The organism is Cohnella ginsengisoli (assembly GCF_029525555.1).
In the GTDB taxonomy this organism is placed as follows: domain Bacteria; phylum Bacillota; class Bacilli; order Paenibacillales; family Paenibacillaceae; genus Cohnella; species Cohnella ginsengisoli.
Map to the genome: position 1 here is coordinate 630,420 of NZ_JAPDHZ010000008.1, position 57,319 is coordinate 687,738.

Below are 57,319 nucleotides of genomic sequence, written 5' to 3' on the forward strand. Positions count from 1 at the left end.
ATCTCCACCATATGATCGAGATTTTCTGTCGCCGCTACGGATACGTCCACCACGGCCAGCGCGTTATTGACCGAATAGTTCGTGACGTCGGAGATGTTGCCGTTCGGCAGGATGAATACCTCGCCGGTCCAGCTGCGGATTCGCGTCGCGCGAAGGCCGATCATCTCGACCGTCCCTTTGAACTTGCCCCCAACCTCGATGACGTCTCCGACCGAGAAGTGATCTTCGAGAATGACGAAAAATCCCGTGATGACATCCTTCACCAGGCTCTGGGCGCCGAATCCGATCGCGAGCCCAATCACGCCCGCACCCGCGAGCAGCGGCGCGAGATTGATATTGAACTCGTTCAGCACGAGCAGCAGAACGATGAAGTTAATGATATAAGTCGCCGTATTTTTAAGCAGCTTGCCTACCGTCTGAACGCGTCTTGTCCTCAGCTTAAGACGCTTCGACGCTTTGGGATTCATGAAATTATCCACAACCCGATTGATCACGATGCGAACGATCCGGCTGACGATGAGGATAACGAGAATCCGCAGCACGACCTTCAATACGCTCATCCACATGTGGGTATTGCTTAACGAATCCCAAATTTCATCCAAAAATTGCTGCCACAGCGTTAGTTTTTTTTCAATGGCCTCCCCCGCGCCTTCCAATAAAAAAAGACTGTGGATATCCGGACATCCTCTCTTCACCTCTCTAGTCGATTCGTTCGTAGCCGCCGCTCGATCGCTTGAACAAACCGCGAATTTCCACTTTCTCTTCGTCGATGATCCTTTTGACCTCATCCAGCGCTTCTTGCGGGAATTCGATCGACAGCGCGCAACCGGCCGTAATTTCCTTCGGCGTTGGCCGGATATCGATCTCCACCTCCGCGTATTCAAGCAACATTTCGGCCCGCAGCGCCTGCTGCGTCGAGTCGAACGCGATCATTAATGGATCCATGGCCTCTCCCTCTTCTTGCATCGATTGCTAGCATGCGATCCGAACAAGTATAAATTGCCCCTCTCGTCCATATACTACTACTATTCCACGGAGGAGGCGAAGCGGACGAATGAATGGCGCTTGGGATAAAAGGGCCGGCTATGCGGCGGAAGCCACCGCGCTCTCTTTGAAAATACCCTACAACGAACCTGCCGTCATGCAGCGGCTGTCCGAGCGGCTCACGCGCGAGCTGCTTCAGCTTCCCTCCGACCGGCAGATCGTCGTCGTCTGCGTAGGCACCGACAGGTCCACGGGCGACGCGCTCGGACCGCTCGTAGGGACGACGCTGGCCAGGCACGCGCAAGGCATGTTCGACCTTTACGGCACGTTGGACGAACCTGTGCATGCGATGAATTTGAGCGAGACGCTCTACACCATCATGCGCAACTCCAAGCAGCCCTATGTCATCGCCATCGACGCTTGTCTCGGACAAGTCGCCAGCGTCGGCTGCATCCATCTCGCATCGGGTCCCGTACGTCCGGGCGCCGGCGTGAACAAGGATCTGCCCCCAGTCGGCGATATACATATGACGGGCATCGTGAACGTCGGCGGTTTTATGGAATACTTCGTTCTGCAAAATACGAGACTCAATCTGGTCGTGAAGATGGCCGACATCATCGCCGGCTGCATCTCCACCGCCATTCGCAATATTCGCGGCGCCCCTATTCCTTACGCGTTGCCTGACTGATCGCGGCCTTCTCCTCCGGCGTCAAGGGATAGCTCGACTCTCCTTTGGCCAGCGGCTTCGCGTACAAGAAGGTCTGCTCCCGGCTATGAATGCCCGTCAGGACAACGCCGTCCTGCTCCTCGTTGACGATGGCGACCGCGAAGCTGATCTCGCCGCCTTGATCGGAAAAAGCGTTGAACCGATGAACGCCTACGCGCCCTTTGAGAGCCGCGAGGCGTTTTTCTTGATTCGCCATCGTCGCCTCTTGCACGGCCTGCTTGGCCTGCACGTCCCCCATTCGATCGTGAACCTTCATCAGTACATCTTCGAGCTTCGGCACGCCGGTCTCGCCGATCATTCGCCGGTGTGCCCTTGCGAGCTTGGATAGCTTGACGCTTAAGATAATGACCCAGATCAACAATATGAAAATCAGCATGCCGGCGCCTCCCAGCGCGGCTAAGCTTGCATCCTCGTCTATCCCGTTCACGCTTGATTGCTCCCCCGCTCTCCGGATCGGCCGGCCCCGCGGACGCCGGACCGCCTTCCGTCATTCTGCCGGCTTTATGCCCGCAGCGTTTCTCCGATTTCCTTCACGGCGCTTATCAACGATACAATATCCGATTGCTGCGAAAAATATCCTGGGCTGGCTCTTACTGCCCCCGTCTCCGTCGTCCCTGCGCTCTCATGCCCGAGCGGCGTGCAGTGAAACCCCGACCGCACAGCAATGCCGAACTGGCGGTCCAATAAAAATGCAGTCTCTGAAGGATCCACGCCGTCCACCGTAAAAGCGACAATGGCCGTACGCTCGATCTCCGGGCCCGGCCCTAATAGGCGGACGCCAGGTATCTCTGAGAGGCCAGCCATCAGCTCCCGAGTCAAGCTTAGTTCTTGGGCGTGGACACGCTGCACCGTCTCGCCTATGACGAACCGTACGCCTTCCGTAAGGCCGGCTATGCCGATCGTGTTCGGCGTACCTGCCTCGTATCTGTCGGGCCTCGTAGAAGGCTGCTCAGGCGATTCTGAACGGCTTCCGGTGCCTCCTTGCATAAGCGGCTCGAGCTCCAGATCCGGTCGGATGTACAGGCCACCCGTCCCTTGCGGTCCCATCAATCCCTTATGTCCCGGAAAAGCCAGCAGATCGATATTCATCCCTTCTACGTCGATCTCCAGCACGCCCGCGCTTTGCGCCGCATCGACGAGTAGCGGCACGCCGGCCGTTCGCGTGACAGCGCCTATGTCGCCGATCGGAGCTATCGTTCCGAGCAGGTTGGAGCTATGCGTGACGGCTACGAGCTTCGTAGCCGGAGTGATCGCATGCCTGACATCGTTTGGTTTCAATATCCCGTCCGCGCCGACTGGCACATAGGTCACCTGAATCCCCAGCTTGCGCTTCAACGCTTCAAGAGGACGCCGTACGGAATTGTGCTCCATCGCTGTCGTTACGACATGATCGCCCGGCGCTAACAACCCTTGAATCGCTTGATTCAGCGCGTGCGTCGTATTGAGCATGAAGGCAATGTCGTTCGGGTTTGCGATCTTGAACAGACGTGCCAGCATCTTGCGTCCTTCGAACAGCACCCTGCTCGCTTTGACCGCCATCTCATGGCTGCCGCGGCCGGGATTGGCAGCAGCCTCACGCATTGCCCTCTCCATGGCTTCCATCACGCCGGGAGGCTTCGGCCAGGAGGTCGCTGCATTGTCCAGATAGATCAATGGCCTTTCCTTCATTAGAAGCGCCTCCTCGTTTCACTCTACTGCTGCTATATTCATTTCCTAAGGATATAACGTCTTCTGCTAAGCGGCGAACGCACAGCGCCGCGAACGAAAACGGCCTCGCTCTTGGCATTCCAAGCGCGAAGCCGTTTTATTCTCCGCTTCCGCCACGAGCCTACGATCGTGGATGGCAGATCTTATGCTTTGATCGCTTGCAGGATTTCTAGCAATCGCTCCAGATCGCCTTTGCTGAAGTAGGCAAGCTCAATGCGTCCTTTATCCTTGTTCGGCTTGATCCGCACCGTTGTCTGGAACCGCTCGCGAAGCGTCTCCTCGATTTCTTCAATATAAGGATCTCGCTTTTTAGTTTTCGCCTTAACGGTTTTGCCTTTAACGACTGCGTCCATCTGTTGGACGGCGTTCTCGAGCTCGCGTACGCTCCAATTGTTGGCCAGCGTCTGCTTCGCTAGATCTTTGCGTTTGGCGTCCTCTTTAATCCCCGCCAATGCCCTTGCGTGTCCCATCGACAATGTTCCACGTGAAACATGCTCTTTGATCTCGTCCGGCAACGCCAACAACCGTAAGAAGTTGGCAATGTGAGAACGCGACTTTCCTACTTTAAGCGACAACTCTTCTTGCGTTAAAGCAAATTGGTTCATAATCGATTGATAGGCGATGGCCACTTCGATTGCATTCAAATCTTCACGTTGTACGTTTTCAATGAGCGCGATTTCCATGACTTGCTGATCGCTATAAGCCCGGACAACTGCCGGAATCGTCGGGTTGCCAAGCAGCTGCGATGCTCTGAATCGCCGCTCGCCCGCAATAATCTCAAAACCGCGGAGAGCCGTGCGTACGATGATCGGTTGAATGACGCCATGCTCGCGAATCGATTCAGCCAATTCCTTTATTGCTTCTTCTTCGAATGTCTTGCGCGGTTGATACGGATTCGCGCGGAGCTGCCCTAACGGAATCTCTACGATCTTGTCGTCTTCCTTGATAGATAGCGACGTGATCAGCGCGTCGAGCCCTTTACCTAGCCGCTTGCTCATACGTAATCACTTCCTTCGCCAGCTCGAGATAAACCTCGGCCCCTTTGGATCTAGGATCGTATGTGATGATCGATTGCCCGTGCGATGGCGCCTCGCTAAGACGAACATTGCGCGGGATAACCGTCTGATAGACCTTTTGTTGGAAATATTTTTTCACTTCTTCGATGACCTGAATGCCGAGGTTCGTTCGTGCATCGAACATCGTGAGAAGGACGCCTTCGATTTGAAGAGAGGTATTCAAGTGCTTTTGGACAAGTCGAATCGTATTAAGCAGTTGGCTTAAGCCTTCAAGCGCATAATACTCGCATTGAATCGGGATAATGACCGAATCGGATGCCGTCAGCGAATTGATCGTCAAAATGCCTAAAGAAGGCGGGCAGTCGATCAAGATATAATCGAATTCGTTGCGAACCATAGCAAGCGCCTTTTTAAGACGAACCTCGCGGGAGATGGTCGGCACCAGCTCGATCTCGGCACCCGCAAGCTGAATCGTCGCAGGAATGAGCTTCAGATTCGGCAGAGCCGTATCCACAATCGCCTGTTTGGGGTGGATCTCGTTGATTAAGATATCATAGATGCAATATTCCACATCGGCTTTATTAATGCCGACACCGCTTGTCGTATTGCCCTGTGCGTCGATGTCCACGATGAGCACTTTACGTCCCAACGTAGACAGACAGGCGCCAAGGTTGACAGCCGTTGTCGTTTTGCCGACACCGCCCTTTTGATTGGCAATGGCAATAATTTTGGACAACCCGTTCACCTCATCGTCAGCCGCCTAAACTTGCTGGATTAACATGACTCCCAACTAGCTCGGATTGCTGTTGTTTTTCTTCGGAATCGTAATAACGATCTCGATATGATCGTCCAGTTCGCGTTCGCTGGATTTGATCGGTATGCCTGATCCCGTAACCATATCTACCGACTGCCGTATCGTATTGATTGCGAGTCGAATATCCTTGGAAAAGGACACGCGACGCGACTTAACGGGTTTACTCGCTTCAAGGAGAAAAGCGACGCGAGTTTCCGTTTGTTTCACGTTAAGTTCCTTTTCGATAATCTCTTGGAGAAGCTTTTCTTGTGCTTCTTCGTTCGGTAGGGCCAGCATGGCGCGGGCATGACGCTCCGTAATCTTGCGCTCCATGAGCGCCAGCTTAACGTTCTCGCCCAATTGAAGAAGACGAATCTTGTTGGCGATCGTCGACTGGCTTTTACCCAGCCGCTGTGCCAGACTTTCCTGCGTCAACTGATGAAGATCGATCAGTTTTTGATAAGCGACGGCTTCCTCGATCGAAGTTAGGCCTTCGCGTTGAAGATTTTCGATTAAAGCCATCGAGGCAGCCTGTGAATCATTAATTTCTCTTACGATCGCCGGGATGTGTTCCATGCCCAGTTTGGTGACCGCACGCCAGCGGCGTTCTCCCGCTATGAGCTCGTATTTGCCGTCTCGGACACGGACTACGATCGGCTGGATGATGCCAAGCGTCTTGATCGTCTGACATAGCTCGTCGATCCGGTCGTCATCAAAGACTGACCTGGGTTGATAAGGGCTCGGGACGATATCCACTACGGCAATCTGCCGAACTTCTTCCTGGCCGCTCCGTTCGGACAATCCGAACAAACGAGATAACGGTTCTCTCATGTCTTCCATCCCACCACGTTCATCTGTAATGAGGTTCCGGTTAAAACAAATCTGCTCTAGTGCTAGCACGATAATCAGCAGACTAATAGAGTCTGGTGCAGCCTTTAAAACTACCCGTATCTACACAATATTCGACAGGAACCGTCGACAGACAGGACATTCGCATGCAGGAACTAACCATTGAAAGGTGCTCATTGCATGGAGAAAAGGCAAGGATTAAACCATGCCGAAGCTGCAGAGTGACGAAAAAAGCGCCGCCATTTCACGCCTTCGAGGCGCATATGCGGCACGACGATTTTGCAGTACTATTTATATTCTCTATTGTACGCCTGAATCCTTCTCTTGAAAAGAGTTTCCTCGGTTTGAAGGCTGATTTGTTCCACGTGAAACACATAAATATGGCAATTTTGTTTCACGTGGAACAAAGATTTAGATTAGAGGCTGTTTCAGAGGAATTCCAGCTTTGCGAGGGTATTCCTTAGCCGTCTTCTCAAGCTTGCGGATGATGATCAGTTGGCGCTCGGATTGTTCCAGCGGTAGCTTGAGTTCTCGCGTATATCTAAGTTTTGCATTCAATAAACGCATGCTTTTAGCGCTCTCTTCAAGCTCAGCAGCGTTGTCGGATCCCTTCATCGCAATGAAGTGTCCTTCGACTTTAACAAAAGGAAGGCATAATTCATTGAGTCCAGCCAAACGTGCGACAGCGCGAGCCGTCACGAGATCGTATCGGTCGCGGTGCTCGCCCAGTCGACCGATATCCTCCGCCCTTCCATGGACGAGCGTAACGTTACCCAGCTGCAACGCGTCGACGACCGTCTGAAGAAAGCGAATGCGCTTGGCAAGCGAGTCGACGATGGTAACTACCAGTTGGGGAAAGGCAATTTTAAAAGGTATGGATGGGAATCCAGCTCCCGCCCCGATATCCGCCATGCTGCGAGCTGATATAGCTTCGGGCAATGCACCCAATGTCAAAGAGTCGTAGAAATGTTTCTCGTAAACGGCTCCTCGCTCCGTGATGCCCGTCAGATTCATTTTTTCGTTCCACTCAACAAGCAAGCGGTAGTAAGTCTCGTATTGATCGAGCTGAATATCATTCAGCTCGATTCCCAAGTCCGTACGAACCCGCTCGCTGAACCAACGCTGCAGTTCATCTGCCATTAGCTGCTCCTAGCCGCCGTCACGCGATTGTAATGCTCCAAGTGCACGAGCAAAATGGACAAGTCGGCTGGCGTAACGCCGGAGATTCGAGAAGCCTGCCCTATGTTAAGCGGACGAATCTGATGGAGCTTTTGCTTCGCTTCGGTCGCCAAACCATGCACCGCGCCGTAGTCGATATCTTCCGGAATACGCTTCTTCTCCATCTTGGCCAGCTTCTCCACCTGGGCAAGCTGCTTCTCGATATATCCCGTGTATTTCACCTGAATCTCGACCTGTTCCTTCATATCTTCCGACAGCGTCACAGGTGAGGGCGAGAAGCTCTCGATATGCGCATAGGTCACTTCCGGACGGCGAAGCAAGGTGATGCCGTCGACCGTATTTTGAAGCGGCGCCGAATCGATGGAAGCCAGGAGCGCTTGCGTGGACTCGTCGGGTCTGATCCGCACTTCCTTCAACCGGGACAACTCCGCCTCCACCTTCTCCTTCTTATCCTGGAACAAAGCAAAGCGCGCGTCAGAGATGAGACCGATCTCCTTGCCCAGCGGCGTGAGACGCAGATCCGCATTGTCATGGCGGAGGAGCAAACGATATTCGGCGCGAGACGTGAGCAGACGATAGGGCTCATTCGTACCCTTGGTGACCAGATCGTCGATCATTACGCCGATATACCCCTGGGAACGGTCGATAATGACCGGCTCCTTGTCTTGTGCCTTGCGAGCTGCGTTGATACCGGCCATAATGCCTTGTCCTGCAGCTTCTTCATAACCGGACGTACCGTTAATCTGTCCAGCCGTGAACAGTCCCGATATCACTTTTGTCTCCAGAGACGGCCACAACTGCGTCGGCACGACTGCGTCGTACTCGATCGCATAGCCGGTACGCATCATCTCCACTTGCTCCAGGCCGGGGATTGAACGTAGGATCTGCAGTTGAACATCCTCTGGCATGCTCGTCGACAGTCCCTGTACATAATACTCCTTCGTGTTCGCACCTTCGGGCTCCAGGAAAATCTGATGCTTCGGCTTATCGGCAAAGCGGACGATCTTATCCTCGATCGAAGGACAATATCGCGGACCTGTCCCCTCGATTGCCCCTGAAAACATGGGCGCACGATGCAAGTTGTCGTTAATGATCTTATGCGTATCTTCGGATGTGTAAGTCAGCCAACAAGGCAACTGTTCTCCTGCCCGCTCCGAATACTCCGTCTCATAAGAGAAATATTTCGGCTTGTCGTCGCCGGGCTGAATTTCCGTTTTCGAGAAGTCGATCGTGTCCTTATGAACGCGCGGCGGCGTGCCTGTCTTGAAACGTACGAGCTTCAAGCCATTCTCGCGCAGCGACTCGGACAGCTTCACCGAAGGTTGCTGATTGTTCGGGCCGCTCTCATACATCAGTTCTCCCATGATGACCTTGCCGCGCAGGTAGGTGCCTGTCGTGATCACGACGGTCTTGGAACGGTATTCCGCACCCGTCTTCGTCACGACGCCCCGACATACGCCATCTTCGACGATCAGCTCTTCGGCCATGCCTTGGCGAAGCGTCAGCTTTTCCTCCCGTTCGATCGTCTCCTTCATCGCATGCTGGTACAGAAACTTGTCGGCTTGCGCACGCAGTGCGTGAACCGCCGGTCCTTTACCCGTGTTCAGCATCCGCATCTGAATAAAGGTCTTGTCGATATTGCGCCCCATCTCCCCGCCCAGCGCATCGATCTCGCGAACGACATGTCCCTTCGCCGGTCCGCCTACCGACGGATTGCATGGCATAAATGCGATCATGTCGAGATTGATGGTAAGCAGCAGCGTCTCGCAGCCCATCCGCGCAGCCGCAAGCGCAGCTTCAACGCCTGCATGCCCGGCGCCGACAACGATGACGTCGTACTCGCCTGCTAGATATCCCACTGTGGATACACTCCTTTTGTAGTTGTAAATATTTATTTTCCAAGACAAAATTTTGAAAATATCTGATCCAGCAGCGATTCCGATGCCGTGTCCCCGACGATCTCGCCGAGCGACTCCCATGCCGCCGCGATGTCGATCTGGATGAGATCGACAGGCAGCCCTTGCTCCGCACCGTCGATGGCATCCTGCAGCGAACGCGCCGCAGCATGCAGCAGCGATATATGCCGAACATTGCTAACATATGTGGCATCCGCCGACTCGATTCCGCCGCTCATAAACAGCTTGAAGACCGCCCGTTCAAGCTCCTCCATCCCCAAGCCTTCCTTGGCCGATAAAGAGACGACCCTCTCGCTCGGATACATCGAGCGAACCTCTCCCTCTTCGAGGCAAGGCGCCAGATCCGACTTGTTCAATATAACGATCGTCGGCCGGTCCTTCAGCTCTTCCAGTAGACGTCGTTCCTCCTCGTGAAGCGCGTCGCTTCTGCTTAATACGAGCAGGATCAGATCCGCATCGCCGAGCGCACCGCGCGAGCGCTCCACGCCGATCCGTTCGACGATATCCTCCGTCTCCCGGATGCCGGCCGTATCAAGCAGTCTCAGCGGAATGCCCGACAGCGTGACCGACTCTTCGACGATGTCCCGCGTCGTCCCGGGAATATCGGTTACGATCGCCCGATTCTCCTTCACCAGCGCGTTCAAGAGCGACGATTTGCCCGCATTAGGGCGGCCCACGATCGCTGTGACGATGCCTTCTCGCAGAATTTTCCCCTCCGCAGCCGTCTTCAGCAGCGTCTCCACCTGCCGAAGCACGGCGCCGCAGTGATCCCTGATGACGCCGGCAGTGACCTCCGCGACATCATGCTCCGGATAATCGATGTTGACTTCAACATGCGCGAGCAACTCGATCAACTGCTCCTTAAGCGGCACGAGGCGCTTCGACAGCGCTCCCTCCGCCTGCTTGCGCGCCACTTGGAACGCCTTCGAGGACTTCGACCGGATCAGGTCGATGACTGCCTCCGCTTGCGCAAGATCGATCCGTCCGTTCAAAAAGGCGCGCTTCGTAAATTCGCCTGGCTCGGCCATGCGGATTCCGCTTCGCAGCAGCAGCTCCAACACCGATTGGACGGCGACGATGCCGCCGTGCGTGCTGATCTCAACGACGTCCTCCGTCGTGAACGAACGCGGACCCTTCATGACGGTCACGAGCACTTCGTCCAGCACGTCTCCGCTATCCGGATCTTTGATCCAGCCGTAATGCACGGTATGCGACTGTACCTCCCGCAAGTCCTCTCGCGACTTGAAAAGCGGCGCCACCTTGCCGATCGCCTCCGCTCCGCTCACGCGGACGACGGCGATGCTGCCTTCTCCGAGCGCCGTCGCTACCGCCGCTATCGTATCTTCATTCATATCGTTCCCTCATTTAGCGCTAAACTGATATAAACCCCAACACCTGCCATAAACAAAAAACGCAATGGTCCGCTTGCATCTGCAAGCCATTGCGTTGGACATTCATTCACTTGATAGCAATGACGACGCAGCGGTTCGGTTCATCGCCTTGACTGTAGGTGCGCACGTTCGGATGACCTTGAAGTTTCGCATGGATGATTTTCCGTTCGGAGGCGCTCATCGGCTCGAGCACGATGTCCTTCCTCGTCTTTACGGCGCGAAGCGCCATACGGTCGGACAGCGCTTCGAGTGTCTCTCTGCGTCTCTGCCGGAACTGCTCCGCATCGAGGACGATTCGCAGATGACGGTCGGAATGACGATTCGCGACGATGTTCGCCAGATACTGAAGCGCGTCCAATGTCTGGCCTCTACGTCCGATCAGCATGCCCAGGTTGGCGCCCGACAAGTTGATCAAGACATCGTCTCCACTGTCATCCCGTACGATCTCCACGGTCGAATGCATGGCGTTGGTGACTTCCTGAAGAAAAGCGACCGCGTGATCCACGCCGTCCGGCAGCAGCTCCAGCTGCACGCGGGCTTCCTTGGCGCCGATCAGGCCGAACAGCCCCTTGCTGGGCTGCTCGAGCACGGTTACTTTAACGCGGTCCTCACTTACCCCGAGAGTGACGAGGCTTTTTCTTACCGCTTCCTCCACCGACTTTCCTGTTGCTTCGACCCTTTTCATCTGCGATGGCCTCCTTGCCGCTGCCTTGCGGCTCGGCTTTGCGTCCATACATGAAATAGTTCTGCGTGATGGTGTAGATATTACTGTAAATCCAGTAAAGCGGAAGCGCGGCCGGGAATGAAAGCGCCATGACGAAGATCAACACCGGGAAGATCAGCATCAGGCCCTTCATCGCACCCATCTGCTGCGGCTGCTGGGATTGCATCATCTTCGATTGAACGAAGGTGGTCGCTGCGGCAATGACCGGGAGAATGTAATATTTATCCGGCTCGCCAAGCTGAAGCCACAGGAATGTATGACTATAAACGTTAGAGTTGACGGTAATGGCGCGATACAGCGCGATAAAGATCGGCATCTGAATGATCAGCGGGAAACAGCCTGCAAGCGGATTGACTTGATGCTCCTGGTAGAGCTTCATCATCTCTTCCTGCTGCTTGCGGGTGTCGTCCTTGTACTTCTCGCGGATCTCCTTCATTTGCGGCTGCAGCTTCTGCATCGCCTTCGTGCTCTTGTACTGCTTGATCATGAGCGGCAGGATAATCGTCCGCACGATGATTACGAGCAGGAGAATCGCGAGGCCGTATTCGCCATTGAACCAATCGGCGAACTTGTCCAGCATGAGCGAGAACCAGTATACGACATTGCTGTCCCACCAGTTGCCGTCAGCCAGGTCCGCAGTGGTCTTTCTTGTAGTGGGCGGCGTACAACCGGACAGGAATACCATCAAGGAAACCAGAAGACCGGAGACCATCCAGAATTTGCGATTGCGCAACAACAAACCTCAAAACTCCCCCTCTAAAATAACCCCACCAAGGTGGAGCCGTGACTTTGAAGCCGAATCGGGACTTTGCGGGGATCCCGGAAATAGGCGAAACGACAGAAAAAACGGATCGCCGTTCATGCATCCGTACGAATTCGCCGTCCCGGAACCGAGGGGCAGATCCGTCTCTTTCAAAGCCCAAAACACAAGTCAACTATACCATAAGATTATTGGCAATGGAAAGCGCGCGGGGCGCCTCCCGGCGTCTTCGGCTTGCCTCCGCCGGGCCCCGGCCGGTACGGCCTTCTGTCCTGCGGCGGAGGCGGCGTAGAGCCCTTGGTCAGGCCCGCTTTGCGGAGCACGTGAAGGACGCTCCGCTCCATCTCTATATAAGGAAGAGAGATCGCGGGCTTGCGTACGATCAGGATCATGTCGGTGCCCTCGACGATGCGCGAACCGTTAAGCCGCACGATCTCCTTGATCATCCGCCTCATGCGGTTGCGGACCACGGCGCCTCCCAGCTTGCTGCTCACCGAAATGCCGAGCCGGTACAGCCCCGGATCCGGCTTGCGCCGCCAGTAGACGACGAACTGCGAGTTCGCAAACGATTTTCCGCTTCTATAGATACGGCTGAAGTCTTCCTTGCTTCGCAGCCGCAGTTTTCTTTCCATCCTCATCCCTCATCGCCGGATTATGGACTGAAGTCCGTACATCAGTTATTCCCATATACATGAAAAAAAGACCACCTCACGTGGTCTTTATCCTTAAGCGGACAATACTTTGCGGCCCTTTTGACGGCGAGCGGCGAGAACCTTGCGTCCGTTCTTCGAGCTCATCCGGCTGCGGAATCCGTGTACCTTCTTCCGCTTGTTCACGTTCGGCTTAAATGTCGGTCCCACTTCTTGATACCTCCTTACGAAAAGAACTCATATGTCCATTTATTAAACCATAAGGGGGCACGGAAGTCAATGAATTCAAAGGCAGACGACTTCGGAAGATATTCACATGTGCATAAAAAAGGGAGAGAAAAAAGACTCGTCTCTCATTTTGTCGAATCTTCGCACAGAATATCAACAATATCTTGTGTTGTGCACAGATTTCATCCACAAGTTATTGAAAATGTGGATAACAGGGCGAATTCCGTTGAATTCAGCGGGTTCATCTGCTATGATAAGTTCACCCATTCGACGTGGATAACGGCTGTTAAACCTCTTTTTTATTAACACCCTGTGCATAAATCTGTGAACAAAATCCCTTCTTATGGACATCTCAATAAAGAATAAAGAGGAATTGTGTGGATAACTTGTTGCAAAGGACATCCTTCGACATCGCCGCCCTCCCTCTTGTCCGCCTGACGGGTTAAAGGAGTGACTCCATGTGGACAGCCGTACGAACGAGATCTGGCAGCAGGTCTTGTCGGTCATCCAGACAAAATTAAGCAAGCCGAGTTACGATACGTGGTTTAAAGCCACCAAAGCGAATTTCCTTAATGACGAGACAGTGGTTGTAACCGCTCCCACCACCTTTGCGGCGGAATGGCTGGAGAACAGGTACAAGAAGCTCGTCTCTTCGACGTTGGCTGAGTACCTTGACCACCCGGTTGAGGTCAGGTTCGCGATCGAGGAGTTCCGGTCTCCGGAGCCGCCCGCGCCGTTCCCCGCCGTACCCGTCGTCAAGAACGCGGGACCCGAGGAGCCGGTCGGACATATGCTCAATCCCAAGTACACTTTCGATACGTTCGTCATCGGCGCCGGCAACCGCTTCGCGCATGCTGCTTCCCTCGCGGTCGCGGAAGCGCCGGCCAAGGCGTACAATCCGCTCTTCCTTTATGGAGGCGTAGGACTGGGCAAGACACACTTGATGCACGCGATCGGACATTATATTTTGGAGCACAACCCGTCTTCGAAGGTACTTTACATATCGTCGGAGAAGTTCACGAACGAATTCATCAACGCGATCCGGGACAACCGCGGCGAGAGCTTCCGCAACAAATATCGCAACATCGACGTGCTTCTGATCGACGATATCCAGTTCCTCGCCGGCAAAGACGGCACGCAAGAGGAGTTCTTCCATACCTTTAACGCGCTGCACGAAGAGAGCAAGCAGATCATCATCTCCAGCGACCGCACGCCCAAGGAGATCCCGACGCTGGAGGAGCGCCTGCGCTCGCGCTTCGAGTGGGGCTTGATCACGGACATCCAGCCGCCGGACCTTGAGACGCGCATCGCGATTCTCCGCAAGAAGGCGAAGGCGGAGAACTTGGACATTCCGAACGAGGCGATGGTATACATCGCGAACATGATCGATTCGAACATCCGGGAGCTCGAAGGCGCCTTGATTCGGATTGTGGCTTATTCGTCGTTGACGAATCAGGACGTATCTACGCATTTGGCCGCCGAGGCGCTTAAGGACATTTTGCCGAACGGACGCAACCGCCTCATCACCATTCAGGATATCCAGCAGCGCGTAGGCGAATTCTATGGGCTTAAGCTCGAGGATTTCAAAGCGCGCAAGCGTACGAAGGCCGTCGCATTCCCGCGTCAGATCGCGATGTATCTGTCCCGCGAGCTGACGGATTATTCGCTGCCTAAGATCGGGGACAACTTCGGCGGGAGAGACCACACGACGGTCATCCACGCCCACGAGAAAATCACGCAGCAGCTTAAAGTCGACGCCGAGCTATACAAGATCGTCGGCAACCTGACGGAAAAGATCAAAAACCTGACGTAGACGCAAACCCCGATATCCACCTGTGGACAAAAATGCCGCATTTAAAACGTGAATAACGAAAAAACCTATGCACAACTCATACACATGTGGATAGGTTGTCGTTTTCGGCTTTTTTTGGGCTTATCCACATATTCAGGGCCCCTACTACTACGACTATCTTTTAAGACCATACCATTAAGGTGAATAGACGAGGTGATCCCGTTGAAATTGACGATATTGCGCACGGAGTTAAACGAGGCGGTTCAAAACGTATCCAAGGCGGTATCCGCACGCAGCACGATACCGATCCTGAGCGGCATTAAAATAGACGTGAGCGATCGCGGCGTCACCTTGACCGCAAGCGACACCGACATTTCCATTCAACACTTTATTCCGCTCGAATCTTCGAGCAAGACGGTCGTGAAGGTCGAGCGTCCGGGCAGCGTCGTGCTGCCGGCCAAGTTTTTCGTCGAGATCGTCAAGAAGCTGCCGCACGAGGAAGTCAATCTTGAAGTCGGCGAACGCTTCCAGACGCTTATCCATTCGGGCGCGACCGAGATCCAGCTCGTCGGACTCGATCCGGAGGAATTCCCCGTGCTACCGATATTGGAGGAAGACCGCGTATTCTCCATCCCGGGAGACTTGCTCCGTTCGATGATCCGCCAGACGGTATTCGCCGTAACGACCAACGAATCGACGCCGATTCTGACCGGCGTGCTCTGGAGTTTGCAGGAAGGCGTCTTCAAGTTCGTCGCGACGGACCGACACCGCTTGGCCACCTGCAAGACGAATATCGACACCGATCCGGGGCTCAAGTTCGCGGGCGTGGTCATTTCCGGTAAAACGCTGAACGAGCTGTCGAAGATCATTCCAGACCAGAATACCCTCGTCGACATCGTCGTCGCCGACAACCAGGTGCTATTCAAGCTCGGAGAAGTGCTGTTCTTTTCCCGGATGCTCGACGGCGCTTATCCCGACACTTCCAAGATTATTCCGAGCCAGTTCAAAACAGAACTCGTCCTGAACACAAAATCGCTCAGCGACGCGATCGACCGCGCGTACCTGCTCTCGCGCGAAGAGAAGACGAACATCGTCCGCCTGCTCACGACGGATGACGGCAACATCGAGATCAACTCCAGCTCCTCCGAGCTCGGACGGGTACAAGAGCATCTGGACGTAACGGATCTGACCGGCGAGCCCCTGCGCATCGCTTTCAACTCCAAATATATGCTCGACGTGCTGAAGGTCGTGGACAGCGAGCAGCTGTACATCGGCTTCAACGGCGCGATGAGCCCGATCATCTTCAAGCCGCGCGATCACGACAACAGCCTGCATCTCATTCTCCCTTACCGGACGACGAATTGAGGAGCGCCTCATGAAGGAAATCGAGATTTCGACCGAATATATCCAGTTGCAGCAGCTGCTCAAGCTTGGCGATTGCATCGGCTCCGGCGGCGAAGTGAAACATTTCCTGCAGGAGACCGAAGTGCTCGTGAACGGAGAAAAAGAAAACCGCCGCGGCCGCAAGCTGCGCCCCGGCGACATCATCGAAGTGTCTGGCTGCGGCAGCTTCGCCGTTCGCGTTAAGCCATAGTCTGCGCCGGCGCAGCCGTATTCGTACGAGCCGCCGTCGGACAGTCCAGAGAGGAAGTCCCGCATGCAGCTGAACAAGATCGCACTGCATGGCTACCGCAACTACGGCGAACTGTCGCTAGCGACGGCCGCAGGCGTCAATATCATCATCGGTCCCAACGCGCAGGGCAAGACGAACCTGCTTGAAGCCATTCATGTGCTCGCGCTGACCAAGTCGCACCGTACGTCCAAGGACCGCGAGCTGATCGGCTGGAACGAGACGTCAGCCCGCATCGAAGCCGAGATCGAGCGCAAGCTCGGCAAGGTAACGCTGGAGCTTCAACTCTCCGCGCAAGGCAAAAAGGCGAAGATCAACGGGCTCGAGCAGCGTAAGCTCAGCGCCTTCGTCGGCACGGTCAACGTCGTGCTTTTCGCCCCCGAGGATCTGGACATCGTCAAGGGCGCGCCAGGCATCAGACGACGGTTCATGGACATGGAGATTGGCCAAGTGCATCCGGCCTACCTGCACGACTCCCTGCAGTATCAACGAATCCTCCAGCAGCGCAACAATTACCTGAAGTCTACCGACGCCTCCAGGGCATCCGCGGAGATGCTGGACGTTTGGAACGAACAATTAGCCGCCTCCGGTGTTAAAATGATGCAGAGAAGGCAAAACTTTATTCATAAGCTGCAAGGGTGGGCGGAGAAGATCCACGCCGGCATCACTGCCGACAAGGAATCGCTGACCGTCGTCTATAAACCCTCTCTCGCCGCGGAGGAAGGGACCTCGCCCCAAGATCAATCTTCTTTATTGCAACAATTTATGTTAAAGTTAACACAAGGCAAGGAACAGGAATTCCGCCGCGGCACGACGCTCATCGGTCCGCATCGGGACGATTTGGCGTTTGCCATTAACGGCAGGGACGTGCAGACGTTCGGCTCGCAGGGCCAGCAGCGGACGGCGGCGCTGTCGCTCAAGCTGGCGGAGTTGGAGCTTATGCGCGAAGAGATCGGGGAGTATCCGCTGCTTCTCCTCGACGACGTCTTGTCCGAACTTGATCAGGAGCGGCAGACGCAGCTCATCGAGACGTTCCAGAACCGCGTGCAGACGTTCATCACGACGACGGGACTGGAGAGCGTTAACATGAGCCGGCTCAAGGATGCCGCCATCTATCATGTACGCGGCGGTACCGTGCTGCCCTAGGGCAGGGAATGTGGAGGGGCTCAATATGTACATTCATCTGGGCGGGGAGAAAATCGTCCGGACTTCGCAGCTCGTCGCGATCTTCGATATCTCGATCGAGCAGTCCTCGAAGCTGTCCAGGCAGTTCGTGGCGCAGGCCCGGAAAAACCGTATCGTGGAGACGATCGGCGAGGAGGATCCGAAGTCTATCGTCGTCACCGAGGAGAGAGTGTATTATTCGCCCATATCGTCTTCTACCCTCAAGAAGCGGGCGCATCATCTGGTCGATTTGTAGGAGCAGCGCGTCAACGTTAAGAAGGCGGTGGAAGAGTTGTCCGTGAATTCGCAGCACAACACATACGATGAAAGTCAGATACAGGTACTCGAAGGGTTGGAGGCCGTCCGCAAACGTCCCGGCATGTACATCGGGTCGACCAGCGGCAAGGGTCTCCATCACCTTGTCTGGGAGGTCGTCGACAACAGTATCGACGAGGCGCTCGCAGGCTATTGTACCCGCGTCGACGTCATTATACATGAAGACAACAGCGTGACCGTCATCGACAACGGCCGGGGCATCCCGGTCGGCGAGAACGTCAAGCTGAAGAAATCGACGCTTGAAGTCGTCATGACCGTCCTTCACGCCGGCGGCAAGTTCGGCGGCGAAGGCTACAAGGTGTCCGGCGGTCTGCACGGCGTCGGCATCTCCGTCGTGAACGCGCTCTCCGAGTGGGTCAGCGTCACCGTCAAGCGGGACGGCAAGATCCATCAGCAGGAATATCGCCGCGGCGCGCCCCAGTACGATCTCAAGGTCATCGGAGAGACCGAGGACACCGGCACGCAGACGCGCTTCAAGCCCGATCCGGAGATTTTTACCGAGACGACGGTATTCGAGTACGACGTGCTCGTCGGACGGATTCGCGAGCTCGCGTTCCTGAACAAAGGCATCCAATTGACGCTCACCGACGAGCGAACCAGCATGCACGATTCGTTCAAGTACGACGGCGGCATCAAGGAGTTCGTCCAGTACCTGAACCGTACGCGCGAGGCGCTGCACGAGCAGCCGATCTACGTCGAAGGCACCAAGGACAGCATCGCGGTCGAGATCGCCATGCAGTACAACGACGGCTACACCGAGAACATTTATTCGTTCGCCAACAACATCAACACGCACGAAGGCGGCACGCACGAGTCGGGCTTCAAAAGCGCGCTTACCCGTATCGTCAACGACTATGCGCGCAAGATGGGGTTCGTCAAGGAGAACGAGTCGAACCTCACCGGCGACGACTGCCGCGAAGGCTTGACGGCGATCATCTCGGTCAAGATTCCGGAGCCGCAGTTCGAAGGACAGACCAAGACCAAGCTCGGCAACAGCGAGGCGCGGGGCATCGTCGAATCGCTCTTCGCCGACAAGCTGCTTGAGTTCATGGGCGAAAACCCGGCCGTCGCGCGCAAGGTCGTGGACAAGTCCCTTCAAGCGTCCCGGGCACGCGAAGCCGCGCGCAAGGCGCGAGAGCTGACCCGTCGCAAGGGGGCGCTCGAAGTGAGCTCGCTGCCGGGCAAGCTGGCGGACTGCTCGTCCAAGGACGCTTCAATCAGCGAGCTGTACATCGTCGAAGGCGACTCCGCAGGCGGATCGGCCAAGCAAGGCCGCGATCGTCACTTCCAGGCCATCCTGCCGCTGCGGGGCAAGATTCTGAACGTCGAAAAGGCGCGCTTGGACAAGATTCTGTCCAACGCGGAGATCCGGGCGATCATTACGGCGCTTGGCACCGGCATCGGCGACGACTTCGATATCGCCAAGGCGCGTTATCACAAGATCATCATCATGACCGACGCCGACGTCGACGGCGCGCACATCCGCACGTTGCTCCTCACCTTCTTCTACCGGTACATGCGGAACCTGATCGAGGAGGGCTTCGTCTACATCGCGCAGCCGCCGCTCTTCAAGATCGAGCGCAACAAGGTCGTCCGCTACGCGCAATCCGAGGCCGAACGCAATGCGATCATCGCCGAGTTCGGAGAAGGCGCCAAGGTCAACGTGCAGCGGTACAAAGGTCTGGGCGAGATGAACGCAGACCAGCTGTGGGATACGACGATGGATCCGGACAGCCGTACGATGCTTCAAGTACGGATCGAGGATGCGATCCGGGCCGACTTGATCTTCGATACGCTTATGGGAGACAGCGTCGAGCCGCGGCGGGATTTCATCCATCAGTACGCCAGGTATGTCAAGAATCTGGACGTGTGAGGCTTCGGCACCCGCCGGGCGCAGCGATGCGTTCAGCGGGTGCTTTTTTTATGGACTTTATTTCTTACCGATGCGACCTCGCTTGGAATTCACCGAAGCGCGGGTTCCGCGGCGGAAGCGTCCGTAGGCTATAGCGTACTTGCGAATCCGGCGATATACGCCGCGATCGGGCAGCCGCAGGAAAATATAGGGGTCGGGCAGCGTGTTGACCTCCAGAATCCAGGGCTTAAGCGCCGTGTCGACCGCCACGTCGATGCCGATCTCTTTGAGTCCAGGAAAACGCTTGCCGAGCACTAAAGCAACGTCCACGCCGAGCTTCGATAGCTCCCGACGATAACCGCGGCTCGTTCGTCCCGCCTTTTCCAGGTGCGTCTTCATCAGCGTCTCCATCGGCAGCGGCGTGCCGCCGGCGTGATAGTTCGTCACGATTTTGCGCGGGTGGGCGAGTCTCCCGATGATACCGGTCGTCTCCCATTGTCCGGCCGGGTTCATCTGGACCATCACGCGAAAGTCGAATCGGCGGCCGTCCTGCTTCAGCAGCTCGATTCCCTGTTGGGACAGATAGGAGCGGGGGGCGTTTCAACTTCAGCAGCGCGTCGTACATCTCGTCGAAGCTTGGATAGAAGATCCGCTTCTCGCCGGCCTGAAGGGTGTATCTTTCATCGGCCCCGGTCGATTTACCCAGACGGATGACGCCTTTGCCGAAGGTGCCGTTCACCGGCTTCACGTAGATCATGCCGTATTCGTCCAGCATGCTGCGAACGGCATCCCGATTGAACGGCCGGGTGTCGGGCACGAGACCGCGCAGCTCCGAAGATGCCAGCAGCGCTTCGGTTTTCGCCCATTTGCTGCTGATCCGCCTGATCGGCATGAGCGTTCACGCCACCTTTCGCGCCATCAATATGGTATAATGTTTTCATTCATCCTTTTTTTAGAGTATGACGCTTCTGCCTTGGGTGACCATGGCGATTTGACAATAGTGCAGGGATATTGAAGGAGGATCAGCATGGCCGAGGAACAGCGTTCCCCCCCTCCGCGACCGGGATATCGGCGTGGAGATGCGGGAATCGTTCATGGATTACGCAATGAGCATCATCGTCAGCCGCGCGCTGCCCGACGTTAGAGACGGGCTGAAGCCGGTACTTCGCCGCATCCTGTACGGGATGTCCGAGCTCGGCATGTCTCCGGACAAGCCGTTCAAGAAGTCCGCGCGTATCGTCGGCGACGTCATGGGCAAGTACCACCCGCACGGCGATTCCTCCATCTATCAGACGATGGTTCGGATGGCGCAGGACTTCTCGCTTCGCTATATGCTGGTCGAAGGTCACGGCAATTTCGGATCCATCGACGGCGACATGGCGGCAGCGATGCGTTATACGGAATCGCGTCTATCGAAGATCGCGATGGAGATGCTGCGGGATATCAATAAGGAGACCGTCGACTTCGTCCCGAATTACGATGGCGAAGAGCAGGAGCCGGACGTGCTCCCTTCGCGGTTCCCGAACCTGCTGGTCAACGGCACGACGGGCATCGCGGTCGGCATGGCGACCAACATTCCCCCGCACAACTTGACCGAGGTCATCAACGGCACGCAGGCGCTGATCAAGAACCCGGACCTGACTGCCCTTGACCTTATGGAGTACATCACGGGCCCGGACTTCCCGACTGCCGGCTTCATCCTTGGACGCCAAGGCATTCGGCAGGCTTATAGCACGGGACGCGGCTCGGTCACGATGCGCGCCCGCGCCGAGATCGAGGAGAACGGCGGCAAAGCCCGGATCATCGTCCACGAGCTGCCTTACCAGGTCGTCAAGGCGCGCCTTGTAGAGAAGATCGCCGAGCTCGTGCGGGACAAGCGGATCGAGGGCATCACCGACCTGCGCGACGAATCCGACCGCAACGGGATGCGGATCGTCATCGAGCTGCGCCGCGACGTCAATCCGAGCGTCGTCCTGAACAATCTGTACAAGCAGACGGCGATGCAATCGACGTTCGGCATCAATATGCTCGCGATCGTGAACAAGGAGCCGAAGGTACTTAACCTTCGCGACGTGCTCCATTACTATATTCAGCACCAGATCGAAGTCATCCGCCGCAGAACCGAGTACGATCTGAAAAAGGCGCAGGCGCGCGCGCACATCCTCGAAGGTTTGCGCATCGCGCTCGACCATCTCGACGAAGTCATTGCGCTCATTCGGGCTTCGCAGACGACGGAACAGGCGCGCGAAGGGCTAATGACGCGGTTTGGTTTGTCGCACGATCAAGCCCAAGCCATTCTCGAGATGCGCCTGCAGCGTCTCACCGGACTCGAGCGGGAGAAGATCGAGCAGGAGTATCAGGAGCTCATGGTCAAGATCGCCGAGTACCAAGCGATTCTGGCCGATGAGGGGCTCGTGCTTGAGATCATCCACGACGAACTTGAAGAGATCAAGCAGCGGTTCGGCGACGACCGCCGCACGGAGATCACGACGAGCGACGAGGAGATTCTCGATGAAGACCTGATCCCGCGCGAGGACGTCATTATCTCGATGACGCATTCCGGATACATCAAGCGCCTGCCGGTCTCCACGTACCGCAGTCAGCGGCGCGGCGGCCGCGGCGTCGTAGGCATGGACACGAAGGACGACGACTTTATCGAACGGCTCTTCGTGTCCAATACGCACCAGTTCCTTCTGTTCTTCACGAACAAGGGACGCGTATTCCGCCTCAAGGCGTACGAGATTCCGGATTTGAGCCGGACCGCGCGGGGCACGCCGATCATCAACCTGATCCAGATCGAACAGGGAGAGACGATCAATGCCGTCATCCCGGTCGAATCGTTCGAGCCGAATCAGTACCTGTTCTTCGCGACGAAGTGCGGCATCGTGAAAAAGACGCCGCTCGACGACTATGCGAACATCCGCAAGGTCGGCCTGATCGCGATCCTGCTGCGCGAGGACGACGATCTGATCGGCGTCAAGCTGACGGATGGCAGCCGCGAGGTTGTCATGGGCACGGCCCAGGGCATGTCGATTCGCTTCTCCGAGGACGATGTTCGTTCGATGGGACGCTCCTCCACCGGCGTGAAGGGGATTCAGCTGGACGAAGGCGACGAGGTCATCGACATGGATATCGTCGATCCGGAGCAGACCGTGCTCATCGTCACCTCCAAGGGTTACGGCAAGCGTACGCCGCTGAGCGAGTATCGCACGCAGACCCGCGGCGGCAAGGGCATCAAGACGCTGAACGTCACCGACAAGAACGGTGCGATCGTCAGCCTCAAGGTCGTTCAAGACGAAGAAGACTTGATGATCATGACCTCGGGCGGCACGTTGATCCGGATGAGCATGTCCACGATCAACACGATGGGCCGGATCACCCAAGGCGTCAAGCTGATCAACATCAAGGACGAAGACGCCGTAGCGACGGTAGCGAGAGCGCCGCGCAACGAAGACGAAGAAGAAGATGCGGAAGAATCCGAAGGCGCAGGCATCGAAGCCGTAGGTACCGAAGGCGCGGAAGAAGATTCTGAATAAGGAACGGATCTAAGGGGGAGGTAGACGTCGTGGCTGTGCTGCCGGTATCGCAAGTGCAGACGGGGGGATCTATTGCTGCGCGAAGTGCAGACGTCTTTCGGCAATATGCTGTTCCCGGAGGGCCGTACGCTCAGCGCGCGCGATCTAGAGATCCTGCAGGCGTACCTCATCCCGGATGCGGACATCAAGAGAGCGGGCCTTGAGGAGTCGGACTTGCTCGAGATCGAGGAAGACAAGTCGGCGCCGCTCTCCTCGCTCCATCAGAACTTTTTGAAAATGGAGCGGCTGCTGAAACATACGTTTCAGATGATGGGTCCGGGGCAGAAGCTCCCGATCTTCGAGATTCGAGGCGGGCTTAAGGACCTGCTCGATCATATCGACGAATATCACGTGCTGACGTTCGTGCCGCCATACGATCCTGCCGCGGAGCCTTGGATCCGCGGCAGCGTATTGACGGCGCTGACGGGTTACCAGCTCGCCAAGTGGATGAAGCTGCCGGAGAAGGACTGGGTAGCGGTAGCGCTGTCCGGGCTGCTGCACGATATCGGCAATACGCGAATCGACTCGACGATCCTGCGCAAGCCGGGTCGGCTCACGACCGACGAGCTGGCTGAGATGCGGCAGCATACCGTCTATGGTTACAAGCTGCTAGAAGGCGTCACGTCCCTTAACCAAGGGGTCATTCTGACCGCGCTGCAGCATCATGAGCGGATCGACGGCAGCGGCTACCCGATGAAGGCGATAGGGGACAAGATTCATCCGTATGCTAAGATCGTGGCGATCGCGGACATGTATCATGCGATGACGTCAGCTCGTACGTACCGTACGGCGCAATCGCCGTATGTCGTATTGGAGCAGCTGCAGAAGGAAGCGTTCGGCAAGCTGGATCCTTTGATGATCCAATGCTTTATTGAACGCAACACCCAGTTCTACAACGGCATGCTCGTCCAGTTGAACGACAACCGGGTCGGGGAGATCGTATTCACCGATAGGGCGAATCCGACGAGACCCATGGTGTCGATCTTCGGCGACATCGTGAACCTCGCCAAGGATCGCAACCTCTTTATTACCGCGGTATATTCATCCTGAGGGATGGAGCAAAGAAAGGGATCGGACGGCTCGGACGTTCGGTCTCTTTCTATTTATATATACGCCATCAGGGTGCGTAAACCGTGCAAACGTGAGGTCAACGGATGTCATAAAATTCCTAGAGATATTTATTGAGATTATGCTTGCAATCGTCTGGGCGCCTGTGATATATTATTCAAGTCGCCGCTGAGAGGCCGCCGAGCAAGAGGCCGAGAGCGAAGACGAGATTGCTCCTTGAAAACTGAACATCGAGCGTTAAAACAAACGGACGCTGAAGCCTTTCGGGGCTGAAGCAAAAGTTATACCAGCTTTATCATGAGCAAGTCAAGCTTACCTTTATGGAGAGTTTGATCCTGGCTCAGGACGAACGCTGGCGGCGTGCCTAATACATGCAAGTCGAGCGGATCTCTGATGGAGCTTGCTCCTGATGAGGTTAGCGGCGGACGGGTGAGTAACACGTAGGCAACCTGCCCCAAAGACCGGGATAACATTCGGAAACGAATGCTAAGACCGGATAGGCAACTGGGTCGCATGACTTGGTTGAGAAACACGGTGCAAGCTGTGGCTTTGGGATGGGCCTGCGGCGCATTAGCTAGTTGGTGGGGTAACGGCTCACCAAGGCGACGATGCGTAGCCGACCTGAGAGGGTGAACGGCCACACTGGGACTGAGACACGGCCCAGACTCCTACGGGAGGCAGCAGTAGGGAATCTTCCACAATGGGCGCAAGCCTGATGGAGCAACGCCGCGTGAGTGAGGAAGGCTTTCGGGTCGTAAAGCTCTGTTGCCAGGGAAGAATAAGGATGAGGTAACTACTCATTCGATGACGGTACCTGAGAAGAAAGCCCCGGCTAACTACGTGCCAGCAGCCGCGGTAATACGTAGGGGGGCAAGCGTTGTCCGGAATTATTGGGCGTAAAGCGCGCGCAGGCGGTCTTTTAAGTCTGGTGTCTAAGTGCGGGGCTCAACCCCGTGATGCACTGGAAACTGGGAGACTTGAGTGCAGAAGAGGAGAGCGGAATTCCACGTGTAGCGGTGAAATGCGTAGAGATGTGGAGGAACACCAGTGGCGAAGGCGGCTCTCTGGACTGTAACTGACGCTGAGGCGCGAAAGCGTGGGGAGCAAACAGGATTAGATACCCTGGTAGTCCACGCCGTAAACGATGAGTGCTAGGTGTTGGGGGGGGTCCACCCCTCGGTGCCGAAGTTAACACATTAAGCACTCCGCCTGGGGAGTACGGTCGCAAGACTGAAACTCAAAGGAATTGACGGGGACCCGCACAAGCAGTGGAGTATGTGGTTTAATTCGAAGCAACGCGAAGAACCTTACCAGGTCTTGACATCCCTCTGACCGGTCTAGAGATAGACCTTTCCTTCGGGACAGAGGAGACAGGTGGTGCATGGTTGTCGTCAGCTCGTGTCGTGAGATGTTGGGTTAAGTCCCGCAACGAGCGCAACCCTTGGATTTAGTTGCCAGCACTTTGGGTGGGCACTCTAGATCGACTGCCGGTGACAAACCGGAGGAAGGCGGGGATGACGTCAAATCATCATGCCCCTTATGACCTGGGCTACACACGTACTACAATGGCCGGTACAACGGGCTGCGAAGGAGCGATCCGGAGCCAATCCTACCAAAGCCGGTCTCAGTTCGGATTGCAGGCTGCAACTCGCCTGCATGAAGTCGGAATTGCTAGTAATCGCGGATCAGCATGCCGCGGTGAATACGTTCCCGGGTCTTGTACACACCGCCCGTCACACCACGAGAGTTTACAACACCCGAAGCCGGTGGGGTAACCCGCAAGGGAGCCAGCCGTCGAAGGTGGGGTAGATGATTGGGGTGAAGTCGTAACAAGGTAGCCGTATCGGAAGGTGCGGCTGGATCACCTCCTTTCTAAGGAGCCCTTCGGGGCAATACGAAGTCCGTTGTTTTAACGCTCGAGTTCAGTTTTGAAGGAGAAATCCTTCATCGATACCGGTTTGGTGATAATGGCGGAAGGGTTCCACGCGTACCCATCTCGAACACGACCGTTAAGCCTTCCAGCGCCGATGGTACTTGGACCGCAGGGTCCTGGGAGAGTAGGACGTCGCCAAGCCGGTCTTGATTCCTTTATCGGAATGAAGATCAAGCCAGCGAGACTGGCCATAGAATGCGGGCCTTTAGCTCAGCTGGTTAGAGCGCACCCCTGATAAGGGTGAGGTCGGTGGTTCGAGTCCACTAAGGCCCACCACCAAGTTTCAATTGAATACTTCCCATGGGGACTTAGCTCAGCTGGGAGAGCACCTGCCTTGCACGCAGGGGGTCAACGGTTCGATCCCGTTAGTCTCCACCATCTTTACTTCTCCGCACAGCCTGCTTGTCAGATGGGCGGAGGAAGCAGAAAGTTTGCACCTTGAAAACCGGATAGCGAAACGAAATGCGCAAATTAGAAATTCTCATGCATTGCCTTGTGTGGTTTAGCCGACAGGTTAAGCTATTAAGGGCGCACGGAGGATGCCTAGGCGCCAGGAGCCTAAGAAGGACGCGGCGAACAGCGAAATTGCCTCGGGGAGCCGTAAGCAGGCTTTGATCCGGGGATGTCCGAATGGGGAAACCCGGCTGGGGTCATGCCCAGTCACCTATGAGTGAATACATAGCTCATAAGGAGGCACACCCAGGGAACTGAAACATCTAAGTACCTGGAGGAGAAGAAAACAAGAGTGATTCCGTCAGTAGCGGCGAGCGAAAGCGGATTAGCCCAAACCTGAGAGCTTGCTCTCAGGGGTTGTGGGACGTCTCACATGGAGTTACAAAGGAGCAGGTTAGGCGAAGAGATCTGGAAAGGTCCGGCATAGAAGGTAAAAGCCCCGTAGCCGAAAGTCTGCTCCCTCCGAGACGGATCCCGAGTACCGCGGGACACGAGAAACCCCGTGGGAATCCGGCAGGACCATCTGCCAAGGCTAAATACTCCCTGGCGACCGATAGTGAAGCAGTACCGTGAGGGAAAGGTGAAAAGCACCGCGGGAGCGGAGTGAAAAAGAACCTGAAACCGTGCGCTTACAAGAAGTCAGAGCCCGATCTAGGGGTGATGGCGTGCCTTTTGTAGAATGAACCGGCGAGTTACGTTTACGTGCGAGGTTAAGTCGGAGAGACGGAGCCGCAGCGAAAGCGAGTCTGAATAGGGCGCTTTAGTACGTAGTCGTAGACCCGAAACCGGGTGATCTACCCCTGTGCAGGGTGAAGGTGAGGTAACACTTACTGGAGGCCCGAACTCGTGAGCGTTGAAAAGCTCTGGGATGACGTGGGGGTAGGGGAGAAATTCCAATCGAACTCGGAGATAGCTGGTTCTCCCCGAAATAGCTTTAGGGCTAGCCTCGAGATTTAGCATCATGGAGGTAGAGCACTGATTGGGTGCGGGGCCCGCCAAGGGTTACCAAGTCCAGTCAAACTCCGAATGCCATGGATGTATGCTCGGGAGTCAGACGGCGAGTGCTAAGATCCGTCGTCAAGAGGGAAAGAGCCCAGATCATCAGCTAAGGTCCCCAAGTGTGTGTTAAGTGGGAAAGGATGTGGAGTTGCGAAGACAACCAGGATGTTGGCTTAGAAGCAGCCACCATTTAAAGAGTGCGTAATAGCTCACTGGTCGAGTGACTCTGCGCCGAAAATGTAACGGGGCTAAACACACCACCGAAGCTATGGCATGTACCTTAGGGTACTTGGGTAGGGGAGCGTTGAATGCGGGTTGAAGTCGGACCGAGAGGACCGGTGGACTGCATTCAAGTGAGAATGCCGGTATGAGTAACGAAAAGACAGGTGAGAATCCTGTCCGCCGAAAGCCTAAGGGTTCCTGAGGAAGGTTCGTCCGCTCAGGGTAAGTCGGGACCTAAGGCGAGGCCGAAAGGCGTAGTCGAAGGACAACAGGTTGAAATTCCTGTACCACCGTAATCCGTTACGAGCGATGGGGGGACGCAGGAGGGCAAGAACGCGAGCTGATGGAATAGCTCGTCCAAGCAGTGAGGGGTGTGTGTAGGCAAATCCGCACACTAATACCTTGAGCTGTGATGGGGAGGGAAAATTACAGTACCGAAGGTTCCGTGCTCACGCTGCCGAGAAAAGCCTCTAGCCAGGAGAAGGTGCCCGTACCGCAAACCGACACAGGTAGGCGAGAAGAGAATTCTAAGGCGCGCGGAAGAACTCTCGTTAAGGAACTCGGCAAAATGACCCCGTAACTTCGGGAGAAGGGGTGCCTCGGTAGGGTGAATAGCCCGAGGGGGCCGCAGTGAATAGGCCCAAGCGACTGTTTAGCAAAAACACAGGTCTGTGCGAAGCCGTAAGGCGAAGTATACGGGCTGACGCCTGCCCGGTGCTGGAAGGTTAAGGGGAGCGGTTAGGGGCAACCCGAAGCTGTGAACCGAAGCCCCAGTAAACGGCGGCCGTAACTATAACGGTCCTAAGGTAGCGAAATTCCTTGTCAGGTAAATTCTGACCCGCACGAATGGCGTAACGACTTGGGCGCTGTCTCAACGAGAGATCCGGTGAAATTTTAGTACCTGTGAAGATGCAGGTTACCCGCGACGTGACGGAAAGACCCCATGGAGCTTTACTGTAGCTTGATATTGAACTTGGGTACGGTCTGTACAGGATAGGTGGGAGCCTAGGAAGCCTGAGCGCAAGCTTAGGTGGAGGCGCCGTTGGGATACCACCCTGATCGTATCTAGGTTCTAACCTGTCACCGTGAATCCGGTGAAGGGACCGTGTCAGGCGGACAGTTTGACTGGGGCGGTCGCCTCCTAAAGCGTAACGGAGGCGCCCCAAGGTTCCCTCAGAATGGTTGGAAATCATTCGAAGAGTGCAAAGGCATAAGGGAGCTTGACTGCGAGACCTACAAGTCGAGCAGGGACGAAAGTCGGGCTTAGTGATCCGGTGGTACCGAATGGAAGGGCCATCGCTCAACGGATAAAAGCTACCCTGGGGATAACAGGCTTATCTCCCCCAAGAGTCCACATCGACGGGGGAGGTTTGGCACCTCGATGTCGGCTCATCGCATCCTGGGGCTGAAGTAGGTCCCAAGGGTTGGGCTGTTCGCCCATTAAAGCGGTACGCGAGCTGGGTTCAGAACGTCGTGAGACAGTTCGGTCCCTATCTGTCGCGGGCGTAGGAAATTTGAGAGGGGCTGTCCTTAGTACGAGAGGACCGGGATGGACGCACCGCTGGTGTACCAGTTGTTCCGCCAGGAGCATCGCTGGGTAGCCAAGTGCGGGAGGGATAAGCGCTGAAAGCATCTAAGCGCGAAGCCCGCCTCAAGATGAGATTTCCCAGTATGTAAGACCCCTTGGAGAACACGAGGTTGATAGGCTCGGGGTGTAAGCACAGCAATGTGTGTAGCTGACGAGTACTAATCGGTCGAGGGCTTATCCTACGGTTTGCTTATCGAGCAGACCACGGCAAGCCGCACAGGCAAGAGAATTTCTAAGCGCATCTTCGTTTCGCATCCGGTTTTCAGGGCGCAAGCTCTGTGAAGCTGCAATCGCACGACGGGCGACCGTCATGCGGCTGTGACGACTTCGTCGCACAGTAGGTCTGGTGGTAATGGCGGAGGGGTCCCACGCGTACCCATCTCGAACACGACCGTTAAGCCCTCCAGCGCCAATGGTACTTGGACCGCAGGGTCCTGGGAGAGTAGGACGTCGCCAGGCCGAGCGCAGCAAAAAGAGAACCACCTTCTTCGGAAGGTGGTTTTTTTGTTGTGTTCGGGTAATCTGTTTCGGTAGCAGCAGGGAGTACGGAGGTTCAGGGGCCCAAATGGCATACATTCCAACCAATTCCGCTAAGAAGACTAAAAGGCCGGATTTAAAAAAATAACGGATCCACGGTCCTCTTGAGAAGCAACCCGCATAAAACTGGTTTTAAATGTGATAGTAGGAAACTTCCGTGTCGGACAAGCGGATGATGCCATTGCCACGCTCCTTGCGCATACGCAGGAGTAGCGTAAGACGCGGAGAGAGCAGCCAGAAGTGCCAGTATACCAGGGATATGACGAGAGCCGGATGCGCCCAAGGATAAAGCAGCGCGGAGGCGCAGCAGCCGACCAGCATCAGATGAAAGTGAAGGCGGCGGAAGAGGCCAAGGCTCGTGTCCATGACAGGCAGGGGGGCCGATCCATGGCCAGTCGATGCGGAAGCTCCAGCGTTTGCCGGCTGCGGCGTCTACGCGGCGCAACGTGATGCGCAGAACGACGGCGTGAATGAGTATCATGACGATCAGGCCGACCGCCATGCACTCAAGCCCTTTCCATGCGTAAAAACCCGTGACGAACCCAGCACCTAAAAGAGCGGTCGTCATATAGCTATATTTAGTTTCCGGGCGCATCGGAATTTTGCGAATCAGCTTATAATGATAGACGGTGGCCTCGCGCGCAGGCTCGAGTATTTTCATAGAGAATCTCCTTGTACGGCTGTAGGGTTTCTGTAGTTACTATCGGCTCGAATTGAAGTTATTGTTAAGTTCTTTGGCGCAGCGCGCTAGCAAGCGTATATTTTCATAGAGTATGAGGCATACTATTCATAATAAGCCAACCAAAGGCGGGAATGCCATGAATGAAGAAGATAGCAAAACCTGCATCGTATGCGGACATCGCGATCGGGAAGGCATTCGGATCATGCGTTCATTTATTTGTCATTCATGCGAGTCGGAAATGGTGAATACGCAAGTCGAAGATCAACGTTATCCTTTCTTCGTACAGCAATTGAAGCAATTGTGGGTTCATACAGAAGGCTGACGGCAGGCTCCATAAACAATTCAACGCAGAATGGAATACGAAGAAGTGCCGAAGGAACGGCGCTTCTTTGTGTTGTTTGGGGCTTGCCAAAGGATTTGATATAATGGTGATTATGTAAAATTTTATGAAACTAAGCGAGGTATGAAAATGGGATCGGCAAAGCACGAGCAAGCGCCGTTATTCGATATGCTTGTACGCCATGCTAAAAAAAGAGTTGACCCCTTTCCACGTCCCGGGGCATAAACAGCGAGCTGTCATCGATGAGTACGAGGGAGCTACGGCGGACTTCGGAATTTTGATGAATATTGATATCACCGAGCTATCGGATTCGGACGATCTCCATGATCCGAGCGGAGCGATCGTGCAGGCTCAGGATCTGGCGGCGGCATGCTTCGGCGCGGAGGAGACACGTTTCCTCGTCGGGGGGCAGCACCGCGGGCAATCTGGCGATGATACTCGGGATCTGCGATCCGGGCGATCTAGTCCTGGTACAACGCAACGTGCACAAATCCATCATTCACGGTCTGGCGCTTGCGGGCGCCCGATGCGTTTTTTTGACGCCTGAACTGGACAATCGCTCAAGTATCGCTATAGCGCCTCGCGTAGAGACTGTCATTCGCGCTATTGATACATACGGGGGAGGCCAAAGCCCTTATTCTGTGCAGTCCCAATTATTATGGGATGACCGCTAACCTGGTGCCTCTGGTTGAAGCAGCGCACGCGAGGCAAATACCTGTGCTGGTCGATGAAGCGCACGGTGCCCACTTTGGCCTTCATCCGGCATTTCCCCGCAACGCGCTCCAAGCCGGAGCGGACGTCGTCGTTCAATCGACGCATAAGATGTTGAGCTCGCTGACGATGAGCGCCATGCTTCATATGCAAGGCGATCTAGTATACAGGCCGGCTATTCGGCAGGCGCTTGGCATGGTACAAAGCTCGAGTCCGTCTTATCCGTTGATGGCATCGCTTGATCTCGCCCGAAGGGAAATCCATGTGCGAGGGTCTACCTTGTTCGAACCGGCGCTTGCGGTGTCCCGAACCGTGCGCGAAGCGTGTGCCGGACTGCCCTTCGAAGCGCTGAATGCAGATGATCCGTTGAAGCTATCGATTAAGGAAACACGAGAGAGGCTGAACGGGTTCGAGCTCCAAGCGAAGTTGGAGGAGCAAGGCTGCGTCGTCGAGATGGCGGATGCGAAATATGCGGTATTGGCGCTCGGACCCGGTACGAGAGAAGTAGATGCGGATGTTTTGCTTCGAGCGCTGAATGAAATCGCCGGAGAGCTGGAAATGGAAAGGCTGGAAAGCTCTCGCGATCAGCAATCCCCGGCTAATAACGCGTCGCCCAGTATTACCTACGGTCAGACTTACGGTCAGATCTCAGAACCAGTTACAATCAGAAGAAGAACCACTCATACATCAACCGTGTCTCTTGAAGCGGCCGCAGGCCGTATTTGCGGCGAATGGATCATTCCGTATCCGCCCGGCATTCCTCTTCTGTATCCGGGAGAACCTATATCTAAAGACGCCTTAGAGGAGCTAAAACGCCTAGCAGCCGCCGGAGCGCGGTTCCAGGGGGGCGTCGGACGAATCGTTGGCGACCATCCAAGTCCTGACGGAAGGGGATAACGTATGAACGGTGCAGCGACGCGTAAAATGCCCGAATCTCGGATAATCACGGCTTGGATCGCCTTGGGCGCAGCGGCGGCTATCCTTGCGTACTTGCTGTTCGTGCCGCCTGTCATCGGGATCGCGGACAATGGCGACTTCAATCGCGTCATGGGCGCTTCGGGCATTGCCTACGCAGATCCGCAGGAGTCCTATGCGGACCGTTACTTCGGCTACGCCCACCAGCTCTATCGCTACGGCGGCTTTACGTCCGGCGGTTATGTATCCACGCATGTGCTGCTCGTGGCTATCGCCGGAGGAATAGGGAGACTTATCGATCAACGTACCTTCGATATTCGCGTCCTCGGCTTCTGCTATATGACGCTTATGCTCTCTGCCCTGTGGCTTCTCGTGCGCTATGCACCGACGATGCGGGGGAAATACGCGACTGGGGTCGCCGCTGCCCTTTTGGCGATCATCGGCATCGTCGTCTTTTGCGACGTCGGCTATACCGCGTATTATCAATCTTTCTTCGGAGAGCCGTATGCCTTGGTCGCTACCCTGCTTGCCTTAGGCGCGGCGGTCGCGATCGCGTCGCGGCTCGAACCGGACAGGCGAAGTTCGGCAGAGCCTGATGATCCGCAGCAAACCGTCCGTCTTCCGTCGGCATGGTTGCTGGCGCTGTTCGTGGGCGCCGGCGTCGCTTTGGCAACCTCGAAGATTCAAAACGCGCCTATTGGCTTCCTGCTGGCCATCCTGGCTTGGCGTATGGCCTCGCTCCGTCCCGATAGAGGCTGGCGGTTGCGCGGAAGGATCGGGGCGTGCATCCTGGCGCTATCGGCGATCCTTATGATGGCGCTGGCGCCGGATCAGCTCAGACATATCAACCTGTATCAATCGATCTTTTTCGGCGCGCTCAAGGATACGCCAGACCTGAGGCGGGATATGCAAGAGCTGGGCATTCCGGACAAGTACGCGGGATTGGCGGGCACGAACTATTTTCAGAAGGACACGATCGTGCCCCAGAGCGACCCTACGCTTCGGCGGGAGGTGCTGGATCGGCTGTCGCACAGGGACATTGCCTTGTACTACGCGCGGCATCCCGACCGGTTCGTGAGCAAGCTGGAGAAGGCGGCGGAGAACGGAACCGCCGTCAGACCCTATTACCTGGGAAATTATAGCGAGTCGGCCGGCCGTGAGCGCAGCGAGCTGTCTTACGCGTTTAGTGCTTGGAGCGAATGGAAGCATCGGCATATGCCGAATACGCTGGCATGGTTTGTCTCATGCTATGCCGTCTATTATGCGCTGCTAGCCGCCTGGTGGAGCAGAAGCGCCGGCCGGCCCGGCTCCAGACTGCTGGCGGAGACGCTTGCCTTCATCGGGGCCGCGGGCGCGATGGCCGTGACCGTGTCGCTCATGGGAGACGGGGAAGCGGATCTCGGCAAACATCTCTTCATGTTTAACGTATGCTTCGATATTATGGCGGCGAGCGCGCTTGCGGCCGTTGTCTATGGGTTGTTGTGGGGGGTTTCGAACGTTGGCCGCCAGCAGCGGGAATCGCAGGCAGTCTACGATAATCGTTCAACCTGCGAAGCTTTCAGGCTATAATAGAGAAGAGTAGACGCAAGGGGCGTCTGCCTATTATATAGAATCGGAGCATTCGCAGGATGAAGAGAGGCCATTTCATAACAATAGAAGGCAACGAAGGCGCGGGAAAATCGACGATCGCCGTGATGATGCTGGATTACTTGCGCAAGAAGGGCTTGGATGTCGTGTCGACGCGCGAGCCCGGCGGCATCGCCATCGCGGAGCAGATCCGCGCGATCGTGCTGGATAACGGCAATACCGCCATGGACGGCCGCACGGAAGCGCTGCTGTACGCGGCGGCACGCAGGCAGCACTACGTCGAAAAGATTGTACCTACCCTCGCACAGGGTAAGACGATCTTATGCGATCGCTTTATCGATAGCAGCCTGGCCTATCAGGGATTCGCCAGAGGGCTTGGCATCGACGAGGTGATGTCGATCAACGCTTTCGCGATCGAAGGCGGATTCCCCGATCTGACGATTTATCTGGACGTCGATCCCGAGATCGGCATTCAGCGGATCCACGCGCACGGCAGCCGGGAGATCAATCGACTGGATCTGGAGTCTTTAACCTTTCACCATCGCGTGCGGGAGGGTTATCTGGAGGCGCTGGCGCGATTCCCGGACCGAATCGTGCGCGTCGATGCCAATCGGGTTATCGAGGACGTGTTCGCGGCGGTTGCGGGCGCACTGGATCGCTTTTTCGACCGGACTGAATAAGATCGTAGCGGTAAAAAGCGGTTCTCTGCCATGTCCACCGGGAGATAGCGCTTGCAAATATGCGTCCGGGGGGCAGGATTTGAAGCCGCGGCGTCAAATTTTATAAAGAGAAGCTCATATTACATTGAATTGGGAGGAATGATGGATGAAGCTGGTCATCGCCGTAGCACAAGACAAGGATAGCAACAGGCTCTCCAATGCGCTCATCAAAGAAGGGTTCCGCGCGACGAAGCTCGCTAGTACCGGAGGATTTCTAAAAGCCGGGAATACGACGTTCCTGATCGGGATCGAGGACGAACGGGTACAGCAGGTGCTCGACGTCATCCGTGCCAACTGCAAAGTGCGCGACCAATTGGTTACCCCTGTCTCTCCGGTCAGCGGCGCAGCCGACTCCTATATTCCATTTCCGGTCGAGGTGCAGGTGGGCGGCGCAGCTGTCTTCGTGGTCCCGGTCGAACGTTTCGAACACTTCTAACTATCAGGCGGGATGTGAAGCGGGATGAAGATCCAGCCGGGTTATTTTCCCCCGAACAATAAGATTCAACGGACGGATACGAACGCTCGTCCGCGCGAGATGCCGAACTTCGGCGATCTGATGCAGCAGAACGATGAGGGGCGCTCCCAGGAGGAGCTGCAGCGCAAGCTGGAGGACATTCGCCTGCAGGGCGACAGGCTCATGCGTTCGATGACCGTCCGCGAGCTGAAGCTGTATCGGATGATGGTCAAGGGCTTCCTTGAAGATACGCTCAAGCGCGGCATCGCCCTGAAGGAGACGAAGGGCTGGGATCGTCGCGGACGCGGCAAGCGGTACAAAATATTGGAGGAAGTCGATTCGATGCTCGTAGCCATGGGCGAGGAGCTCCTAGGCAGCGAAGAAGGCCGGCTGGAGCTTCTGCAAAGGGTAGGCGAGATTCGGGGACTTCTGATCAACCTGGTATTCTAACGGCGCTCAAGCCGTTGCAATAAAATTTAGTCCATCAACGAGAGAAGGTTCAGCGCAATGGCGATCGCATCGGTACCGGGCCAGGATCGGGCCAAGAGGCTCCTGCAGGGCATGATCCGAAGCGGCAAGGTCGCGCACGCCTACCTGTTCGCGGGCCCGCAGGGCTCGGGGAGAAGCGCGATGGCGCAAGCCTTCGCGATGACGCTGCTATGCGAGCGCGGCGGCGACGATGCGTGCGGCGAGTGCCTGACGTGCCGCAAAGTCGAGCACGGCAACCATCCCGATCTTCACCGGATCGTCCCGGACGGCCAGACGGTGAAGATCGATCAGATCCGCGAGCTGCAGCGGGAGCTGTCATATCGCAGCGCCGGCTCGCAGCGCAAGATCTACGTGATCGAAGCGGCGGAGACGATGACGGTCCAAGCGGCCAACAGCCTGCTGAAGTTTCTGGAGGAGCCGCCGTCGCCCGTCGTAGCGATCCTGATCGCGCAGAGCGAGCAGGCGATGCTGCCGACGATCGTATCGCGAACGCAGCTCGTGCCGTTCACGCCGGGCGATCCGAAGGCGATGGAGGCGCTGCTCATACGGGAAGGCACGCCGCCGCTGATCGCCAAATCGGTCGTTCATTTGTCCGCGGGGTTTGAAGCCGCACGGGCGCTGGCAGCCGAGAATTGGTTTGCAGAAATCCGAAACGTAGTGATACAATTAGGCAGGGAGATCCCGTCCCGGTTCCCTGGCGTGCTGCTAACCGCGCAGACACAGGTATTTAAGACGGATCTGGCCGAGCATACCGACATATTGCTGCAACTGTTTGCTTTATGGTATAGAGATATGATTTACGTCATGACCGGCCGAGAGGAGAGGCTCGTCTTTCCCGATCAAGCGGAATGGCTCTCCAAGCAGGCTTGGACCCGTAGCGTCCATGCCTGGACCCGGTCGATGGAAGCGGCGCTGTCCGCCGTCCGCCGCATTAAGGCGAACGTGCAGCCGCAGCTCGCTTTCGAGCAATTTCTAGTGACGTCCGCGCAGACGGCGGGTTAGACCGCATCGGAGCGTCTGCAGCGGCGTACGGGAGGGGGTAGTTTTGTACGAGGTTGTCGGCGTCCGCTTCAAGAAAGCGGGCAAGGTCTATTATTTTGACCCGGCCGAACATCCGGTAGCCAAGGACCAGCATGTCATCGTCGAGACCGCGCGAGGCGTCGAATACGGCACGGTCGTCATCGGACCGAAGACCGTCGGCGAGGCCGACGTCGTCCTTCCGCTCAAGAGGGTTATACGCGTCGCTGCGGACAGCGATGCGCATGCAGTCGAGGAAAACCGGAACGCGGCGAAAAACGCTTTTGCCATCGGATTGCAGAAAATCAAGGACCATCAGCTCCGAATGAAGCTGGTGGACGTCGAATACACGTTTGACCGCAACAAGATTATTTTCTACTTCACGGCCGAGGGTCGAGTCGACTTCCGGGAGCTGGTGAAGGACCTGGCAGGCGTATTCCGGACCCGTATCGAGCTCCGTCAGATCGGGGTGCGGGACGAAGCCAAGATGCTGGGCGGCATCGGCCCCTGCGGCCGCGTGCTCTGCTGCTCCTCCTGGCTGGGGGACTTCGAGCCGGTATCGATCAAGATGGCCAAGGATCAGAATCTATCGCTGAACCCGACCAAGATCTCCGGTCTGTGCGGTCGCCTCATGTGCTGTCTCAAGTTCGAGCACGACAATTATGAGAGCGCCAAGGAAGAGATGCCGGCCGTCGGTAAGATCGTCGTCACCTCGTTCGGAGACGGCAAGGTCGTCGGTCTCAATGCCGGCAGCCGCAGCGTTCACGTTCAGCTGTTCGAGGTCGGCAAGGTCAAAGAGCTTCCTTTTGAAGAAGTCGTCGTAAAGTAATTCCAGCAGCACCTATCGTCACCGACACAACCTGGCTTTAAGGTGGAGCTTGCCCATGAAGGATGTATACTTAGGCGTGGATGAACTCGAGGCGAAGCTAGGCGGCCTCCATACGGAATTCGGTTCGCTTAAGCTCAAGATTAAGGAATTGGTCGAAGAAAACCAGCGGCTGCGCATCGAGAACCAGCAGCTGCGCAAGATCTTCAAGCGCGAGAACATTGAATTCGCGGCAGAACCTGCGGTCGACGTGTCGGAGGAACCGGCCGATACCCGCCAACAGGAGCAAGCCGAGACCGCGGCCGGATCGTCCATTGGCGAAGGCTACGACAATCTGGCCCGGCTGTACCACGAAGGCTTCCATATCTGCAACGTATACTACGGACATTTGCGGATGGAAGGCGACTGCTTGTTTTGCCTCTCGTTTCTTAGTAAGCCTTAGTTGGTTATTACCCACGCACGGCCGACTCTCCAATCCGGGGGGAGCCGGCTTTTTTTTGCGAAGGGGGCATTCTTGGCTTACTCCCCTCGTTCAGAATGCTGGCATTGAATCCGCAAATCGAGTAAGCTTAGAGACGTAATTAAGGTACAAAAAAAGCGGTACGAAATGACGCATATATAATAGAAGAAAAAATTCGGGACGGTGCGTTGAACGTTGAATGAAAACGATAACATCACGCTCGGGAAGCCGCCGTTGCTGGAAGGCGAACGGCTGGATGACCTGCTGACGCATGAATATAAAATCATACAGAGCAAAGAGGTTTTCAGCTTCTCGTTGGACGCCGTTCTTCTCGCCAGATTCGCGGGCATACCGAAGAGAGGACGAATCCTCGACCTGTGCACGGGAAACGGCGTGATCCCGCTCCTGCTAGCGACGCGGACCGATGCGTCTATCGAGGGCGTAGAGCTGCAGCCCCGGCTCGCGGACATGGCCCGGCGGAGCGTCGACTACAACGAATTGCAGTCGCGGATCGGTATCCGGGAAGCGGACCTTAAGACGCTGCCTGCCCTCCAGGGAGGCGAAGCCTACGACGCAGTGACGGTGAATCCGCCGTACAAGCCCGTCGGATCCGGAGAGCACAAAGGAAACTTGCATCAGGCGCTAGCCCGCCATGAGATCGGATGCACACTGGAGGATGTCGTATCTGCATCGGCGCGAAGCGTCCGCGAGGGCGGGCGCGTCTCCATGGTCCATCGTCCGTCCCGTCTGGCGGAGATCATGGCCGCGATGCAGCGGTACCGGCTCGAGCCGAAGCGGATGCGCTTCGTGCATTCGCGCGCGGGAGCGGAAGCGAACATGGTACTGATCGAAGCCAGCTTAGGCGGACGTCCGGAGCTGCGGCTGCTCCCGCCGCTGATTGTATACGAGGGAGAAGGCCGTACCTACACAGGGGAGCTGCTGGACGTATTTTACGGGCGCAAAAAGGAATTGAACGGAACTGATGCGATCGAAGGAGCGGAGGATTGAAGCGATGAGGGAGAAACGCGAACGGCATGCACAAAAACTGAAGCAAGCAGCCGATTCGACCGGGAACGAGCAAGCCCGCGAAGCGAATGCGGTCGTGCATACGGAGAATACCGGCACGGAAGCGCAAGTTCAGAAAAGCTTCGGCGCGCGCGCTGCGGGCGGACCGGGCACGCTCTATCTGGTCGCGACGCCGATCGGCAACCTGGAGGACATGACCTTCCGTGCCGTGCGCATGCTGAAGGAAGCGGATCTCATCGCCGCCGAAGATACGCGTCAGACGCGTAAGCTGCTCACGCACTTCGACATCTCGACGCGTCTGGTCAGCTATCACGAGCACAACAAGAGAGCGAGCGGTCCGGAGCTGGTCAGACTGCTGGCGGAAGGCAGCACGATCGCCCTTGTCAGCGACGCGGGCATGCCCGCCATCTCGGACCCGGGCGCCGATCTTGCAGCCGCGGCTGCCGCGGAAGGCATTCCGGTCGTTCCCATCCCTGGCGCTAACGCCGCACTCTCTTCGCTTATCGTGTCCGGCCTGCCGACGGACCGATTCCTTTTTGCAGGCTTCCCGCCCCGGGACCGCAAGGGAATGGAAGCCTTCCTCTCCCGCATGGATCGCGAAGAGGCTACGCTCCTGCTATACGAGTCTCCGCATCGGCTCAAAAAAAACCGTAGAGGCGGTCGCCGAGCGTTGGAGCGGCAGGCGGATGGCGGTCGTGCGGGAGCTGACGAAAAAGCACGAGGAGATCGTGCGAGGCACGGCCGAAGCTTGTCTGCAATACATAGAAGCGCATCCGCCTCTAGGCGAATGCTGCCTGGTCATTGAAGGCGCGGACGCATCCGCAGCTTCGGCGGCAGATCCAAGCGACGCATGGTGGTCCGAGCTCACGACGGCTGAGCACGTTGCCAGATACGAGGCGAAGAACGGCGAGAACCGCAAAGAAGCGATGCGGCTCGCTGCGCGCGATCTGGGCGTGTCCCGCAGGGAAGTCTACCAGATGTTGCTCGAAGAAGAAAAAGACCCCTCCGCGGACTAGTCCGGGAGGGGTGCAAGGAGATATAAAAAAGGTTAGAAATAACGATGTTGGTAAGTGCTTCTTCCATTATAAACGAATTTCTCTAATTTGTCACACGGTTGCAGGCAAATCCTTCAAGCATTCTCTGCAAACGATTTTTCCTTTGAAATAAATCACGTTGTCCGCGTTGCCGCAGAAGATACAAGCCGGCTCGTACTTCTTCAGCATGATGCGCTCGCCGTCCACGTAGATTTCCAGCGCATCCTTCTCTCCGATACCCAGCGTTCTGCGCAGCTCGATCGGAATGACCACGCGACCCAGTTCATCTACTTTCCGTACAATGCCCGTCGACTTCAACATTTGGAAATCCTCCCTCATTCGCGTAAAATAAGATTAAACGAAATGTCGGAGAACCTCCGCATATTCGCCATCATTCGACAAAATTCTTTGTTTTCCGTAATCTATCGTACCAACGATTCCCAAATAAGTCAACCAGAAAAAGCGGCTTCTTTAGCTGAAATTTAGCTGAATATCCGCTAACTTCCACAGTTTAGCCCTAATTCAGCTATATATTAGGTAAAAAAGAGGGAATATTTCTTAAAATTAGAGAATGACACTATTCGACAAAATCATAATCGTTTGTCGAATGTGAAGCCCAAACCTACGAGGTGATCGAGCATGTACCGTCTTCGGGAGGAAAAAGTATTCAAGGACCCCGTTCACCAGTCCATCTACGTGCAGGAAGCGACCATCTGGAAACTCATCAACACCGCCGAGTTCCAACGATTGAGGCGCATACGCCAGTTGGGCACTTCGTACCTGACCTTCCATGGGGCAGAGCACAGCCGATTCTCCCACTCGCTGGGCGTATACGATATCACGCGAAGAATTATCAGTCAATTTGAGCGTAACGGATACCAGGATTGGCCGCAAGAGGAAAAAATGGTCAGTTTATGCGCTTCTTTGCTGCATGATGTCGGACACGGTCCTTTTTCCCACGCGATCGAACAAGTGTTCGATACCGACCACGAGGAATGGTCTTGCGCGATTATACTGGGAGATACCGAGATCAACCGGGTATTAAAGGAAGTCAGCGAAGACTTCCCGCAGAAGGTCGCCGCCGTCATCTGCAAGACGTACGACAAACCGATCGTCGTGAGTCTGGTGTCCAGCCAGATGGATGCGGACCGCATGGATTATTTGCTCAGGGATGCATACTTTACTGGCGTGAATTATGGCACCTTCGATCTGGATCGGATCTTGCGCGTGCTGCGTCCTTATCGGGGACGGATCGTGGTGAAGGAGAGCGGGATGCATGCCGTAGAGGATTATTTGATGTCGAGATATCAAATGTATTGGCAGATTTACTTTCATCCCGTGACGCGCAGTTCGGATATCGTACTGAGGCAAATCTTCATGAGGGCTCGCGAATTGTACCAAGGGGGGCCATGCGTTCAAATTCCTGCTGCCGCCGCTTGCGCAGTTATTGAACGGCACGATCGAGCTCCGGGACTATCTGGCGCTGGACGAAGCGATGGTGCAAACCGCGTTCGGCCAATGGGCGGATGAAGAGGATGACATACTGGCTGACTTATGTAAACGGTTTTTAAACCGCCGGTTGTACAAGTATGTACCCCTCGAAGGTGAGCACGAAACATTGGAGGCGAAGCTGCGAGAAGCATGGGAGCGGATCGGCCTTCACCCGGATTACCACCTGCAGATGGACACGCCGACGAACCTGCCGTACGACGTATACAAACCGGGATCTCCGGATCCCGAACCCAAAGAAAAGACGCCCGTCCTCGTGCTGGACGACAAAGACCGATTGACCGAGATCTCTCTGAAAAGCGATATCGTCCGGTCGATCGCGGGACTTCATACCGGAAAGTACTATATCTATTATCCCGAAGACCTGGTGCTTCCTCATATCAATAGCCTGAAGCCCGAGATTCGGGAGCTGTTGGGATTATAAAGCGCCCATATCGCTCCCTCCTCGCTGCATACTAAATCATTCGCCAAAAGGAGACCTGCCGCGACATGCTTTTCGATACGCACGCCCATCTGGATTCAACGAAGTTCGACAACGACAGAGAAGAAGTGATCGCGCGCGCCAAGGAAGCGGGCGTCGGCGCGATCGTGAACATCGGCTTCAATCGGGAGACGATTCCGACGACCATCGCGCTGGCCGAGAAGCACGATTTCATCTACGCGGCCGTAGGCTGGCATCCGACGGATGCCGTCGACATGCGCTTGGAGGAGGATCTTGCCTGGATCGAATCGCTGTGCAGCCATCCGAAGGTCGTGGCGATCGGCGAGATCGGTCTCGACTATTATTGGGACACATCGCCCAAGGATGTCCAGCACATCGTATTCCGCGAACAGATCAGATTGGCGAAGCGGCTCGGCAAGCCGATCGTCATCCACAACCGGGACGCCCATGAGGATGTCGTTCGTATCCTCCGCGAAGAAGGAGCGGCAGAGATCGGGGGCATCATGCACTGCTACTCCGGCAGCTGGGAGACGGCCAAGCAGTGCTTGGACATGAACTTTTATATCTCCTTCGGAGGTCCGGTCACCTTCAAAAACGCGCGCGTTCCCAAAGAGGTGCTGGCGCGTGTACCATTGGATCGATTGTTGATCGAAACGGATGCTCCTTACCTTACCCCCCACCCCGATCGAGGCAAACGAAACGAGTCGTCTTATGTGCAATTCGTGGCCGATTCCGCCGCGGAAATCACAGGCCTTTCTAGGAAAAAAATAGAAGAGATCACGGAAAGAAATGCGCGTGTCTGTTTCCGACTCGAAGATAAAGCGCCAACAATCGAAGAAAAATAAATATTTTCTAAGAAAAAACTAGCTTTTGCTCCTGAAATCCTAAAAAAAATGGCTTAAATTTGCCTTAAAACGCTGAAATTCGCTCTTTGCACGTTCTTTACACCTTTGGGGCATGCGGGTTATTATCTAATCCAGAAGTCCGAATATGACATTCCTTTTCCAGTGCGCTTAATCTCCCGAACCGGGAGAGCGGGGGACCCGACGCGGACGATATCGGCGCTTGCCGATGTCCGAGCGGCCGAGCAATCTTGGGGTGAATAGCAAACGACGGGCGCCGTCCGGCTGACGGCCGACCGACCGATGCTTAGGGCAGACTCTCGACGCCCGAACCCGACAGCTAACCTCGCAAGCGTAGTAGAGAGAGGCAACCTCGTGCCGCCCCATCGTCCCTCGTCCAGTTGAGCGGAAGCCACGACCAGGCCCTCTGTCGCAGGCTTTTTTTGTGCCCGAATTCACGTATTCGGCGCAGCAAGCCCGCAAAGACCGCTCCTCGGAAGCACCCAAGGGGATTGATTGGCAGGCACATGACATGCCTTTACAGCTGGGCAAGGCGGCGCAAATTCGCTCGTGTGCAAGCCGCTCCACACGAAGCTTCCAGCGCCGTTATCACAAATGGATAGTCGCGTCAGACGAATATCATGTAAAACAGTCGACGGCGAGGCTATGAAGGAGGAACGAGAAAATGGGTGCAATACCCCTCCAAGGGACCCATGATCCACGACCGACCGGCAAGCTTACCGCAGCGCGATGGTTGCATGAGCATCTGCGTTTGATTCTCTTGAGCGCAATCTTGTCCTTTGCTCTTACCATCTGTCTCATCATGCTGCTGCACGGCGCGTCCGCCAAGAGCGTGACCGTCGTGGACGGCGGGAAATCTACCGTCATCCAAACCCGTACTTCCGATGTCTCCGCCTTGTTTAAGGAGGCAGGCATCACGGTCGGTCCAAACGATCAGTTGTCGGCAGCGCTCACGTCCTCCGTAGAGGACGGCACGCGTGTCGTCATCGATCGAGCAATGAGCGTTCAGCTCGTCGCAGACGGGAAGAAAGAGACCAAATATACAACACTCAAGACGGTCGGCGATCTGCTGAAGAACGAAGGCATCACACTCTCCGCCGAAGACAAAGTTACGCCGGCCCTCACGGCGAAGATCGACGAGGGTCTGCAGATAAAGGTCGTCCGCGTCAAGCGGGAGGTCGTCACGACCGAGCATCCGCTGGCGTACAAAGTCGTCAAGACGGCGGACCAAAACTTGCTGGTCGGCAAGACGAAGGTCGTGCAGACGGGCAAGCAAGGCTTGCTGGTGAAAAAGTTCGAGCGCGTCTACGAAGACGGCAAACTCGTCGACGAACAACTGGTCTACAAATCGCTTGATCAACCGATCGTTCAGCAAGTCGTAGCCGTCGGAGCGAAGAAAAAAGCGGCAGTCGTGTCGCTTGCTTACAACAAAACGGCGAGCGCCGTAAAGACGCTCCAATTGAACGGTAAATCCGTGAAGGTGAAGAGCGTCTTGTCCGGTGTCACGCTAACCGCGTATTCCGCCGGTCCGGCTTCGACTGGCAAGGACGTTGGCGACGTAGGCTATGGCATCACAGCTTCGGGTACCACGGTATCCGAGGGCCGCACGATCGCCGTCGATCCGGATGTCGTGCCGCTAGGCTGGTGGGTCTACATCGAAGGCATCGGCTTCCGCCGCGCGGAAGACACGGGCAGCGCCATCAAGGGCAAGAAGATCGACGTGTATTACGACAGCGAGAGGTACGCGAATAAGTTCGGCAAGAAACGCGGCAACACCGTATACGTGATCGGTCCGGTTAAGCCATCCGCCGACTGATTAGCTTCTTAGTCATCATTACCCGCTATTATCGATTTTGTGTCTAATTTATGTCGAGCGGCTACATTTTTTTGGCGGCGGTCTGGTCGGATCGCCGCATTCCGGGAAGGGGCTCTGGCCCCTTCCCTTTGTCATTTGCGGGATGTGGGCTATAATAAGCATAAAGAAAGACGCGATCGGAACGAGCGTGAATCGCAACGCAAACGAATAGCAACGGGAATAACGAGCCCGGATGCGAACGAGCATGGGAATGAACGGAATGAACGGAATGAACGGAGCGAGCGGGGTGAACGGCATCGGCCTGGCTAGGATAGCGGAGATGATCGTCGTGGAAGGCAAGGAGGATACCGTGGCGATCCGCAGGGCGGTCGACGCGGATACGATCGAGACGGGCGGCTCGGCGATCGACGATAAGGTGCTGCGCCGCATCGAGCTGGCCCGCGAGCGGCGGGGCGTCATTATTTTTACGGATCCGGACGTGCCGGGAGAGAAGATACGCAAGATTATCGAGGCGAGAGTGCCGGGATGCAGCCACGCGTTCTTGGCGAAGGCCGATGCGCGCGGCAAAGACGGCATCGGCGTCGAGCATGCGCGCCCGGAAGCGATTCGCGCAGCGCTGGCCCGCGTTCGGGCATCGACAGGCGGCAGTGCTTCGGCGGGGGCCGACGAGGCGACCTCGCAGCCGGGCGTTGCGACTGCCGCGGCTGCGTCCGAGACGGCGAAGGCTGGCGCTTCAGGCGCAGTCCAAGCTGCTGCCGCCGGCGATAGGGACCGGGCGGAAGCGGGCGAGCCCGCGATCGCCTGGCCGGATCTGATCGATGCGGGGCTGATCGTGCATCCGGCCGCGGCGAGCCGCAGGGAGCGAATGGGCGAATTGCTGGGCATCGGTTATGCCAACGGCAAGCAGTTTTACAAGCGGCTCGGCATGTTTCGCATTACGCGTGCGGAGTTCGCCGAGGCGCTGAGGCAGCTGACGAGAGAGGGAGTAGGCGAATGACGAAGCATGCGGGCGGCGCCGGCGGGACGGCCATGGACATCGCGACGCCGACGCGGACGAAGGACATCATCCGCAAGCACGGTTTTACCTTCAAGAAAAGCTTAGGCCAAAACTTTTTGATCGATAAAAATATATTGGACAAGATCGTGGACGCCGCCGCCCTTAACAAGGACAAGGGCGCGCTCGAGATCGGCCCCGGCATCGGCGCGCTCACGGAACGGCTCGCGCAGGAAGCTGGCAAAGTCGCCGCGGTCGAGATCGACAACCGGCTGATCCCGATTCTCGAAGAGGTCCTCTCGCCCTACCCGCACGTATCCGTCGTGCACGGGGACGTGCTGAAGACCGACCTGGCGAAGCTGTGGGCCGAGCGCTTCGCCGGCTGCAGCGAGGTCAGCGTCGTCGCGAACCTGCCGTACTACGTGACGACGCCGATCGTCATGACGCTGTTGGAACAGAAGCTGCCGCTCGACCGGATCGTCGTCATGGTCCAGAAGGAAGTGGCCGAGCGGATGGCGGCCAAGCCCGGAGGCAAAGACTACGGCACGCTCAGCATCGCCGTTCAGTACTATTGCGTGCCGGACATCGTCTGCGTCGTGCCGTCCGGCGCCTTCATCCCTGCGCCGAACGTCGATTCGGCCGTCATCCGGCTGACCAAGCGCGAGGCGCCGCCGGTCGAAGTCTCCGACGAAGCGCGTTTCTTCCGCGTCGTGCATGCGGCCTTCACGCAACGGCGCAAGACGCTGCACAACAACCTGGCCGCGCTCGTCGGCAAGGAGCGCAAGGGCGAGCTCGCCGGCCTGCTCGAGGCATGCGGCGTAAAACCGGAGCGCCGCGGCGAGACGCTGTCGCTTCAGGAGTTCGCGACGCTGTCCGAGGCATTGGCTACCGCCGGCATGATCGAATAAAACCCGAGGGTCCCTGCCATAACGGCGGGGATCCTCGTTCGCGTTCATACGTGCACCATCGGGCTTGCCTCTCCATAGGATAGACGAAGAGGTGATTCGCCCATGAAGCTAGGGGACTTGGTCGTCCGCAAATCGTACGGCGGCGATGTATTGTTCCGAATCGCGGCCCTGCTGCAGAATACGGCGGTGCTGCGAGGAACGGATTATCGGCTGCTCGCGGACGCGCCCGTCGGAGACCTCGAGCAGGTACGGAACCCGGACGAGCTGCGCGGCCCCCGGACGGCCCGCGTGCAGGCCAGCGAATCGGTGAGACGAATGCAGGCGGAGCGCGCCCACGCCCGGGAGGGAATGGAAGAAGAAGCTTCGACCGGACAGCGTAAACCGTACTTCGAAATGCCCGGCAAGGTGCTCCATCTGGACGGCGACGTCAATTATTTAAAAAAGAGCATGGCCGTATACAGGCAGTTGCGCATGCCGGCCGAAGGCGTACACTGCCACGAATCGCAGATGGCTGCCGCGGTAGCCGACCTGCTGCCGAAGGTGATGCCCGATATCGTGGTGATCACGGGCCACGACGGCGTCTACAAGAACAGAACCGACTACGAACAGCTGTCGAGCTACAAAAACACGGGCAACTTCATTCAGGCCGTCCGGACCGCGCGCAGCTACGACAAGAGCAGGGACTCCCTCATCGTCGTCGCCGGCGCCTGCCAATCGCACTTCGAGGCGCTGATGTCGGCGGGAGCGAACTTCGCCAGTTCGCCGGCACGCATCATGATCCACGCGCTCGATCCGGTCTACGTCGCCGTCCGCGCGGCCTTCACGCCGTTCAGGGAGACGATCGACCTGCCCGACGTCATCTCGCATACGATCAGCGGCATGCGGGGCGTCGGCGGCGTGGAATCGCTGGGCAAATACCGGATCGGACTTCCGAATATCAAGCCGACGAACATCGTCCCCACGATCCCGGCCGCGGAATTTGGCTGAATCCTATTTCCTCAGACTCATTTTGCCTAAAAATAAAATGATATTGGTAAAACATTATTGACAATAAATCTTGTCCGCTGATATAATATTTAACCACTTGACACCTCCCCCTGTATTTAGGTATAATTTACAGGGAAAGAGGTGGTAGTGGACATGTCCAAGAACGCGCTTCTGGATATCAAACGAAGCTTGGAGCCGCATATCGGGTCCAAGATCATGCTCCGCGCCAACGGTGGCCGCCGTAAAACCATCGAACGCACGGGAGTTCTCGAAGAAATTTACCCGTCGGTGTTCATCGTCAAGTTGGACCAGGAGCAGAATGCGTTCAAGCGTGTCTCGTACAGCTATGCCGACATTCTAACCGAGTCCGTCGAAGTCATGCTGTGCAGTGAACAAGGTCAGGTCCGCATCGATTTGCAGCACTGAGCTTTTGGGATCGTTAAGGCAGTCGCGCCGTTACAGGCACGGCTGCCTGTTTTGCATTTGCGGGACGTCTTGGGGGGTACCCTAACCGGTGACGACGGCGCAGCTCGCCGCGCAGCGTCGACATAGTCAACGGGGAGGGATCTGCATGAGCCGCAGGCGCAGAGGACGGACGATGACCGAATCGTTCAAGACGGAGCTCGCCAAGGACCTGGGTTTCTACGGGAAGGTCGAGAGCGAAGGCTGGGGCGCCATCAGCACCAAGGACGCCGGCAACATGGTCAAGCGGGCGATCCAGCTCGCCGAACAGTCGCTTGCGCGCAAGCAAGACTGACGCGGCTCCGGTGACTTTGCCGGGCTGGCGTATAACTGTAAGAAGAAGCCGCCGGGGGCATCCCCGGCTTTTGCATACATAGGTCAATCCCAACCAAATCGCAATTCGGGCGGGGGGTTTGTTATAATATGTTAAGCTTTGGAACGACAGGAATCAGGCGAAGCAGAAGGTCTGGCAGGTGGGCATATGACGAAGATATACGAGAAGGCGCCGGCGAAAATCAATCTGGTGCTCGACGTGCTGCGCAAGCGGGAAGACGGCTATCATGAAGTGGAAATGGTCATGACGATGGTGGATCTGGCCGATCGTCTTGCGCTCGAGGAGCTGCAGCGCGATCAGATCGTGTTGGCCAGCCAAGCCGGCTTTATCCCGCTTGACGAGAAGAATCTGGCCTTTCAGGCCGCCAAGCTGCTGAAGCAGCGTTACGGCGTCAAGAAAGGCGTATATATTTATCTGGACAAGCAGATCCCGGTCGCAGCCGGGCTCGCGGGCGGAAGCAGCGATGCCGCCGCCGCGCTGCGGGGGGTTGAATCGGCTCTGGGATCTGAATCTCGGCGTGCCGGAGCTTGAAGCGCTCGGCGCCGAGCTGGGCTCGGACGTGCCCTTCTGCGTGCGGGGAGGTACGGCGCTGGCGACCGGGCGCGGCGAACGGCTCGAGAGCCTGGACAGTCCGCCGCAGTGTTGGGTCGTGTTGGCCAAGCCGCCGATCAACGTCTCGACCGCGGACGTGTACGGACGGTTCCGGGTTAGCGAAGTCGGGACGCATCCTTCCGTGCCGGATATGCTGGCGGCGCTGCGCGAGGGGTCCTTCGACCGAATGTGCGGCGCGCTCGGCAACGTGCTGGAAAAGGTGACGCTGTCCCACTACCCGGAGGTCAGGCAGATCAAGGAAGTGATGACGCGGCTAGGCGCGGACGGCGTGCTCATGTCGGGCAGCGGGCCGACCGTCTTCGGGCTCGTGTCCAAGGAGTCGAAGCTTGCCCGCATTTACAACGGACTGCGCGGGTTTTGCAAAGAGGTCTACGTCGTCCGCATGCTCACCTAAGCATCAGGTCACGCATTCCAACAAGTGTAAGAAAGGTTGCCATCAACCTTTTCCGCGCCTTGCCCAAAACCGGATAAAAGTGTTATGATATCGTTATAATATTCGGTTTTGGACGGGGTGGATCCGATGAAAAAGTTAAAGCGCAGTGCGCGGCTCGTAGAAATGACGCAATATCTGCTCGATCGCCCCCACACGTTAATATCATTGACAGCATTTGCTGAGCGCTACCAGTCCGCGAAGTCTTCGATCAGCGAGGATCTCGCGATCATTAAGGAAGTATTCGAGGACGAAGGGATCGGCGAGCTCCATACGCTGGCCGGCGCGGCCGGCGGCGTGCGCTTCATTCCGAAGTGCCGCAAGGACCAGGCGCTTCGCAAGATCGAGGAAGTATGCAGCATGCTGGAGCAGCCGGATCGTCTGCTGCCCGGCGGATATTTATATATGACCGACCTGCTGGGCCAGCCGGGACTGCTGCAGGATCTCGGCCGCATGTTCGCGACGGCGTTCGCGGACCGGGACATCGACGTCATCATGACGGTGGAGACGAAGGGCATCCCGCTGGCGCACGCCGCGTCTCAGTACCTGAACGTTCCCGTCGTCATCGTCAGGCGCGACCACAAGGTGACGGAGGGCTCCGTCGTTAGCATCAACTACGTCTCCGGCTCCAACAAGCGCATCCAGACGATGTCGCTGGCCCGCCGCGCGCTTAAGGAGCAGTCGCGCGTGCTCATCATCGACGACTTCATGAAAGCGGGCGGGACGATCCAAGGCATGGTCGACCTGCTCAGCGAATTCCGGGCCATCGTGGCTGGCGTAGGCGTACTGGTCGAATCGGGCGAGGTGGACAACGAGGAGCGTCTGCTGCACGATTATATTTCCCTGGCACGGCTTACCGAGGTCGATCTGAAGACCAGACATATCGCGGTTCAGCCAGGCAATTTCTTTCAATCGTAATCAAACATGGAGCGGGGGGAATCGATAACGCGAGGATAGGCCGTCGGCTTCGAATTCGAGGCCGGCGGTTTTTTTGTCGATCTCTCCATTTTAAGCCGACTTGCGGTAGGACCATCAGCTTATTTGAGAGTTGAAGCGTCGCTTGGGTGAGAATTCCAGCGTATAATAAAGGGGACCATACGTTCCCTTGGCGGTGATAGCAGTGAAGCTGGAGAGGCTCATTTCGATTACATACGCTTTGCTTAATCAGGAAGTCATGTCGGCGGCGGCGCTCGCTGCGCAACATCAGGTATCGCCGAGGACGATCTATCGGGATATCGAGGCGATCTGCGCAGCAGGCATACCCGTCGTCTCCTACCAGGGTTCCAACGGCGGATTCGGCATTATCGAGGCATACAAGCTGGATCGGAGTCTCCTCGCCCCCGACGACGTGAACAGCCTCATCACGCTGCTCAGCAGCACGACGACCGTGTTCAGGGATCCTCGCGCGGAGCGGACGCTCGATCGGCTGCGTACGGTCCAGTCTTCCGAGCGGGTGCCGAGCCTTACCCTGGATTTGGGCAGCTGGCGGATGAACAACGAGCTGCTGCACGAGCTGCGCCAGGCGATCACGTCAAACTGCGTCGTCCGCTTCCGATATGTCAATGCGAAGAACGACCGCATCGATCGCTTGGTGGAGCCCGTAACGCTGCAGTTCAAATATTACGCTTGGTACTTGCACGGCTACTGCCGGACGCGCGCCGATTATCGGGTATTCAAACTGTCGAGGATCACGGATTTCAGCCGGACGGAGGAGCCGGTGCTTCGCGAGCATGCGCCGGCGGAGCTGAACGTCGGAGAGGGACTGTCCCGCAAACGGGATATGACGGGGGCGGTCATCCGGTTCTCGTCCGATGCCGTGGCTTCGGCGCTCGACTGCTTCTATGCGGAGGAAAAAAGCTTCGAACCGGACGGAGAGCTGACCGTGCGGATCGTAAATCCGACGGATTCGGACTGGCTTTTATCGCAGGTGCTCGGCTATGGCGGCAGCGCCTTTATTGAAGAGCCGGAATGGCTTAGAGATGAGCTGCGCGTCAAGCTCGCGAATTTGTGCGCGCGGTACGAGGAAGTATGACAGACTGCTGTCATACTTCCTTTTTTTATAATAGGCACATACGTTCCTGTGGGAGGAGTATGGCCATGACGATGATCTACCATCACCATATGCTGGAGGAGCAGGTTCGCGAGCAACGGCGCGAGATCGAAGCGGTGAATCGCGAGGCTTGGAAACGGGGCGACCGTCGAAAGGCGAGGCGCGCGGCGAGGACGGCTTCGCGCGGCGGGCTGCAAATGGTGATCGCCACGCTGTGGAAATGGTTTTAAACGCAGCGTTCGGAACTCCGTTTTGCGATGGCTTGACGCCGCGCGAAGACGGCGTTTTTGTCGAAAAAAAGCCAATGGCGGCGTACGATGTCGACAATATCCGGTACTGAAAAAATAATTAAAATATTGGACTAGTTTTACCAGATTTAAGAAGGAATCCGCACGATTTTGTGGAATATTACACCAAGTCTTCTGATGGGGCAAAGGTGGTGAACACAAGTGCAAATTACAGATGTCAGACTCCGCCGCGTTAATTCCGAGGGGCGAATGAAGGCAATCGCGTCTATCACGATCGACAACGAGTTCGTCGTCCATGATATTCGCGTGATCGACGGCAACAACGGCATGTTCGTTGCGATGCCGAGCAAACGTACGCCCGACGGAGAATTCCGAGATATCGCTCATCCCATCTCTTCGGGCACGCGGGAGAAGATCCAGTCCGCCGTACTCGCCGAGTACGAGCGCGCCGCCGTGGAGGAAGAAGAGGTGCTGGTCGAAGGTGCGTAGTGCTTGTGTTCGCGCTTAAGCGACGATAGACGCCGAGAATACGAAGTAGCATCGCGAGAGCCGGAGACGGCTCTCTTTTCATTTGCACGGTAATAAGCTATGATCACAAGTGAAAAAGACCGTGCGCGCGGGAAAGCGGGAAAAGGAGGCATTCGCCCGATATGACGAGAATGGCTGTGATTCTGGCTGCCGGACAAGGCAAACGGATGAAATCCAAATTATATAAAGTGCTGCATCCCGTATGCGGCAAGCCCATGGTGGGGCACGTGCTCGACGCGGTCCGGGGCATCGGCTGCGAGCGTGCCGTCGTCGTCGTCGGCCATGGCGCGGAGGCCGTACAGCGGACGCTGGGCGATTCGGTCGAATACGCGCTGCAGCAGCAGCAGCTCGGCACCGGGCATGCTGTGCTTCAGGCCGCGCCGGCGATCGGCACTGCCGATGGCGTGACGATCGTCGTCTGCGGCGACACGCCGCTTGTCAGTTCGGAGACGCTGGAGGCGCTCATCGCGCTGCATGCGGCCGAAGGCGCAGCCGCCACGATCCTGACCGCGGAGCTCGCTCAGCCTGCAGGCTACGGACGCATCGTCCGCGGCGAAGACGGCAGCGTCCACCGCATCGTGGAGCAGAAGGACTGCACGCCTGAGCAGGCGGCGATCCGGGAGATCAATACCGGCACTTATTGCTTCGACAACTTGAAGCTGTTCGAAGCGCTCGCCGCCGTCACGAACGACAATGCCCAAGGCGAGTACTACCTCACCGACGTGATCGGCATCCTTCAGGCGCGCGGGGAGCGCATCTCCGCTTCGGTCGCGGCGGACCCGGCCGAGTCGATCGGCGTCAACGACCGCATCGCGCTGTCCGAGGCGGAGCGGCTCATGCGGGAGCGCATCGCGCGGCGTCACCAGACGAACGGCGTGACGATCGTGGATCCGGCCGGCACCTATATTGAAGCGGGCGTGACGATCGGCGCGGACACTGTCCTGTACCCGGGCACGTTCCTGCGGGGCGGCACGGTCATCGGCGAGGACTGCATCATCGGCCCTGGCGCGGATCTGGCCGATACGGCCGTCGGTGACGGCACGACGATCCGCCAGTCGGTAGCGGAGTCGGCGCAGCTCGGCGCCGGATGCGCCGTAGGTCCGTTCGCTTATCCGAGGCCGGGCACGAAGCTCGCGGACAACGTCAAGATCGGCGACTTCGTCGAGATCAAGAACGCCGAGATCGGCGCCGGCAGCAAAGTGCCGCACTTAAGCTACGTAGGCGACGCGGTCGTCGGAAGCGGCACCAACATCGGCTGCGGGACGATTACCGCCAACTACGACGGGTATAATAAATCGAAGACCGTCATCGGCGACGATGCCTTCATCGGCAGCAATTCCAACCTGATCGCCCCGGTGACCATCGGCAATGGCGCCTACGTGGTCGCCGGCTCCACCGTCACGCACGACGTGCCGGACGGCAGCGTCGCGATCGCGCGCGCCCGCCAGGAGAACAAGGACGGCTACGCGGATAAGCTCCGGTCAAGGGCCAAGTCGAAGAAGGAAGCCGCCGCGAAGCGCAAGGACGGCGAAGACACCCGCGCATAGCGGGACAGATTCAAACGGGCGGGGATGCGCCGCCGCCCTGCGCTCCGGCGCGGGCGGGGCCATCGTCGACCTCACCGAAAGCGAGGCGCTTATGAGCTACCCTGACAACACCCTGAAGCTTTTCTCCTGCAGCTCGAATCCTCGCCTGGCGGAGGCGATCGCCAGGCATATCAGCGTGCCGCTCGGCGACGTGAAGGTCACCCGGTTCAGCGACGGAGAGATCCACATCCGGCTGAACGAGAGCGTGCGGGGCGCGGACGTATTCGTCGTCCAATCGACCTCCTGGCCGGTCAACGAGCATCTGATGGAGCTGCTCGTCATGGTCGACGCGCTGAAGCGCGCCTCCGCCAAGACGATCAACGTCGTCATCCCTTACTACGGCTACGGACGCCAGGATCGCAAGGCGCGATCGCGCGACCCGATCACCGCGAAGCTGGTCGCCAATCTGATCGAGACGGCGGGCGCGCACCGCGTCATCGCCATGGACCTGCATGCCATGCAGATCCAGGGCTTCTTCGACATCCCGGTCGATCATCTGCTCGGCGTCCCGATCCTCGGCGATTACTTCCAGAGCAAGGGATTGATCGCGCCCGTCGTCGTATCTCCCGACCACGGCGGCGTGGTACGCGCACGCCGGCTGGCGGACGAGCTTCAGGCGCCGCTCGCCATCATCGACAAGCGCCGTCCCGAGCCCAACGTCGTCGAAGTCATGAACATCATCGGCGACGTCTCCGGACGTACGGCGATCCTGATCGACGACATCATCGATACGGCCGGCACGATCTGCCTGGCGGCGCAGGCGCTCAAGGAAGCAGGGGCGCGCGAGATCTACGCCTGCTGTACCCATGCCGTGCTGTCCGGACAAGCGATGGAGCGGCTCGAGTCGTCGCCGATCACCGAGGTGACGGTGACCGACACGATCCCGCTCCGCACGCCGGGCGCCTCGACCAAGATGCGCGTGCTGTCGGTCGCCCCGTTGCTCGGCGAAGCGATCGTGCGCATCCACGAACAGCAGTCCATCAGCAAGCTTTTTGAACCGCACGCCTGATCGGCTCGAAGGCCGCGCTGTCTCCAACGAGACGGCGCGGCCTTCTTTTGCCGTCTCAAGGCTTGCTTTTTGTTTAGCGCCCCCTCCCGAAGGGTAAAATAAATGCATGTCTTCAAATTTTGCAGCAATCGGGAGGAATCGGTATGACGACGACATTGCGTGCGGAATCGCGCCAGCGCTCCACGAAAGGTGCGCTTAGGCAGCTTCGGATACAAGGCCGGGTACCCGGCGTCGTGTACGGCAAGGGCTTGCAGGAGCCGAGTCCCATCGCGCTCGACAGCAAGGAGCTCTCTGCGTTGATGCGTGGTCATGCGCATGCGGTGCTTCAGCTCGAGTTGCCGGGCAACGGCAGCCAATCCGTCCTGCTGACGGACGTGCAGCGGGATAAGCTCAGCGGCCAAGTGCTGCATGTCGACTTCCACCAGATCAACCTCAACGAAAAGATCAAGGCGCCGATCCGCGTCGAAGTCTCGGGTACGAGCCCGGGCGAAAAAGAAGGCGGCCTGCTGACGGTCGTGCTTCACGAGATCGAAGTGGAGTGCGTCGCCCGCGATCTGCCCGAGTCCGTCACGGCAGACATCTCGTCCCTGGGCTTCGGCGAGAATCTGACGATCGGCCAGCTCGCGTTCCCGCCCGGCGTCAAGCCGCTGCAGGACGAAGAGACCGTGGTCGTCGCCGTGCTCGCGCCGCAGAAGGACATATCCGCCGAGGAGGCGGACGCTTCGGCCGACGTATCCGAAGAGAATGCGAAGCATCACGACGCGGCGCAAGCCGTGGAGACGGACGCTTAAGCCTCTTCCTTGCATGAACCCACTTATCCACATATGTGAACAAGAAGCGCCAGGCTGTGGATAGCCTTGGCGTTTCTTATTTAACAAGGGATTTCGAACACAGAGCCTTCCTTGCTTTTGCACAAAATTGTGGATGCTTTGTGGATAAAATAAAAGCAGAGAGCCGCCTGTCCCTTCGGACGGACGGCTCTCTGCTTGAGATTCGACTAGTATCCGGGCCTCGAGATGAACGTGAACGACTTGCGACAATACACGTTGTTGTTGACCTTCACGTATTCTTTGCCATAATATTCGATGAACCCGATGTCGCTGTGCTCCTTGTTCCGATAGATCTGGACGGGCACCTCCGCTACGATATGGTCGGCGAAGTGCCTGTCATGGGACAAGGTCTGGCCGTTGATGTACATCATTGATCATCACCACCCCTGGCGTTTGTGCTATGTAACCTAGATGACACTGCGGCAGGCGAATTCGTTGCAGCTTGCCCTTAAAATTATGTTGAAACGGAGCTGAACTACCGATGAGATGGATCGTAGGTCTAGGCAATCCCGGACCGGAATACGCGGCGACCCGGCACAATGCGGGCTTCATGGTCGTCGACGAGCTGGCGCGGCGCTGGAGCACGCAGGTGAACCAGAGCAAGTGCAAAGGCCTTTACGGCGAAGCGCGGGTGCGCGGCGAGAAGGTGGCGCTGCTGAAGCCGATGACGTATATGAATCTGTCGGGGGAGTCGGTGCGGGCGTTGATGGATTATTACAAGGTCCCCCTTGAAGACGGCATCGTCGTCTACGACGACCTCGACACGGAGACGGGCAAGATCCGGCTTCGATATCAAGGGAGCGCGGGCGGTCATAACGGCATCAAGTCCATCATCGCGCATACGGGGACTCAGTCGTTCAACCGGGTGCGCATGGGCATCTCGCGTCCCGTCGGCGGCATGAAGGTGGTCGACTACGTGCTCGGCGTATTCCCGAAGAGCGAGCAGGAGGCGCTGCGGACGATGATCGCGGACGCGTGCGACGCCATCGAATACGCGCTCGATCACCCGTTCGAGGAGACGATGGCGAAGTTCAACGGCAAGTAATACGGGGGAAAGCAGAGCCTCGAGCGCACGCGCAAAGCGAGGAGAAACGGTCATCCGCAGGATGCGCCATCCATTTTCGCTTAAAATCGCCGAGGGTCGGGCATACTGAAGGGAGCGCGGCTGCATGGCTCGTCCATAGCCGCATAATCTGCCTTCAGGAGGCATACCCATATGGCTGTGAACTACGTTTGCCGGCACTGCCGCACGCCGCTTGGCCGATTCGAGGGGGGCCGACGTATCCGAATATAGGCTGGGCTTGCATTTCTTGACCCCCGAAGAGCGAAAGCGTATAATAGCGTATAATTCAAACGGAGATGTGACGGTGCAGGTGGT

Annotated in this window: 53 protein-coding genes, 2 tRNA genes, 4 rRNA genes, 7 pseudogenes and 1 riboswitch (2 of these 67 only partly in view); of the genes and pseudogenes, 47 read left to right on the forward strand and 19 right to left on the reverse strand. The window is 57.0% G+C overall.

What is annotated here, in order from left to right; genetic code table 11:
• Together OMP38_RS33730 and OMP38_RS33735 are read right to left on the reverse strand one after the other, a co-directional pair.
• On the reverse strand, positions 1-560 hold the 5' portion of the coding sequence (locus OMP38_RS33730; RefSeq protein WP_277568930.1) for a mechanosensitive ion channel family protein. 235 nt of this gene lie to the left of the window's left edge; only the first 560 of its 795 coding nucleotides appear in the window; its start codon is at positions 558-560; the stop codon falls past the left edge of the window.
• A gap of 139 nt (positions 561-699) precedes the next feature.
• Positions 700-945: a putative Se/S carrier protein gene (locus OMP38_RS33735; protein ID WP_277568931.1), complete on the reverse strand. Its 246-nt coding sequence runs from the start codon at positions 943-945 to the stop codon at positions 700-702.
• A gap of 109 nt (positions 946-1,054) precedes the next feature.
• On the opposite strand from OMP38_RS33735, the gene yyaC reads away from it, so the two are divergent.
• Positions 1,055-1,672, forward strand: a complete 618-nt coding sequence (gene yyaC / locus OMP38_RS33740) for a spore protease YyaC (RefSeq protein ID WP_277568932.1) — start codon at positions 1,055-1,057, stop codon at positions 1,670-1,672.
• Here yyaC and OMP38_RS33745 read toward each other — a convergent pair.
• From OMP38_RS33745 to rpmH, 12 genes are all read right to left on the reverse strand, one after another.
• Positions 1,647-2,138 (reverse strand): DUF4446 family protein, encoded by a 492-nt coding sequence (locus tag OMP38_RS33745; RefSeq protein ID WP_277568933.1) that lies wholly within the window; start codon positions 2,136-2,138, stop codon positions 1,647-1,649. The genes yyaC and OMP38_RS33745 overlap by 26 nt on opposite strands.
• Positions 2,139-2,212: 74 nt before the next feature.
• Entirely contained in the window at positions 2,213-3,379 is a 1,167-nt protein-coding gene (locus OMP38_RS33750) for an aminotransferase class V-fold PLP-dependent enzyme (RefSeq protein ID WP_277568934.1), read from the reverse strand.
• A 182-nt stretch (positions 3,380-3,561) separates the two neighbouring features.
• Complete coding sequence (locus OMP38_RS33755) at positions 3,562-4,416, reverse strand: ParB/RepB/Spo0J family partition protein (protein WP_277568935.1); 855 nt, start codon at positions 4,414-4,416, stop codon at positions 3,562-3,564.
• Positions 4,397-5,170 carry a ParA family protein gene (locus OMP38_RS33760; RefSeq protein WP_090116856.1) on the reverse strand — a complete coding sequence of 258 codons (774 nt, stop codon included), beginning with the start codon at positions 5,168-5,170 and terminating at the stop codon, positions 4,397-4,399. Before OMP38_RS33760 ends, OMP38_RS33755 begins: the two co-directional genes overlap by 20 nt.
• A 54-nt stretch (positions 5,171-5,224) precedes the next feature.
• Positions 5,225-6,058, reverse strand: a complete 834-nt coding sequence (gene noc / locus OMP38_RS33765) for a nucleoid occlusion protein (protein ID WP_277568936.1) — start codon at positions 6,056-6,058, stop codon at positions 5,225-5,227.
• A 429-nt stretch (positions 6,059-6,487) separates the two neighbouring features.
• A complete protein-coding gene (gene rsmG, locus OMP38_RS33770; protein ID WP_277568937.1) occupies positions 6,488-7,216 on the reverse strand; it encodes a 16S rRNA (guanine(527)-N(7))-methyltransferase RsmG in 729 nt (242 codons plus the stop codon).
• Positions 7,216-9,114 (reverse strand): tRNA uridine-5-carboxymethylaminomethyl(34) synthesis enzyme MnmG, encoded by a 1,899-nt coding sequence (gene mnmG / locus OMP38_RS33775; protein WP_277568938.1) that lies wholly within the window; start codon positions 9,112-9,114, stop codon positions 7,216-7,218. The genes rsmG and mnmG overlap by 1 nt, the downstream gene beginning before the upstream one ends.
• A 32-nt stretch (positions 9,115-9,146) precedes the next feature.
• Positions 9,147-10,523: a tRNA uridine-5-carboxymethylaminomethyl(34) synthesis GTPase MnmE gene (gene mnmE / locus OMP38_RS33780; protein WP_277568939.1), complete on the reverse strand. Its 1,377-nt coding sequence runs from the start codon at positions 10,521-10,523 to the stop codon at positions 9,147-9,149.
• Between the two features lie 106 nt (positions 10,524-10,629).
• A complete protein-coding gene (jag, locus tag OMP38_RS33785) occupies positions 10,630-11,247 on the reverse strand; it encodes an RNA-binding cell elongation regulator Jag/EloR (RefSeq protein WP_277568940.1) in 618 nt (205 codons plus the stop codon).
• Positions 11,171-11,998, reverse strand: a complete 828-nt coding sequence (locus OMP38_RS33790; RefSeq protein WP_420869809.1) for a YidC/Oxa1 family membrane protein insertase — start codon at positions 11,996-11,998, stop codon at positions 11,171-11,173. The genes jag and OMP38_RS33790 overlap by 77 nt, the downstream gene beginning before the upstream one ends.
• A gap of 236 nt (positions 11,999-12,234) precedes the next feature.
• Entirely contained in the window at positions 12,235-12,678 is a 444-nt protein-coding gene (gene rnpA / locus OMP38_RS33795) for a ribonuclease P protein component (protein WP_338130732.1), read from the reverse strand.
• A 93-nt stretch (positions 12,679-12,771) separates the two neighbouring features.
• The gene (rpmH, locus tag OMP38_RS33800) at positions 12,772-12,906 is read right to left on the reverse strand and encodes a 50S ribosomal protein L34 (RefSeq protein WP_090116863.1); all 135 of its coding nucleotides are present in this window, start codon (positions 12,904-12,906) and stop codon (positions 12,772-12,774) included.
• A 478-nt stretch (positions 12,907-13,384) separates the two neighbouring features.
• On the opposite strand from rpmH, the gene dnaA reads away from it, so the two are divergent.
• From dnaA to gyrB, 6 genes are all read left to right on the forward strand, one after another.
• On the forward strand, positions 13,385-14,737 hold the full coding sequence (gene dnaA / locus OMP38_RS33805) for a chromosomal replication initiator protein DnaA (RefSeq protein ID WP_277568941.1): 1,353 nt from the start codon (positions 13,385-13,387) through the stop codon (positions 14,735-14,737).
• Positions 14,738-14,938: 201 nt separating this feature from the next.
• The gene (gene dnaN, locus OMP38_RS33810; protein ID WP_277568942.1) at positions 14,939-16,081 is read left to right on the forward strand and encodes a DNA polymerase III subunit beta; all 1,143 of its coding nucleotides are present in this window, start codon (positions 14,939-14,941) and stop codon (positions 16,079-16,081) included.
• A 10-nt stretch (positions 16,082-16,091) separates the two neighbouring features.
• A complete protein-coding gene (gene yaaA, locus OMP38_RS33815) occupies positions 16,092-16,310 on the forward strand; it encodes a S4 domain-containing protein YaaA (RefSeq protein WP_277568943.1) in 219 nt (72 codons plus the stop codon).
• Between the two features lie 63 nt (positions 16,311-16,373).
• Positions 16,374-17,492, forward strand: coding sequence for a DNA replication/repair protein RecF (gene recF, locus OMP38_RS33820; RefSeq protein WP_277568944.1), 1,119 nt, complete (start codon positions 16,374-16,376; stop codon positions 17,490-17,492).
• Positions 17,493-17,517: 25 nt separating this feature from the next.
• Entirely contained in the window at positions 17,518-17,766 is a 249-nt protein-coding gene (remB, locus tag OMP38_RS33825) for an extracellular matrix regulator RemB (RefSeq protein ID WP_090116868.1), read from the forward strand.
• Positions 17,767-17,802: 36 nt separating this feature from the next.
• On the forward strand, positions 17,803-19,719 hold the full coding sequence (gyrB, locus tag OMP38_RS33830) for a DNA topoisomerase (ATP-hydrolyzing) subunit B (protein WP_277568945.1): 1,917 nt from the start codon (positions 17,803-17,805) through the stop codon (positions 19,717-19,719).
• A 57-nt stretch (positions 19,720-19,776) separates the two neighbouring features.
• Here the strand turns inward: gyrB and OMP38_RS33835 are convergent, their stop codons facing one another.
• Positions 19,777-20,280: a YheC/YheD family protein gene (locus tag OMP38_RS33835; protein ID WP_338130749.1), complete on the reverse strand. Its 504-nt coding sequence runs from the start codon at positions 20,278-20,280 to the stop codon at positions 19,777-19,779.
• Positions 20,281-20,368: 88 nt separating this feature from the next.
• Positions 20,369-20,515: pseudogene (locus OMP38_RS35400) on the reverse strand (YheC/YheD family protein); the annotation flags it as partial.
• On the opposite strand from OMP38_RS35400, the gene OMP38_RS33840 reads away from it, so the two are divergent.
• The 9 genes and pseudogenes from OMP38_RS33840 to rrf (OMP38_RS33880) all read left to right on the forward strand — a co-directional run bounded on the left by OMP38_RS33840 (position 20,454) and on the right by rrf (OMP38_RS33880) (position 29,995).
• Positions 20,454-20,630 carry a hypothetical protein gene (locus tag OMP38_RS33840; RefSeq protein WP_277568946.1) on the forward strand — a complete coding sequence of 59 codons (177 nt, stop codon included), beginning with the start codon at positions 20,454-20,456 and terminating at the stop codon, positions 20,628-20,630. The pseudogene OMP38_RS35400 and the gene OMP38_RS33840 sit on opposite strands and share 62 nt — an antisense overlap.
• A gap of 95 nt (positions 20,631-20,725) precedes the next feature.
• Positions 20,726-23,234, forward strand: a pseudogene (gene gyrA, locus OMP38_RS33845) (DNA gyrase subunit A).
• A gap of 72 nt (positions 23,235-23,306) precedes the next feature.
• Positions 23,307-24,323 carry an HD-GYP domain-containing protein gene (locus OMP38_RS33850; protein WP_277568948.1) on the forward strand — a complete coding sequence of 339 codons (1,017 nt, stop codon included), beginning with the start codon at positions 23,307-23,309 and terminating at the stop codon, positions 24,321-24,323.
• A gap of 335 nt (positions 24,324-24,658) precedes the next feature.
• Positions 24,659-26,213: ribosomal RNA gene (locus OMP38_RS33855) — 16S ribosomal RNA — on the forward strand.
• A gap of 85 nt (positions 26,214-26,298) precedes the next feature.
• Positions 26,299-26,415, forward strand: a 5S ribosomal RNA gene (rrf, locus tag OMP38_RS33860).
• A gap of 58 nt (positions 26,416-26,473) precedes the next feature.
• Positions 26,474-26,550 (forward strand) — tRNA-Ile (locus OMP38_RS33865).
• A 26-nt stretch (positions 26,551-26,576) separates the two neighbouring features.
• Positions 26,577-26,652: transfer RNA gene (locus OMP38_RS33870), tRNA-Ala, on the forward strand.
• Between the two features lie 134 nt (positions 26,653-26,786).
• Positions 26,787-29,718 (forward strand): 23S ribosomal RNA (locus OMP38_RS33875).
• Between the two features lie 160 nt (positions 29,719-29,878).
• A 5S ribosomal RNA gene (gene rrf, locus OMP38_RS33880) occupies positions 29,879-29,995 on the forward strand.
• The 16S, 23S and 5S rRNA genes sit together here with 2 tRNA genes alongside, the layout of an rRNA operon.
• Before the next feature lie 154 nt (positions 29,996-30,149).
• Here rrf (OMP38_RS33880) and OMP38_RS33885 read toward each other — a convergent pair.
• Positions 30,150-30,734: a hypothetical protein gene (locus OMP38_RS33885; protein ID WP_277568949.1), complete on the reverse strand. Its 585-nt coding sequence runs from the start codon at positions 30,732-30,734 to the stop codon at positions 30,150-30,152.
• Positions 30,735-30,891: 157 nt separating this feature from the next.
• Here OMP38_RS33885 and OMP38_RS33890 point away from each other — a divergent pair, with 157 nt between their 5' ends.
• The 13 genes and pseudogenes from OMP38_RS33890 (at position 30,892) to rsmI (ending at position 40,315) form a co-directional block, all read left to right on the forward strand.
• Complete coding sequence (locus tag OMP38_RS33890; RefSeq protein WP_277568950.1) at positions 30,892-31,077, forward strand: sigma factor G inhibitor Gin; 186 nt, start codon at positions 30,892-30,894, stop codon at positions 31,075-31,077.
• Positions 31,078-31,276: 199 nt separating this feature from the next.
• Positions 31,277-31,486 (forward strand): annotated as a pseudogene (locus OMP38_RS36555) (aminotransferase class I/II-fold pyridoxal phosphate-dependent enzyme); the annotation flags it as partial.
• Positions 31,419-31,769: a hypothetical protein gene (locus OMP38_RS36560; RefSeq protein WP_420869810.1), complete on the forward strand. Its 351-nt coding sequence runs from the start codon at positions 31,419-31,421 to the stop codon at positions 31,767-31,769. The pseudogene OMP38_RS36555 and the gene OMP38_RS36560, both read left to right, overlap by 68 nt.
• The gene (locus OMP38_RS33895; protein WP_277568951.1) at positions 31,702-32,703 is read left to right on the forward strand and encodes an aminotransferase class I/II-fold pyridoxal phosphate-dependent enzyme; all 1,002 of its coding nucleotides are present in this window, start codon (positions 31,702-31,704) and stop codon (positions 32,701-32,703) included. Before OMP38_RS36560 ends, OMP38_RS33895 begins: the two co-directional genes overlap by 68 nt.
• Before the next feature lie 3 nt (positions 32,704-32,706).
• Positions 32,707-34,290 (forward strand): glycan biosynthesis hexose transferase WsfD, encoded by a 1,584-nt coding sequence (wsfD, locus tag OMP38_RS33900; protein ID WP_277568952.1) that lies wholly within the window; start codon positions 32,707-32,709, stop codon positions 34,288-34,290.
• 59 nt (positions 34,291-34,349) lie between these two features.
• Positions 34,350-34,988: a dTMP kinase gene (gene tmk / locus OMP38_RS33905; RefSeq protein ID WP_277568953.1), complete on the forward strand. Its 639-nt coding sequence runs from the start codon at positions 34,350-34,352 to the stop codon at positions 34,986-34,988.
• Positions 34,989-35,133: 145 nt separating this feature from the next.
• Positions 35,134-35,463 carry a cyclic-di-AMP receptor gene (locus OMP38_RS33910; protein WP_067781248.1) on the forward strand — a complete coding sequence of 110 codons (330 nt, stop codon included), beginning with the start codon at positions 35,134-35,136 and terminating at the stop codon, positions 35,461-35,463.
• A gap of 24 nt (positions 35,464-35,487) precedes the next feature.
• Complete coding sequence (locus OMP38_RS33915) at positions 35,488-35,931, forward strand: YaaR family protein (RefSeq protein ID WP_277568954.1); 444 nt, start codon at positions 35,488-35,490, stop codon at positions 35,929-35,931.
• 57 nt (positions 35,932-35,988) lie between these two features.
• A complete protein-coding gene (holB, locus tag OMP38_RS33920; RefSeq protein ID WP_277568955.1) occupies positions 35,989-36,972 on the forward strand; it encodes a DNA polymerase III subunit delta' in 984 nt (327 codons plus the stop codon).
• A 43-nt stretch (positions 36,973-37,015) separates the two neighbouring features.
• Positions 37,016-37,816 (forward strand): PSP1 domain-containing protein, encoded by an 801-nt coding sequence (locus OMP38_RS33925; protein ID WP_090117861.1) that lies wholly within the window; start codon positions 37,016-37,018, stop codon positions 37,814-37,816.
• A 55-nt stretch (positions 37,817-37,871) separates the two neighbouring features.
• Positions 37,872-38,255, forward strand: coding sequence for an initiation-control protein YabA (locus OMP38_RS33930; RefSeq protein ID WP_420869795.1), 384 nt, complete (start codon positions 37,872-37,874; stop codon positions 38,253-38,255).
• A gap of 213 nt (positions 38,256-38,468) precedes the next feature.
• Entirely contained in the window at positions 38,469-39,281 is an 813-nt protein-coding gene (locus OMP38_RS33935) for a tRNA1(Val) (adenine(37)-N6)-methyltransferase (protein WP_277568957.1), read from the forward strand.
• A gap of 37 nt (positions 39,282-39,318) precedes the next feature.
• Positions 39,319-40,315: pseudogene (gene rsmI / locus OMP38_RS33940) on the forward strand (16S rRNA (cytidine(1402)-2'-O)-methyltransferase).
• Between the two features lie 90 nt (positions 40,316-40,405).
• On the opposite strand, the gene OMP38_RS33945 reads toward rsmI, so the two are convergent.
• The gene (locus tag OMP38_RS33945; RefSeq protein WP_067781230.1) at positions 40,406-40,654 is read right to left on the reverse strand and encodes an AbrB/MazE/SpoVT family DNA-binding domain-containing protein; all 249 of its coding nucleotides are present in this window, start codon (positions 40,652-40,654) and stop codon (positions 40,406-40,408) included.
• A 318-nt stretch (positions 40,655-40,972) separates the two neighbouring features.
• On the opposite strand from OMP38_RS33945, the pseudogene OMP38_RS33950 reads away from it, so the two are divergent.
• The 16 genes and pseudogenes from OMP38_RS33950 (at position 40,973) to OMP38_RS34025 (ending at position 55,902) form a co-directional block, all read left to right on the forward strand.
• A pseudogene (locus tag OMP38_RS33950) lies at positions 40,973-42,266 on the forward strand (HD domain-containing protein).
• A 65-nt stretch (positions 42,267-42,331) separates the two neighbouring features.
• Positions 42,332-43,129: a TatD family hydrolase gene (locus OMP38_RS33955; protein WP_277568958.1), complete on the forward strand. Its 798-nt coding sequence runs from the start codon at positions 42,332-42,334 to the stop codon at positions 43,127-43,129.
• A 155-nt stretch (positions 43,130-43,284) separates the two neighbouring features.
• Positions 43,285-43,496: riboswitch (cyclic di-AMP (ydaO/yuaA leader) on the forward strand.
• A gap of 423 nt (positions 43,497-43,919) precedes the next feature.
• Positions 43,920-44,963, forward strand: coding sequence for a ubiquitin-like domain-containing protein (locus tag OMP38_RS33960; protein ID WP_338130733.1), 1,044 nt, complete (start codon positions 43,920-43,922; stop codon positions 44,961-44,963).
• A gap of 268 nt (positions 44,964-45,231) precedes the next feature.
• Positions 45,232-45,960, forward strand: coding sequence for a ribonuclease M5 (rnmV, locus tag OMP38_RS33965; protein ID WP_277569037.1), 729 nt, complete (start codon positions 45,232-45,234; stop codon positions 45,958-45,960).
• Entirely contained in the window at positions 45,957-46,865 is a 909-nt protein-coding gene (rsmA, locus tag OMP38_RS33970) for a 16S rRNA (adenine(1518)-N(6)/adenine(1519)-N(6))-dimethyltransferase RsmA (protein WP_277568960.1), read from the forward strand. Before rnmV ends, rsmA begins: the two co-directional genes overlap by 4 nt.
• A 102-nt stretch (positions 46,866-46,967) precedes the next feature.
• Positions 46,968-47,852: a sporulation peptidase YabG gene (yabG, locus tag OMP38_RS33975; RefSeq protein ID WP_277568961.1), complete on the forward strand. Its 885-nt coding sequence runs from the start codon at positions 46,968-46,970 to the stop codon at positions 47,850-47,852.
• A gap of 153 nt (positions 47,853-48,005) precedes the next feature.
• Complete coding sequence (gene veg / locus OMP38_RS33980) at positions 48,006-48,278, forward strand: biofilm formation stimulator Veg (protein ID WP_090117854.1); 273 nt, start codon at positions 48,006-48,008, stop codon at positions 48,276-48,278.
• A 145-nt stretch (positions 48,279-48,423) separates the two neighbouring features.
• Positions 48,424-48,609 (forward strand): small, acid-soluble spore protein, alpha/beta type, encoded by a 186-nt coding sequence (locus OMP38_RS33985; protein WP_090117853.1) that lies wholly within the window; start codon positions 48,424-48,426, stop codon positions 48,607-48,609.
• Positions 48,610-48,795: 186 nt separating this feature from the next.
• Positions 48,796-49,654, forward strand: a pseudogene (ispE, locus tag OMP38_RS33990) (4-(cytidine 5'-diphospho)-2-C-methyl-D-erythritol kinase).
• Positions 49,655-49,780: 126 nt separating this feature from the next.
• Positions 49,781-50,608 carry a pur operon repressor gene (gene purR / locus OMP38_RS33995; protein ID WP_090117851.1) on the forward strand — a complete coding sequence of 276 codons (828 nt, stop codon included), beginning with the start codon at positions 49,781-49,783 and terminating at the stop codon, positions 50,606-50,608.
• A gap of 202 nt (positions 50,609-50,810) precedes the next feature.
• The gene (locus OMP38_RS34000; protein WP_477100095.1) at positions 50,811-51,722 is read left to right on the forward strand and encodes a helix-turn-helix transcriptional regulator; all 912 of its coding nucleotides are present in this window, start codon (positions 50,811-50,813) and stop codon (positions 51,720-51,722) included.
• Positions 51,723-51,787: 65 nt separating this feature from the next.
• A complete protein-coding gene (locus tag OMP38_RS34005) occupies positions 51,788-51,970 on the forward strand; it encodes a hypothetical protein (protein WP_277568962.1) in 183 nt (60 codons plus the stop codon).
• 219 nt (positions 51,971-52,189) lie between these two features.
• Positions 52,190-52,477: a septation regulator SpoVG gene (gene spoVG / locus OMP38_RS34010; protein WP_067781204.1), complete on the forward strand. Its 288-nt coding sequence runs from the start codon at positions 52,190-52,192 to the stop codon at positions 52,475-52,477.
• 161 nt (positions 52,478-52,638) lie between these two features.
• On the forward strand, positions 52,639-54,063 hold the full coding sequence (glmU, locus tag OMP38_RS34015; protein ID WP_277568963.1) for a bifunctional UDP-N-acetylglucosamine diphosphorylase/glucosamine-1-phosphate N-acetyltransferase GlmU: 1,425 nt from the start codon (positions 52,639-52,641) through the stop codon (positions 54,061-54,063).
• 91 nt (positions 54,064-54,154) lie between these two features.
• Positions 54,155-55,111 (forward strand): ribose-phosphate diphosphokinase, encoded by a 957-nt coding sequence (locus OMP38_RS34020; RefSeq protein ID WP_277568964.1) that lies wholly within the window; start codon positions 54,155-54,157, stop codon positions 55,109-55,111.
• A gap of 143 nt (positions 55,112-55,254) precedes the next feature.
• Positions 55,255-55,902, forward strand: a complete 648-nt coding sequence (locus tag OMP38_RS34025; protein WP_277568965.1) for a 50S ribosomal protein L25 — start codon at positions 55,255-55,257, stop codon at positions 55,900-55,902.
• Between the two features lie 206 nt (positions 55,903-56,108).
• On the opposite strand, the gene OMP38_RS34030 is transcribed toward OMP38_RS34025, so the two are convergent.
• Positions 56,109-56,312, reverse strand: a complete 204-nt coding sequence (locus OMP38_RS34030; protein WP_255374658.1) for a hypothetical protein — start codon at positions 56,310-56,312, stop codon at positions 56,109-56,111.
• Positions 56,313-56,422: 110 nt separating this feature from the next.
• Here OMP38_RS34030 and pth point away from each other — a divergent pair, with 110 nt between their 5' ends.
• Together pth and OMP38_RS34040 are read left to right on the forward strand one after the other, a co-directional pair.
• Positions 56,423-56,986, forward strand: coding sequence for an aminoacyl-tRNA hydrolase (gene pth / locus OMP38_RS34035; protein WP_277568966.1), 564 nt, complete (start codon positions 56,423-56,425; stop codon positions 56,984-56,986).
• 171 nt (positions 56,987-57,157) lie between these two features.
• A pseudogene (locus OMP38_RS34040) lies at positions 57,158-57,319 on the forward strand (anti-sigma-F factor Fin); it runs 70 nt beyond the window's last position.

What these genes read in the sequence shown, in the direction of transcription:
- OMP38_RS33735 (WP_277568931.1), bottom strand. Translation starts at nt 945, where the DNA reads ATGGATCCATTAATGATCGCGTTCGACTCGACGCAGCAGGCGCTGCGG.
- yyaC (WP_277568932.1), top strand. Translation starts at nt 1,055, where the DNA reads ATGAATGGCGCTTGGGATAAAAGGGCCGGCTATGCGGCGGAAGCCACC.
- OMP38_RS33750 (WP_277568934.1), bottom strand. Translation starts at nt 3,379, where the DNA reads ATGAAGGAAAGGCCATTGATCTATCTGGACAATGCAGCGACCTCCTGG.
- OMP38_RS33755 (WP_277568935.1), bottom strand. Translation starts at nt 4,416, where the DNA reads ATGAGCAAGCGGCTAGGTAAAGGGCTCGACGCGCTGATCACGTCGCTA.
- noc (WP_277568936.1), bottom strand. Translation starts at nt 6,058, where the DNA reads ATGAGAGAACCGTTATCTCGTTTGTTCGGATTGTCCGAACGGAGCGGC.
- rsmG (WP_277568937.1), bottom strand. Translation starts at nt 7,216, where the DNA reads ATGGCAGATGAACTGCAGCGTTGGTTCAGCGAGCGGGTTCGTACGGAC.
- mnmE (WP_277568939.1), bottom strand. Translation starts at nt 10,523, where the DNA reads ATGAATGAAGATACGATAGCGGCGGTAGCGACGGCGCTCGGAGAAGGC.
- jag (WP_277568940.1), bottom strand. Translation starts at nt 11,247, where the DNA reads ATGAAAAGGGTCGAAGCAACAGGAAAGTCGGTGGAGGAAGCGGTAAGA.
- OMP38_RS33790 (WP_420869809.1), bottom strand. Translation starts at nt 11,998, where the DNA reads ATGGTCTCCGGTCTTCTGGTTTCCTTGATGGTATTCCTGTCCGGTTGT.
- rnpA (WP_338130732.1), bottom strand. Translation starts at nt 12,678, where the DNA reads ATGGAAAGAAAACTGCGGCTGCGAAGCAAGGAAGACTTCAGCCGTATC.
- yaaA (WP_277568943.1), top strand. Translation starts at nt 16,092, where the DNA reads ATGAAGGAAATCGAGATTTCGACCGAATATATCCAGTTGCAGCAGCTG.
- recF (WP_277568944.1), top strand. Translation starts at nt 16,374, where the DNA reads ATGCAGCTGAACAAGATCGCACTGCATGGCTACCGCAACTACGGCGAA.
- remB (WP_090116868.1), top strand. Translation starts at nt 17,518, where the DNA reads ATGTACATTCATCTGGGCGGGGAGAAAATCGTCCGGACTTCGCAGCTC.
- OMP38_RS33840 (WP_277568946.1), top strand. Translation starts at nt 20,454, where the DNA reads ATGCCGTATTCGTCCAGCATGCTGCGAACGGCATCCCGATTGAACGGC.
- OMP38_RS33885 (WP_277568949.1), bottom strand. Translation starts at nt 30,734, where the DNA reads ATGAAAATACTCGAGCCTGCGCGCGAGGCCACCGTCTATCATTATAAG.
- OMP38_RS33890 (WP_277568950.1), top strand. Translation starts at nt 30,892, where the DNA reads ATGAATGAAGAAGATAGCAAAACCTGCATCGTATGCGGACATCGCGAT.
- OMP38_RS36560 (WP_420869810.1), top strand. Translation starts at nt 31,419, where the DNA reads ATGATCCGAGCGGAGCGATCGTGCAGGCTCAGGATCTGGCGGCGGCAT.
- wsfD (WP_277568952.1), top strand. Translation starts at nt 32,707, where the DNA reads ATGAACGGTGCAGCGACGCGTAAAATGCCCGAATCTCGGATAATCACG.
- tmk (WP_277568953.1), top strand. Translation starts at nt 34,350, where the DNA reads ATGAAGAGAGGCCATTTCATAACAATAGAAGGCAACGAAGGCGCGGGA.
- OMP38_RS33910 (WP_067781248.1), top strand. Translation starts at nt 35,134, where the DNA reads ATGAAGCTGGTCATCGCCGTAGCACAAGACAAGGATAGCAACAGGCTC.
- OMP38_RS33915 (WP_277568954.1), top strand. Translation starts at nt 35,488, where the DNA reads ATGAAGATCCAGCCGGGTTATTTTCCCCCGAACAATAAGATTCAACGG.
- holB (WP_277568955.1), top strand. Translation starts at nt 35,989, where the DNA reads ATGGCGATCGCATCGGTACCGGGCCAGGATCGGGCCAAGAGGCTCCTG.
- OMP38_RS33930 (WP_420869795.1), top strand. Translation starts at nt 37,872, where the DNA reads ATGAAGGATGTATACTTAGGCGTGGATGAACTCGAGGCGAAGCTAGGC.
- OMP38_RS33945 (WP_067781230.1), bottom strand. Translation starts at nt 40,654, where the DNA reads ATGTTGAAGTCGACGGGCATTGTACGGAAAGTAGATGAACTGGGTCGC.
- OMP38_RS33955 (WP_277568958.1), top strand. Translation starts at nt 42,332, where the DNA reads ATGCTTTTCGATACGCACGCCCATCTGGATTCAACGAAGTTCGACAAC.
- rnmV (WP_277569037.1), top strand. Translation starts at nt 45,232, where the DNA reads ATGAACGGAGCGAGCGGGGTGAACGGCATCGGCCTGGCTAGGATAGCG.
- rsmA (WP_277568960.1), top strand. Translation starts at nt 45,957, where the DNA reads ATGACGAAGCATGCGGGCGGCGCCGGCGGGACGGCCATGGACATCGCG.
- yabG (WP_277568961.1), top strand. Translation starts at nt 46,968, where the DNA reads ATGAAGCTAGGGGACTTGGTCGTCCGCAAATCGTACGGCGGCGATGTA.
- veg (WP_090117854.1), top strand. Translation starts at nt 48,006, where the DNA reads ATGTCCAAGAACGCGCTTCTGGATATCAAACGAAGCTTGGAGCCGCAT.
- OMP38_RS33985 (WP_090117853.1), top strand. Translation starts at nt 48,424, where the DNA reads ATGAGCCGCAGGCGCAGAGGACGGACGATGACCGAATCGTTCAAGACG.
- purR (WP_090117851.1), top strand. Translation starts at nt 49,781, where the DNA reads ATGAAAAAGTTAAAGCGCAGTGCGCGGCTCGTAGAAATGACGCAATAT.
- OMP38_RS34005 (WP_277568962.1), top strand. Translation starts at nt 51,788, where the DNA reads ATGACGATGATCTACCATCACCATATGCTGGAGGAGCAGGTTCGCGAG.
- glmU (WP_277568963.1), top strand. Translation starts at nt 52,639, where the DNA reads ATGACGAGAATGGCTGTGATTCTGGCTGCCGGACAAGGCAAACGGATG.
- OMP38_RS34020 (WP_277568964.1), top strand. Translation starts at nt 54,155, where the DNA reads ATGAGCTACCCTGACAACACCCTGAAGCTTTTCTCCTGCAGCTCGAAT.
- OMP38_RS34025 (WP_277568965.1), top strand. Translation starts at nt 55,255, where the DNA reads ATGACGACGACATTGCGTGCGGAATCGCGCCAGCGCTCCACGAAAGGT.
- OMP38_RS34030 (WP_255374658.1), bottom strand. Translation starts at nt 56,312, where the DNA reads ATGATGTACATCAACGGCCAGACCTTGTCCCATGACAGGCACTTCGCC.
- pth (WP_277568966.1), top strand. Translation starts at nt 56,423, where the DNA reads ATGAGATGGATCGTAGGTCTAGGCAATCCCGGACCGGAATACGCGGCG.